This window comes from Streptomyces mashuensis (assembly GCF_014654785.1).
Lineage (GTDB): Bacteria > Actinomycetota > Actinomycetes > Streptomycetales > Streptomycetaceae > Streptomyces > Streptomyces mashuensis.
On the sequence record NZ_BNBD01000019.1, the window covers coordinates 1 to 56376 of the forward strand.

Below are 56376 nucleotides of genomic sequence, written 5' to 3' on the forward strand. Positions count from 1 at the left end.
TGCCCGCTGCCCGCTGCCCGCTGCCCGCTGCCCGCTGCCCGCTGCCCGCTGCCCGCTGCCGAATCGTTCATTCTATCCGTAAAGCCGCAAAATTCCCCGATGCTGTCCGGCACCCTGCCGATCATATGAGTGCCGAATCGGCCCCCGGAGCCGGGCCTGTCGGCGATCGTGGTCCCGTCCGGTCACGCTCGGTTACTATGCTCACTTCACGCCGGCCGGGTCCCCGGCGGGCGCCCCCTGGGAGTGGACGATGGATTGTTGCAAGGCAAGCGAGCTGCGGAGCCTCGGGTAATGCTGCCGGAGGTCACCGCCACCCGTTACGTCACGCCCCTGCGCGAGGGCGGCTCGCTGCCCGGCATCGTCGAGGCCGACGATCTCGGGACGTACGTCATGAAGTTCAGCGGCGCCGGCCAGGGCCGGAAGACGCTCGTCGCCGAGGTGGTCTGCGGGCAGCTCGGCCGGGCCCTCGGGCTGCGCGTGCCGGACCTGGCCCGGATCCAGCTCGACCCGGTCATCGGCCGGGGCGAGCCCGACCAGGAGGTGCAGGCGCTGCTCAAGGCCAGCGGCGGCCTCAATCTGGCCATGGACTACCTGCCCGGCGCCCTCGGTTTCGACCCGCTCGCCTTCGAGACCGACGCCGCCGAGGCGGGGCGCGTGGTGTGGTTCGACGCGCTGATCAACAACGTCGACCGGTCCTGGCGCAACCCCAACCTCCTGGTCTGGCACGGCGAGCTGTGGCTCATCGACCACGGCGCCACCATGATCTGGCACCACAACTGGCCCACCGCGGCCACCGCGGCGCAGCGGCCGTACGACGCCTCGGACCACGTCCTGGTCACCTTCGCCCCGGACGTCGCCGGTGCCGCCGCCGAGCTGGCGCCCCGGGTGACCGAGGAGCTGCTGACCGCCGTGGTCGCCGACGTGCCCGACGAATGGCTCGACGGCGAACCGGGCTTCGACGGCCCCGACGCCGTCCGCCGCGCCTACGTCGAGGTCCTGCTGGAGCGGGCCCGCGGCATCGGCGACAGGATCACCATCGGCGAGCGCAGCACCGCCGCACCCTCCCAGGCACCGGAGTGGGTACGGGTCCGGCTGAACGTGAAGGGAAAGGGTGCGAAGTGACGCGCCACGACGGACGAGACGTCTTCGAGTACGCGCTGCTGCGCGTGGTGCCGCGCGTGGAGCGCGGCGAGCAGATCAACGCGGGGGTCGTCGTCTACTGCCAGGCCCGCTCCTACGTGGCGGCGCGCGTCCACCTCGACGAGGCCCGGCTGCTGGCCCTCGACCCGGCGGCGGACGTGGCCGGCGTACGGGCGGCGCTGCACGCCGTCGAGGGTGTCTGCGCCGGCGGCGAGCGGGCCGGCCAGGCCGCGTGCGACGACGCCGGCCGCCGCTTCCGCTGGCTGATCGCGCCGCGCAGCACGGTCGTCCAGCCCGGCCCCGTGCACGCCGGCCTGACCGCCGACCCCGAGCGCGAGTCCGAACGCCTGCTGGACCTGCTGGTCCGGTGAGACGCCGGTGGGACGGTGGTGGGACGGCGGGGCCGCAACGGGGCGTTGACAGTCCGTCGCACGGCTTCTAGCGTCTGATCGTCCACGCTACTGAGCGGTCGCTCACCGGCGCCGGCGTGGCCCCCGAGGCCCCGACGTGAGGAGAACCCGCATGTCCACCACCGAGGCCGGCGCGGCCGGCGAGCAGCGCGTCGCGGTCGTCACGGGCGCGGCCCGGGGCATCGGCGCGGCCACCGCCGTCCGGCTGGCCGCCGAGGGCCGTGCGGTGGCCGTCCTCGACCTGGACGAGGCGGCCTGCGCCGGGACCGTGGAGACGATCACCGCCGCGGGCGGCCGGGCCCTCGCGGTCGGCTGCGACGTCACCGACGCCGGCCAGGTCGACGCCGCCGTGGCCCGCGTCGCCGGCGAGCTGGGCGCGCCCGTCGTCCTCGTCAACAACGCCGGGGTGCTCCGCGACAATCTGCTGTTCAAGATGAGCGAGAGCGACTGGGACACCGTGCTCGGCGTGCACTTGAAGGGCGCGTTCCTGATGTCGCGCGCGTGCCAGAAGCACATGGTCGACGCCGGTTTCGGCCGCGTCGTCAGCCTCTCCAGCAGCTCCGCCCTCGGCAACCGCGGCCAGGCCAACTACGCGGCGGCCAAGGCGGGCATCCAGGGCTTCACCAAGACGCTCGCCAAGGAGCTGGGCAAGTTCGGCATCACCGCCAACGCCGTGGCGCCCGGCTTCATCGCCACCGACATGACGGCCGCGACCGCCGCCCGCGTCGGCATGGGCTTCGAGGACTTCAAGGCGGCCGCCGCGACCCAGATTCCGGTGCAGCGCGTGGGCGAGCCGGAGGACGTGGCCGACGCCATCGCGTTCTTCCAGTCGGACCGGGCCGGGTTCGTCTCCGGGCAGGTCCTCTACGTCGCCGGCGGCCCGCTCGACTGACCCGGACCGGCACACCACCGGACGGCAGGCACCACCAGGAACCGCCAGGCACCCCGAGGAGAACCCGATCATGACCGTTCCGCAGCCGCCCGGGCCCACCGGGCGCGTCGCGCTCGTCACCGGGGCGAGCCGGGGCATCGGCCGCGCCGTCGCCGAGGCGCTCGTGGCGCGCGGCGACCGGGTGGTGATCACCGGCCGCAACGAGGAGGCGCTGCGGCAGGCCGTCGAGGAGCTGGGCCCCGGCCGGGCGGTCGGTGTGCCGGGCAAGGCGCACGACGAGGCCCACCAGGAGCGCGCCGTCGCCCGCGCCATGGAGGAGTTCGGGCGCGTCGACTACCTCGTCAACAACGCCGGGACGAACCCCGTCTTCGGCCCCATCGCCGAGGTCGACCTGGCCGTCGCCCGCAAGGTCTTCGAGACCAACGTCGTCTCGGCGCTGGGCTTCGCCCAGCGCACCTGGCACGCCTGGCAGAAGGAGCACGGCGGGGCGATCGTCAACATCGCCTCCATCGCCGGGCTCACCGCCTCGCCCTTCGTCGGCGCGTACGGCGTGAGCAAGGCCGCCCTGATCAACCTCACGGCGCAGCTGGCGCAGGAGTTCGCGCCGGGCGTGCGCGTCAATGCCGTCGCGCCCGCCGTGGTGAAGACGCGGTTCGCCGCCGCGCTCTACGAGGGCCGCGAGGAGGAGGCCGCCGCCTCCTACCCGCTGGGCCGGCTCGGCGCGCCCGAGGACGTCGGCGGGGCCACCGCCTTCCTGCTGTCGGACGCGGCGGGCTGGATCACCGGGCAGACCCTCGTCGTCGACGGCGGGCTCTTCCTCAACGCCGGGTTCTGAGGCCGCGCGGGCGGGACGGGCACCGGCCGGGAGGAGCGTTGTCAGTGGCCGGAGGTAAGTTCTCCGGCGAGAACGCAACGAACCTCCGGAGGTTGTCGACGTGACCGTCACCGACGTGCTGCCCGAGTCCTGGCGCGAAGTCCTCGGCGAGGAGCTGGAGAAGCCCTACTTCAAGGAGCTGACCGACTTCGTCGAGGAGGAGCGGGCCAAGGCGCCGGTGTACCCGCCGCGCGGGGAGGTCTTCGCGGCCCTGGAGGCCACCCCCTACGACCGGGTCAAGGTGCTCGTCCTCGGCCAGGACCCGTACCACGGCGCGGGCCAGGGCCACGGCCTGTGCTTCTCCGTGCGGCCCGGCGTCAAGACGCCGCCGTCCCTGCGCAACATCTACAAGGAGATGCAGGCGGAGCTCGGCTACGACGTCCCGGACAACGGCTACCTGATGCCGTGGGCCGAGCAGGGCGTCCTCCTGCTCAACGCGGTCCTCACCGTCCGCGGCGGCGAGCCCAACTCGCACAAGGGCAAGGGCTGGGAGACCTTCACCGACGCCGTCATCCGCGCCGTCGCCTCCCGCCCCGACCCGGCCGTGTTCGTGCTGTGGGGCAACTACGCGCAGAAGAAGCTGCGCCTGATCGACGAGACCCGGCACGCGGTCGTCAAGGGCGCGCACCCCTCGCCGCTCTCCGCCAAGCGCTTCTTCGGCAGCCGCCCCTTCACGCAGATCAACGAGGCGGTGGCCGCCCAGGGCCACGAGCCGATCGACTGGCGGATCCCGGACCTCGCGGTCTGACCGCCCGCTCCCGCCCGGCCCCGCCCGTCCGGCCCGGTGCCGGTCAGTCCCCGTACACCTGGCGGCAGATGCGTGAGGCGTCGCCCCCCGGCTGCCACCGGCCGTAGGTGTCGCCCATGGCGCACACCCCCGTCCCGCGGCCGCGGGCCCGTGGCGGCTGCGGTGCCGGGGCGGGCTGCTCCACGCGGGCCGGGGGCGGGGCCGCCGGGGCCTCCGGCGCGTGCCGGCGCGGGGGAGGGGGAGCCTCGGGCGGCGCCTGGCGCGAGGCCGGTCCCGGTGCGGGCGCGGGCGGGGGAACAGCGGCCCGCGGCGGGTCCGCCGCCCGCTGCTCCGGCGGCGCCTCACCGGCCTGCGGCGCCGCGGCCGTACCGGGCACGCCCGGCACCTGGGGCGGCACACCGGTGCCGGGCCCGGACCGGCCCCCGGCCAGGGGGTCCCACGGCGTCGTCCCGGCCCCGGGCGCGCCGGCGAGAGGCGCGGGTTCGCCCTGCGTGCCCGGCCGGGCCGCGCCGGACCCGGCCCCGTCGCCCGTACCGGCCAGAGACTCGCGGGCCGGTGCCGGCACGGGTTCCCGTACGGCCGTCCGGTGCTGTTGCGCGGGGCCGGAACCGTCCCCGGTGGAAGGGACGGAGACACAGCCCGCGGCGGCCGCCACAGCCACCACGACCAGTGCCGCCGTCGCGGTCATTCGATGCACCCGCCCACCCTGCTGACGGCCGGGGCGCGAGGGAACCTCCCGCACGGGTGACGCGGAATCACGGGGCTTCGCCGCACGCGCCCGCTTGCACGCCGTGCGCCCCTCAGCAGGCCCCTCCTACTCGCCCAGCATTCCGCGCAGCAGCTCCGCGAACCCCGTGCGCAGCTGCGCACGGTCCGGCACCGCGCCGTGGAACGAGCCCGCCGCGCAGGAGAACATCAGCCCCTCGCACCACGCGATCAGCGACAGCGCGTGCCGCTGCGGGTCGGTGGAGCCCGCCGCCGCCATGAGCGCCGTCACCGGCTCGCGGAAGACGCGGCCGGCGTCGTCGTAGATGGCGCGCAACTCCGGCCGCCGGGACGCCTCCAGCGCCAGTTCGTACCGTGCCACCAGCAGGTCCCGCTCCCGGCTCAGCGAGCGGTGCAGCGCGAGGGAGAGCGCCTCCACCAGGCCCTCCCGGCCGGCCGCCGGCTGCGGCAGTTCGGCGGGGGCCAGCACCTCCGCCTCGCGCACGGCGAGCCGCCGCACGGCCGCCTCCAGCAGCGCCAGGCGGGTCCGGGCGTGGTTGGACGTGGAGCCCGGGGGCAGCCCGGCGGCCTCGTCGACCGCCCGGTGCGTCAGTCCGCGCATGCCGCGCTCGGCCAGCAGGGCCAGGGCGGTGTCGGCGATGAGCAGGGGGCGGGACGTGGTGCTGTGCGGCGAGGCGTTCGGTGCGGGCATGCGCCCAACCTACCCGCACCCCTCGCCCGGACACTACAGCCGTAGTACGCTGACGGCACCGCACTACACCTGTAGTGATCCAGGGAGGGAACACCCATGCAGGACCACCGCGCCGTCGTCATAGGCGGCGGCATCGGCGGCCTCACCGCCGCCGCCGCACTGCACCACCGGAGCTGGGACGTCACCGTCCTCGAACGCGCCCCGTCGGTCGAGCCCGTCGGCGCCGGCATCGGACTCGCCGCCAACGCCCAGGCCGCCCTCGACACCTTCGGCGCCGGCGACGCCGTCCGCGCCCTGGCCGGCTGGCACGCCGGCGGCGGCCTGCGCCTGCCCGGCGGTACACGCCTGTCCTGGACCGACAACGAGGCCGCCGGCCGCCGCTACGGCAGCCCGCTCGTGGTCGCCCACCGCGCCGACCTCATCGACCTCCTCGCCGCCCGCCTCCCCGACGGCGCGCTGCGCACCGGCACCACCGCCACCCTGGCCGACCCCGGCGGCCCGGACCGGCCCGCCCGGGTCACCACCGGTGACGGCGAGCTCACCGCCGGCCTCGTCGTCGCCGCCGACGGCATCCACTCGCCCACCCGCCGCAGCCTCTTCCCCGGGCACCCGGGCCTGCGGTACTCCGGCATCACCTGCTGGCGCACCGTCGTCCCGCGGCCGGCGGCGGTCACCGACGAACAGGCGAGCGAGGCGCACGAGACCTGGGGCCGCGGCCGGCACTGGGGCACCATCCCGCTCCACGACGGCCGCCTCTACGCGTACGCCGGGGCCAAGGTGCCGGCCGGGGTCCGCGGCCGGGACGGCGAACTCGCCGCCCTGCGGCACCTCTTCGGCGACTGGCACCAGCCCGTCCCCGCGATCCTCGACGCCGCCGACCCCGCCGCCGTGCTGCGCAACGAGGTCCACACCCTGGCTGCCCCGCTCCCCGCCCACCACCGGGGCCGCACCGTGCTCGTCGGCGACGCCGCCCACCCGATGCTGCCCAACCTCGCCCAGGGCGGCTGCCAGGCGATCGAGGACGGCGCCGTCCTCGCGCTGCTGCTCGCCGACGCCGGGAACGACCCCTTCGCGGCGCTCCCCGAGTACACCCGCCGCCGGCTGCCCCGCACCACGGAGATCGTCCGCCGCTCGGCCCGGGTCGCCCGCCTCGCCACCCTCTCCTCCGCGCCGGCCCGCGCCGTGCGCGCCGGCGCCGTCGCCCTCGCCGGACGGCTCGGCCCCGCCCTCGTCCTGCGCGCCCACGACGGCATCGCCGACTGGCGCCCCTGACCGCGCCTCAGACGGGCGGCGCGTCGCGCCGGTCCCGGCGCCGCGCCCGTACCGCCTCCGCCGCACAGCACAGGGCCACGACCGCGAAGGCGCCGTACGGCACCCAGTCGCCGGCCCGGACGTACGGGCTCGTGCCGCTCGCCAGCGGTACGTCGTAGACGGCGGCCGCCGGGCCGTCGGTGCCCAGCACCGGGCCGAGGGTGCGGCCGTGCGCGTCGGCCACGGTGCTCACGCCCGTCAGCGTGGCGTGCACCACCGGCCGCCAGGTCTCGGCGGCCCGCAGCGCCGCCAGCGAGGCGTGCTGCTGCGGCGCCCAGCTGTGCTGGAAGGTCGAGGTCGACGACTGGACCACGAGCAGCTGGGCGCCGTCGCGCGCCAGCCGGCGGCTCATGTCGGGGAACGCGGACTCGAAGCACACCAGCGGGCCGGCCCGCAGACCACCGGCGGCCGGCACCCGCATCAGCACCTGCCGGTCGCCCCGCATGCGGTCCTCGCCGGCAGCCTTGCCCACCGCGGTGGCCCAGCCGAGGAGCGACCGGGCGGGGATGTACTCCCCGAAGGGCACCAGGCGCATCTTGTCGTACCGGTCGCCCGTGGGCCCGCCGGGCCCGACGAGCACCGAGCTCTTGTAGATGCCGGGCCGGTCCGAGCGCCGGGCGTCGACGTTGACCAGCAGGTCCGCGCCCACCGCACGGGACAGCGCCGTCAGCCGGTCCCGCAGCTCCGGATGGCGGCCCAGGTCCTGGCCCACACTGCTCTCGCCCCACACCACCAGGCCCGGCCGGCGCCCGGCGAGCTCCCGCGTGAGGCGCTCCTGGACCTCGAAGCGGTGCGTCACGCTGTCGGTGCCCCCGACCACCCCGGCCTGGACGACCGCCACGCGCGCCGAGCCCGCCGGCCGCGGCACCGGGGCCCACTGCCACGCCGCGCCCAGGGCGGCGGCGCTGACGGCGAGGCCCGCCGCGGCGCACAGCCGGGCGCGCGGCGCGCACACCAGCGCCGCGAGCGCCGTGTTCACCGCCACCACCACGAACCCCGCCAGCCACACGCCGCCCAGCGACGCGAGCCGCAGCGCCGGCGCGAACTGCCACTGACTGGCGCCCATCAGGCCCCACGGTCCGCCCAAGTACTGCCAGGACCGCACGAGTTCCACCAGCAGCCAGGCCGACGGGACGACCACCACGGCCGCCGCCACCCGCCCCGGGCCCGGCCGCCCGCCCAGCATCCGGTGCACCAGCAGACCCCACGGCGCCCACAGCAGCCCCAGGAGCCCGGCGAGCACCAGAATGAACACATGCAGACTCGGCAACAGCCAGTGGTGCACGGCGAGAAGAAACCCCGCACCCCCCAGCCATCCCTCGGCCACGGCCCGCCGCGCGCTGCCCGCCGAGCGCACCAGCAGCAGCCACGGCACCAGGGCGGCGTAGGCCAGCCACCACAGCCCGGGCGCGGGAAAGGCCAGGGCCGGCAGGGCCCCGGCCACGACGGCCGCCGGAGCCCGCCACGCGAGCACGGCACCGCGCCGCGGCCGGTCGCCGGGGATCGCCGTCATATGCCGCCTCCTCGCTCGCCCGGCCTCCAGTCTCGGGCACGTACCGGCGCGCGGACCGCTCATCGCGCCGGTCGGCGCGGGAGCGAGATCCGGCCAGGCCGGTCGTCGGCCCCAGAGGGAGGGATCATGGGGAAAAATGCCCGACAGCGGTCCGTGATATTCCACTGTTCCTACGCCTTTGGAAAATGCCTTTGGCTGGATCCGATCGAAAACGATCCGAAGCGATCCTTGCGCTCCGGTTCCTGCCTCCCGTGCGCCGGTCTCTGCACCGGGTTATCGGCGGCCCGGCCTGGGCAGGTACGGCACAAAGTGGACAGGATCGCTGCGAGTCGGCCTGGGGAGGCGGCGTGTCACGCGTACGAGAACGGATAGCAGTGCAGCCCCTCGAGACCATCCCCTTCTACTGCCCCATACCGCCCGCCGTGCATCCCCGGCTCAAGGAGCTGGACCACTTGTCGGTGGACTGGATGCTGCAGAAAGACCTCGACACGTCACGGCAGCAACGGAAGCGACTAGCGCAGTGCGACTTCGGCGGTCTCACCGCAAAGACGATGCCCTACGGGCAGACCGGACCGCTCGGCGTGGTGGCCAAACTGCACGCCGTGCTGTTCTCGCTGGACGACGCCCTGTGCGACGAGTCCGGGGCCACCGCCCACGGCCTCGCCCACAGCACGTCGCGGATCATGCGCGTCCTGGAAGCCCCCACCCCGCACTGGCCCGACGACACACCGCACGCGGCAGCGCTGCGGGCCGTCCGGCAGGAGCTGACCGAGCACGCCAGCCCACGCCAGCTCCGGCGCTGGACCGAGGGCATGCGCACCTACCTCTCGGGCCTGGTCTGGGAGGCGGCCTGCCGGCAGGACCCGGGACTGCCGTCGCTCAACGACTATGCGGCCATGTGGATGCGCGCCATCGGCATGGCCCCGTCCACCGCACTCATGGACATCGTGGGGGGCTACGACCTGGACGACGAGGACCTGGACCGGCCGGAGGTGAAGGCGCTCACCGAGATGACCTGGACCCTCGTGGCCTGGGACAACGACTTCTACTCGCGGAACAAGGAGATCCACCGGGCGGCGGACAACCTCAACCTGATCGACGTCCTCGCCCACGAACGGGGACTGGAGCCCGCCCGCGCACAGCAGGAGGCCATGGCGATGCGCGACCGCGTCATGACCCTCTTCCTGCGCCTGCGCGAGCACATCTGGCCGACCGTCGGGGTGGAGCTGCGCTGCTACCTGGCGGCACTCGGGCACTTCGTCCGCGGGCACCTCGACTGGGCGGAGCAGTGCGCCCGGTACGCCGACCCCTACGGGTCGCGGACGTCCCGCTGGTGGACGTCCACGCCCTCGGACGACAGCCTGGAACCACTGCCCGTGCCGTCCATCGCCTGGTGGTGGGAACAGCTCCCCCCCACTCCTCAGCGGCGCCGGAGCCGCCTGACGAGCGACCTCCACCAGGAGGAGCGCGACACCGGGGCGCTCGGCACCTGCACGGAGGGCGTGGGCGTCGGCACCGGCTGCGGCTGGGGGGCACAGGTCTGAGCGGTCTCGGCTCCGCCGGCGGTCAGCGCCGGTCGTGGTGGCTGATGTGCCGTGAACCGCACCGGCAGTGAGGTGAGGTGCCGGGACATCAGGGAGGACCGGTAGGCCAGTTCCGACTCGTCGACCCCGAGTGTGAGGTCGGGCAGTCGCAGCAGCAGGGCGTCGATGCCCGTGCCGGCGATTGCCCGGCCCACGTCCTGTCCGGGACACTCGTGGGCGCCGCCGCTGAAGGCCAGGTGGGCCCGGTTGCCGTGGATGGGCGCGTCCAGGTCCGGCCGCACCGTCGTGTCCATGTTGGCCGCCGCCAGCCCCAGCACCAGCGCGTCACCGGCCCTGATGGGCTTCCCGGCCAGCTCGGTGTCCTGTGTCGCCCAGCGGCCCAGGATGGTGATGAACGGCGGCTCGTCCCACAGCACCTGCTCGACCGCGTCGGGCAGCGTCATGTGGCCGCCCGCCAGCGAGGCCCGGAACCGCACATCGGTCAGGACCATCTTCAGCGTGTTCGCGATGAGGTTCGCCGTCGTCTCGAACGCGGCGATCAGCACCAGCCGCAGGTGCTGCTGCACCTCGTCGTCCGACAGCCCCGAGGGGTGCTCCAGCATCCACGTCGTGAAGTCCGCGCCCGGCTGGGCCCGCTTCCGCGCCACCAGCTTGCGCAGTGTCTCCTGCACGAACTCGTTGCTCGCCACCGCCGTCTCGGTGCCCTTGATCATGTCACGGGCCGCGTTGACCAGCCGTGGGCTGTACTCGTCGGGCATGCCGAGCAGCTGGGTCATCGCCATCATGGGCAGTTGCTCCGCGAACTGGTGCACCAGGTCGGCCCGGCCCGAGGCACAGAAGCGGTCCACCAGCTGGTTGGCGCAGTACGTCACATGCCGCCGGAGGCCCCGCCGGTCGAACCGGGCCATGCTGTCGTTGACCGCGCCGCGCCAGCGCTCGTGCTGCTGCCCGTCGGCGAACACGCACACCGGCTGCCAGGTGGAGATCGGCGCGAGCGGGTGGTCCGGCGTGAGCCGCCCCTCGCGCATGTCCCGCCAGTGCCGCGAGTCCCGGGAGAAGCGGGACGGGGTACGGGCCACGTCCAGGTTCTCCCGGTAGCCCAGCACCAGCCAGGCCGGCAGGTCGCCGTGCAGCAGCACCGGCGCCACCGGGCCGTGCTCGGCCCGCAGTTTCTCGTACAGGCCGTACGGGTCGGCCTCCGCGTCCGGGCCGTACAGCCGCGTCACACCCCCCGGCCCCATCGGGCAGACGCCGGGGGGGACGCCGGGGGAGTCGGTGCGGGGGTGTTCGGAGGGGTTGGTCACGGTGACTCCGGGGAGACGGTGGTGAGGGTGTACAGATAGCGCATCAGGGTCAGCAGGGTGTCACGGCACGAGGCCCGGTCGCGGGCGTCGCAGTCGACCATGGGTACCGACGGGTCCAGGTCCATCGCCGCCCGCAGCTCCGCCGTCGGGTAACGCGGCGCTCCAGGGAAGGCGTTGACACCCACGACGAACGGTACGCCGCGCTCCTCCAGGCGGCCGATGACGTCGTAACTGACCTCCATCCGGCGGGTGTCGAGCAGCACCACCGCGCCGAGGGCCCCCTCGAAGAGGCCGTTCCACAGGAACCAGAACCGCTCCTGGCCCGGCGTGCCGAACAGGTACAGCACCAGCTGCTCATTGATGCTGATCCGGCCGAAGTCCATGGCGACCGTGGTCTCGGTCTTGTGCTCGATCCCAGCCAGGTCGTCGACGCCGACGCCGGCCTGGGTCATGGTCTCCTCGGTCGTCAGCGGCCGGATCTCGCTGACCGAACCGACCAGGGTCGTCTTGCCGACCCCGAAGCCTCCGACGATCACGACCTTGACGGCCGCGGTGGCGGAGGCCGGAAGGATGTCCTCGCTGCGCGGCCCGGCGTAGCCGTCAGAGCTTTTGCAGTCCATGCATCACCGCCTCAAGAAGTTGGACGTCGGGCAGCGCGGCGGCCGGCACCGGGGGCCGGGCCTCGACCTTCCCCTCGGAGAGGAGCTCGGTCAGCAGCGGGGTGAGCGTGCTGACCGGCAGCTCCAGGTACGCGGATATCTCCGCGACGGACAGCGGGAAGTCGCAGATCCGGACCACCGCCGCCAGCTCGGGCGCGAGTCCCGTGTCGGACTCGGCGCGCGAGACGATCAGGGTGACCAGGTCGAGCTGCGGGGTGGCCGCCGGACGCTCCTGGCCACCGGTGAGGATGTACAGCCGGTCCGGGTTCCCCGGCGGCTGGGGACCGGAGGTGCGCTCGGGGCCGGGTCCGCTCATGTGACCGGTCCGCCGACCCGGGGCGGACTGGTCAGATGGGACCCGATGCGGGCCACCAGGTCCCGCATCTTCATGCCCATCAGCCCGGCGTCCACGTCGTCGTCGGCCAGCACCGCCAGGTAGGCCCCGGCCCCGGCCGCCATCAGGTAGAAGAACCCGCCGTCCACCTCGATGACGACCAGGCGCATCTGCCCGTCCCCGTGCGGGAACTCCGAGGCGATGGCCGTGGACAGGCTCTGCAGGCCGGCGCACGCGGCCGCGAGCCGGTCGGCGACCTCCGTGTCCGTGCCGTGCTGGGCCATGCGCAGGCCGTCCGAGGACAGCACGATCACGTGGCGGGTCTGCGGGACGCTGGTTGCCAGGTCCTTGAGCATCCAGTCCATGTTGAACCGCGGCTGCTGCGTCACTTGGCTACTCTTTCTTGTCTGACGAGATATCACTGATCGGCCGCCCGTCCTGTTCCGGCAGCTCGCCGTTGATGCCGCTGGTGAACGCGGACAGCCACAGGCCGGGCTGCACGGGCTGCTCCTCCTCCCGTTCCGCGGACGGGGCCGGCGGCCGCCGCTCGGCGGGCCCCCGGGCCGCCGCCCGCTGGCGCTCCGCGGCGGCGGCCCGGCCGAAGGGCATCGGGGCCGGACCGCGCCGCCGACGGCGCTGGGGCAGTCCGCTGTCGCCCAGCGGGGGCGGCACGGGGCTGTCGATGAGCGGCGAAGTGGAGGAGGGCTGGGCGGGGATGGAACCGGGCCGCCGCTTCTTCTTGGCGGGGGGAAGCTTGGGGGCGCGGGCGATGTCACCGCCGGGGAACCGGCTCGCCGTGATCAGGTCCGGCGGGATGACCAGCACGGCGCGGACGCCGCCGTACGCGGAGGGGCGCAGCGACACCAGGAAGTTGTGGGCGGCGGCGAGCCGGCTGACCACCGCGAGGCCCAGCCGCGGGGATTCGCCCAGGTCGTCCAGGTCGAGGCCGCCCTCCTTGGAGAGCACCCGGTCGGTGCGGCGGCGGGCCTCGTCGGTCAGGCCCACGCCGGCGTCCTCGATCTCGACCGCGATGCCGGACTGGATGTCGACGGCCGTCAGGTGCACCCGGGTCTGCGGCGGCGAGTAGCGGGTGGCGTTGTCGAGCAGCTCGGCCAGGGCGTGGATGACCGGCTCGACGGCCGGGCCCACGACGGCGACGTCCGCCACTGAGTGCAGGTCGACGCGGCGGTACTCCAGGATGCGGGACATCGCACCGCGCAGCACGTTGTAGAGCGGGATCTCGGTGCGCCACTGGCGGCCGGGCCGCGAGCCGCCGAGCACCGCGATGGAGTCGGCGAGGCGGCCGGTCAGGGCGTTGCCGTGGTCGAGGTGGAGCAGGTCGCCGAAGACGTCGGGGTTGTTGCCGTGCTTGTGCTCCATGTCCCGGATGTCGTACGCCTGCTGGTGCACGATGGCCTGCATGCGCCGGGCGATGTTGACGAATGCGCGGTGCGCGACGTCACGCAGCGCCTCCTCCGCCTGGATCGCCTCGATCACGCCCCGGACGACGGAGCGGTGGGCGGCGGCGAAGCCGGGCTCCAGGTCGTGCGCCGGCAGGGTGACCCGGAGCACCTGGTCGGTGGGTGCGCCGTGGCGCATCAGCTTGATCGCCTCGGGCAGCACGTCCCTGGCGAACCGCCAGGTCTCGGCGTCGTGCTGGTCGAGCCGGTACTGCAGGGCGGCCTCCCGCTCGGCGTGGCGCCGGCGCAGCGTGGCGATGGCCCGGCCGCGGCGCGCGGCCTCGGCGGCGGCCAGCGCCACCGCGACGGTGGCCGCCGCCCCGCACCACGCCACCGGGGCGCGGGCCGCCGGTGTCACGGAGAGGACCGCGGCGACCGCGCACACCCCCGTCAACAGGGGGGAGAACAGCCATATGAGAGCGGAGGCGGGCCGCCCGGGAGCCGACGAGCCAGAACCAACCATCGAGATCCTCGAAGAACGTGGGTGAACACGAAAAGGCACAGGAACAACACGGAAGAGCGCGGGGAGGCCGTGTCGGCGCGCGGCGTTCCCCGGGCTTTCCGGTGGATCTCCCCGGTACGTGTGTCGCCCGGTGGGGATCTCTCCGCGGGCCTCCCGTGAACGCGGCGTCAGCACAGCGCTCGACTGCTGCGAGCCGAAGTCAAGACGGCTCGCAGCGCGACATGGAGCGTAGCCGGTCGCCGGGTGCTCCGGCGCGAACTTGTCATATTCCCGGGATGAGCTGACGAGCGAATTCGAAAGCCCCCATAATGGCCCCACCTCGATAAGCGAATGCATTTCCGAAGGCAGCGGACGCGCGTTCGGTCCGTCGTTCGAGGGGAAGCCGGGACGTGGTCCGGGGCGCGCCGGGTCACGCTCACGAGTGGTCGTCCCGTGAACCTCGCCCGTCGCGCGGTCGACAGGGCTAGGCTCGGCCCACCACATCCTCCGGGGAGACATCGCCATGTCGGGGCAACAGTGTGAATCGAACCCTTCTGCCGCCCTGTTCGAGCGTGAGCGCGAGCTCGAAGTCGTCGAACAGGCGGTACGCGGTCTGTGCGACCGGGCCGACGGGCGGCGGGAGGTCAGGCGGGGCGGCCTGCTGCTGTTCAGCGGCGACGCCGGCCTGGGAAAGACGGCGCTGCTGCAGCAGACGCGGCGCGTCGCCGAGAGTTGTGAGGGCCGGTGCGTGGTGCTGTCCGCGCGCGGCAGCAGGTCGGCGGAGAAGGTGCCCTTCCACGTCGTACGGCAGCTGCTCCAGCCGACCCTGGCCGCCATGAGCACCGAGGAGCGGCAGGAACTGTTCGGCGGCTGGTACGAGATCGCCGGGCCCGCGCTGGGCATCGTGCCACCGCTGGGGCCGCAGGCCGATCCGCAAGGTGTGCGCGACGGCCTCGACTGGGTGATCACCCAACTCGCCCTCAAGTACAAACCCTTGATCGTCCTCATCGATGACGCCCACTGGGCGGACCAGGAGTCGCTGTCCTGGTTCACCTCCTTCGCGGTGCGGCTGACGGAGTTGCCCCTACTGGTCGTCCTCGCCTACCGCCCGCTGGAACTGCCCGACCACAGCCCGGCCTTCCGCGAGCTGGTGCAGGAAGGCGCCGCCAGCCCCACCGAGCTGCGAGCCCTGACACCGGACGCGGTGGCCGGACTGGTGCGGGACGCCCTGGGCCCCGGCGCCGACGACCCGTTCTGCCGCGAGGTGTGGGCGGTCACCGGGGGAAATCCCTACGAGACCGTCGAGCTGATAGCCAAGGCACAGGACCGCCGGATGGAGCCGGTCGAGGAATCGGCCGCCCTCCTGCGCGACCTCGGCGCCGCCGCCCGCGGCCGCGGCCTGGTGTCCCGGCTCGAGAAACTGGGCCCCTCGGTCACCCGGTTCGCCTGGGCCGCCGCCGTGCTGGGCACCGAGATCGACGCCAAACTCGCCGCCAACCTGGCGGGCATGGGCCCGTCCGAGGCGGCGGACGCCGCCGACCGGCTGCGCGAGGCCCGTATCCTCACCGGAACCACGTCCCTGGAGTTCTTCCACCCGCTGATCGCCACCTCCGTCTACAAGGGCATTCCGGCCGCGACCCGTACGGCCATGCACGGCCAGGCCGCCTGGCTCTCCGCCGACGCCGGCAAGGGTGTGGCCGTGTCCGCCCGGCACCTGCTGGAGGTCCATCCGGACAACGATCCCGACGTGGTGAACCAGTTGCGCGCGGCGGCCCGTGAGCACCTGGCCGTCGGTGCCCCGGACGCCGCCCGCAACTGCCTGGAGCGCGCCCTTCTGGAGCCACCGGCGGAGGAGGACCGGGCCACCGTGCTGTACGAGCTCGGCTGTGCGGCGCTGCTCACGTCCCCGCAGACGACCGTCAACCACCTGCGGGCGGCCCTGGACCTGCCGGACCTGAGCGACGACCTCCGGGTGGACGCCACCTACCGGCTCTCCCAGGCGTACGCACACAACAACCAGCTCAGGGAGGCCGCCGAAGTGGTGGCCGACCAGGCCCTGCGCACCCCCGCGGGCACCGGGCGGATGCGGCTCCAGGCCGCGCACTTCCTCTGGAAGGGCATCCAGGTCGAGGAGGAGGACGCCGAGGGCAGGTCACGGAGGATCGCCGAGCTGACCCGGGACCTCAAGGGCCGGGACAACTCGGAGCGGGCCCTGCTCCTGCTGCGGGCGTGGGACGGGATGATCCGCGGCGAGAACGCCCTGGAGGTCAACGAGTTCATCGACCGGGCGCTGGTCGACGGCAAGCAGGCACCCGGAATGAGCTGGACGAACCTGGAGTGGGGATTCGAGATCCCCAGCCTGGCGAGGATCGTCTACGCGTTCACGGACCGGCTCGACGAGGCCGCCGTGCTCTTCGACAAGGCGGTGCGCGAGTTCGAGGCCGCCGGCTGGAGCGGGGCGCACCTGGCGTTCGCGCACGACTTCCGCGGCCTGGTGCTGCGCCGGCGCGGCAAGCTGGCCGAAGCGGAGGAAGCGCTGCGCAGAGGACTGGCGCTGGGGCACCGTCTGGGCTCCGGGCTTCCCCTCCAGCGGAACGGCACGTGCCTGCTCATCGACACGCTGATCGCCCGCGGCAAGGTCGACGAGGCACAGAAGGTGGCGGAGGAGAACACCTTCCTGCCGCCCTACTCGCCTGCTGTCGTCCTGCCGGACGCCGCCTGCCTGGCGGGCCGGCTGTTGCTGGAGCGCGGCATGGTCAAGGAGGCGATCGCCGAGCTGGAGGCGGCGGGGCGAAGGCTGGAGGAGCGGGGCCGGAACAACGTGGTGTGGGCACCATGGGCGCTCGACCTGGCCAGGGCCGTCGCCGACGAGGAGCCCGAGCGGGCGCGGGCCCTGGCCGACCGGGCGCTGAGGCACGCCCAGATCTTCGGCACGGACACCGCCATCGGCGAGACGCTGCGCCGGTCCGCGGTGCTGGAGGGCCCCGAGGAGCGGCTCGTCACCCTGGAGCGTGCGGTGCACTTCCTCAGCACGTCGCCCTGCCGGTACGAGTACGCGGCCGCGCTGGTGGACCACGGCGCGGCGCTGCGTGCGGTGGGCCGGCGGGCCGAGGCCGTCGAGCGACTGCAGGCGGGGCTGACCCTCGCCGAGCGCTGCGGTGCCGACGGGCTGGTGACCCGGGCGCGGGCAGAGACCGAGGCGTGCGCGACGAAGGACTGAGGGTTCCCGGCAGTCGCCGGGTGTCGTGGATTCACGACGCCCGGCGGCCCGCCTTTTTCGCCGTCGTCTTCTTGGCCGTGGTGGCAGTGGTCTTCGTGCCGCTCTTTGCCGTTGCCTTGCTGCTGCCCGCCGTCTTTTTCGCACTGCTTTTCGCGGAGCTCGTGGAAGTCGTCGACTTCGTCGCCGTTTTCCGGCCACGGCCCGACGCCGTACGCGCCGCCGCTTTTCCGCCGCCTTCTTTTGCGCCTTCCTTCGTGCCTTCCTTCCGGCCCGCCGTCTCGATCGAGGCCTGGAGGGCGGCCATGAGGTCGATGACGTTCCCGGGGGCCGGGGTGACCTTCTTCTTCGGGGCGGGCCGGTGCTCCAGGTGGGCGCTGATGAGTTCGCCGAGGGCCACCTCGTACTCGTCCTCCAGGGCTTCGAGCTCGAAGTCCTCGGAGAGGGTGTCCATCAGGCTGGTGGCCATCTTGAGCTCCTGCGGGCGGACCGTGACCGACTCGGGGGGTGCCAGGCCGGCGGGTTCGCGGATCTCGTCGGGCCAGTACATGGTGTGCAGCGTCAGCAGGTCGCGGTGGACGCGCAGCAGTGCCAGCGACTCCCGGGTCCGGAGGGCGATCTTGGTGACGGCGACCCGCTCCGTCTGCCGCAGCGTCTCGCGCAGCAGCACGTACGGCTTCTCGGCGGCCGTGCTGTCGGGCGCCAGGTAGTAGGAGTTGGCCAGCTGGAGGGGGTCGATCCGGTCGGCGCCGACGAACGCGAGCACGTCGATGAGCTTCTTGCTGGGGACGGGCAGTCCGGCCAGGTCGTTCTGGGTGACGACGGCGGTGTTGCCCTCGTCGTCCTCGAAGCCCTTGGCCACGTGCTCGTAGGGGATCTCCTTGCCGCAGGCGTCGCACACGCGCTTCAGGTGGATCCGGCCGCCGTCCTGGTCGTGGACCTGGTGGAGCCTGATGCCGTGCTCCTGTGTGGCGGCGTACAGCCGTACGGGGACGGAGACCAGCCCGAACCCGATCGCGCCTTTCCACATCGTCCGCATAGTTTTATTCCTCCACGGGGAATTCCTACCTTATGCCCGCTTCTTCGGACCGGCAGGTGGTGGAGCTCGACGGCCACCGGCTGTCCCTGTCCCACCTGGACCGGGTGCTCTTCCCCGGCTCGGGCCACACCAAGGCCGAGATCCTGCGGTACTACGCGGAGATCGCCCCGGCGATGGTGCCGCACGTCGACGGGCGGGCCGCGTCCTTCGTGCGGGCGCCGGAGGGGACGGCGAGCGAGAGCTGGATCGCCAAGACCCCGCCGAACGGATCACCCGGATGGGTCCCCGTCGTCCCGGTGCCGCACCGGGAGGGCGTCACCGAGCAGATCATGATCGACTCGGCGGCGGCGCTGATCGCCATGGTCAACCTGGGGGCGTACGAGGTGCACGTGCCGCAGTGGCGGGCGGCCGCCGGGCCGGAGCGGCACGACCGCCTCGTCGTCGACCTGGACCCCGGCCCCGGCCTGGACCTCGTCGCCTGCTGCCGGGTGGCGCAGCGGCTGCGGCAGCTGCTGGCGGAGGACGGCCTCACCCCGTACCCGGTGGTCTCCGGCGCCAAGGGGCTGCACCTGTACGCGCCCGTCCACCCCGCCTCGGGCCGGGCCACCGCGGGCTACGCCAAGGCCATGGGCGCGCGGCTGCGCGACGAGCACCCGGGGCTGATCGTGGTCGCCATGGCGAAGGCCGAGCGGGCCGGGAAGGTGTTCATCGACTGGTCGCAGAACGCGAGCGCCAAGACCACCGCCGCGCCCTACACGGTGCGGCTGCTGGCCGACCGGCCGGGCGTGGCCGCGCCGGTCACCTGGGAGGAGGTCGAGGCGTGCACGGACCCCGCCGACCTCGCGTTCGGCCCGGAGGAGGTGCTGGCGCGGTTCGCCGCCGACGGCGACCTGCTGGCGGACCTCACGGGCGACGCCGTCCGGGCGGCCCTGCCGTGAGCCTCAGCCGCCCAGGTCCGTGAGGTCCGGGCGGAGCCGGTGCCAGGTGGGGTGGCGCAGCCGGCCGGAGGCCGTCCAGCCGGTGAAGGTGATCTCCGCGACGAGCCGGGGCTCGGCCCAGTGGGCGCCGGGCACGTCGACGGGGCCGGTGAACGGCGATCCGGGGCGGGCGAGCACGGCGAGGTAGCGGGCGAGGTCGGCGCGCTCCCGCTCGGACAGGCCCGAGCCGACCGAGCCCGCGTACCGCAGCCCGTCCTCCTCCCACAGGCCGACGAGCACCGCACCGGGCAGCCCGCGGAGCCGCCCCTTGCCCTCGGCCCAGCCGCCGATGACCACGTCGAGCGTGACGACGTGCTTGGTCTTGCGCCAGTGCGGCGAGCGCAGGCCGGGGGTGTACGGGGAGGTGAGCCGTTTGGCGAGGACGCCCTCGAAACCGGCGGCGAGGGTGGCCTCCCACGCCTGCCGGCCGTGGCCCTCCAGGTGTCCGGGCACGGACCAGGCGGGCCCGTCGAGGCCGAGCCCGGCGAGGGCGGCGCGGCGCTCGGTGTAGGGCAGGGCGGTCAGGAGTTCGCCGTCGAGGTACATGAGGTCGAACAGCATGAGGCGGACCGGGCAGTCGCCGGCGAGCCCGGCGGCCTTCCGGGCGTCGGTGACGCCCATGCGGCGTTGCAGCAGCCCGAAGTCGGGCCGCCCGGCCGCGTCGAGGGCGACCACCTCGCCGTCGAGGACGGCCGGCCGTCCGGCCAGCTGTTCCCCGAGGCCGGCGAGCTCGGGGTAGGTGGCGGTGGCGTCGTTGCCGGCGCGGGTGGTCAGGCGGAGGCCGCCGTCGCCGGGGGCGCCGGCCACGCACCGTACGCCGTCCCACTTGACCTCGTACGCCCAGTCGGCGTCCTCGTGCTCGCCGGGCAGGGGTGCGGGGGTGGCGAGCATGGGCCGGATGCCGGGGAGGCGGGTCACCGGGATCTCGTCCAGTCCAGCAGCCGGTCGGCGGGCCAGGTGGTGATGACGCGGTCGGCGGGGATGCCGCACTCCTCGGCGCGGGCGCAGCCGTAGACCTGCCAGTCGAGCTGGCCGGGCGCGTGGGCGTCGCTGTCGATGGCGAACAGCACGCCCGCGTCCAGGGCCTGGCGCAGCAGGCGGCGGGGCGGGTCGAGCCGTTCGGGGCGGCAGTTGATCTCCACGGCGGTGCCGTACTCGGCGCAGGCGGCGAAGACCATGGCGGCGTCGAACTGCGACTCGGGCCGTCCGCGGCCGGCGTGCAGCCGGCCGGTGCAGTGGCCCAGGACGTCCACGAGCGGGCTGGCCACGGCCGCCACCATGCGGCGCGTCATGCTCTCGCGGTCCATGCGCAGCTTGGAGTGGACGGAGGCGACCACGACGTCGAGGCGTTCCAGCAGCTCCTGCTCCTGGTCGAGCGCCCCGTCGTCGAGGATGTCGCACTCGATGCCGGTGAGCAGCCGGAAGCCGTCGCCGAGGGTGTCGCCGACCTCGGCGACCAGCTCCAGCTGCTGCCGCAGGCGGTCGGCGGACAGGCCGCGGGCGACGGTCAGCCGGGGCGAGTGGTCGGTGAGGGCCGCCCACTCGTGGCCGAGGTCGCGGGCCGTGCGGGCCATCTCCTCGACCGGGCTGCCGCCGTCGGACCAGTCGGAGTGCAGGTGGCAGTCGCCGCGCAGGGCCGCCCGCAGCTCGCCGCCGCCCTCGGTGAGCGGGCCGCCGGCCTCCTGTTCCAGGTGGCCGAGGTAGCCGGGCTCGGCGCCGCTGAGCGCTTCGGTGACCACGCCGGCGGTGGTGGGCCCGATGCCCTTGAGGTCCGTCAGTGATCCGCTGTCGGCGCGGCGCCGCAGCTCGGCCGGGGGCAGGCCGGCGACCACGGCGGCGGCCGTGCGGAACGCCTTCACCCGGTAGGTGGGCGCCTGGGAGCGCTCCAGCAGGAACGCGATGCGCTCCAGCGCGGCCACGGGCTCCATCGCACCACCACCTCCGCGCCTCCGCCGTTTCGCGCTCTTTCCACCGTCTCTCCACCGTGCGGTACGTGTCAGGAGCCCGCCAGCCGCGTCGGTGGCAGGAACTCGCCGATCAGGGTGCGGTGCCACCAGGCGCCGGTCTCGCGCAGCTCCCGCCAGGTGGTGAAGCGGTAGAGGTAGAGGCGGGCGCGGACGTGCCGGGGCGGGGTGCCGGGGAAGGGGTTGACGCGCAGCAGGCGCAGGGTGTCGCGGTCGCCGGTGAGCAGCCGCTCGACCAGCGGGCCGAACCAGTCGCGCGCGTAGCCGGGGGAGATGGCGGCGAACCACATGAGCCAGTCGAGCCGCAGGTGCCAGGGCGCGAACTGGCGGGGCAGCCGCCGTACGTCGCCGGGCTTGCCCTTGAACTCGTACTCCCGCCACGGGGTGCCGTCGGTGAGGTGCTCGGCGTCGGTGCCCTCGATGACCACCTCGTAGCGGCTGCGGTTGACGCTGCCGAAGGCGCCGTAGGTGTTGACCAGGTGGTAGGGGTTGAACGACATGTTCATGCGCTGCTGCGGGGAGATCAGGTTGAGGGCGGGCCAGTAGCTGAGGGCGACCACCAGGGCGGTGGCGGCGAGCACCAGCGCGACGAACCAGGAGGGCGGCGCGGGGGCGAGGGAGTGGGCCGGCAGGCCGAGGAGGTCCGCGAGGGCGGAGCCGTCGACGGCGGAGAAGGCGACGAGGATCGTCACCCAGTTGAGCCAGGAGAAGTTGCCGGAGGCGACGAGCCAGAGCTGGGTGCAGATGATCACGGCGGCGGCCACGCCCGCCACCGGCTGCGGGGTGAACAGGGCGAGCGGCACCACCAGCTGGGCGACGTGGTTGGCGGCCACCTCGACGCGGTGCAGGGGGCCGGGCAGGTGGTGGAAGAACCAGCTCAGCGGGCCCGGCATGGGCTGGGTCTCGTGGTGGTAGTGGAGGCAGGTCAGGTCGCGCCAGCAGGGGTCGCCGCGCAGCTTGATCAGCCCGGCGCCGAACTCGACCCGGAAGAGCAGCCAGCGCATCAGCCACAGCACGAGGACGGGCGGGTCGGTGTCCGCGTTGCCCAGGAAAATCGCGAGGAAGCCGGTCTCCAGCAGCAGGGACTCCCAGCCGAAGCCGTACCACGTCTGGCCGACGTTGACGATCGACAGGTAGAGCGCCCACAGCGCCGCCCACAGGGCCATGGCGGCCCCCAGCGGCACCGCGTCGGCGGCCCCGCCGGCCACCGCGGCCGCCAGCAGCGTCCCGCCCCAGGCCCAGGCGGCGAAGAAGCGGTCCGAGTAGTGCAGCTGGAAGACGCTGGGCGCGCGGCGCGCGGGGACGTACGCCACGTAGCGGGGCACCGGCGTCATGCCCCGCTCGCCGATGAGGGCGCGGAACTGGAGGGCCGCGGAGAGGAAGGCGACCAGGTAGAGCAGCGCCAGGCCGCGCTGGAACACCAGGCGGCTCAGCCAGTAGTCGGGGCCGGTGAACCACTCCATGGCCGTCACGGGTACCCCCTGATCGCGCTCCCGCTCGATTCGGGCGGAGAAATCGAAGAAACCGAAGAAATCGAAGAAACGGACAAAAGATGGCAGAGTGGCCCTATGGCTGATCGGGGAGCGCCGCCTGCCGCTGTCCCGCCCCCGGACGACTGGCCCGCCCGACCGGAGACGGCCCTCGCCCTCAACCGCATGGGCAGCTTCGACTGGGACCTGGAGAGCGGCCGGCTGCACCTGGACGAAACGGCCCTGGAACTCCTCCAGGTGCCGCCCGGGACGTTCCACGGCGCCCTCACCGAGCTGGGCGGCCGGGTGCCGCGCGCCGACGCCGCCCGCCTGGACGCCCTGGTCTCCCAGGCACTGAAGAACGGCAGCGAGAGCTACGGCGCCTACTACCGGGTCCGCTTCCCCGACGGGCTGCACTGGACCTACGCGCAGGGCCACATCCGCCGCGACGCCGGCGGGCGGCCGGTGCGCATCGTCGGCATCATCCGCGACGCCACCGAGGAGCTGGCCCAGTCCGCGCCGCGCGAGCAGGACGACGACCGCCGGCACCAGACGACGGTCGTCGAGACGACCACCGCCGCCCTCGCCCACGCCCGCAGCGTCCAGGACGTCATCGACTTCTTCAACGACCCCCGGGCCGTCGAATACCTCGGCTGCGACCTGCTGGTCGTGGGCCTGCTGGAGTCCGGCCGCATCCACCTGGTGGCGGAGGGCCCCTCCGAGCACTTCATCCCCGGCACCCGCTGGACCAGGGTGGACGACAACTTCCCGATGAGCGAGGTCATCCGCACCCTCACACCGCGGTTCATCGAGTCGCCGGAGGAGTTCGGCAGCTGCTACCCGTGGCTGTACGAGCGGATCAAGGACATCGGCATCGCCTCCGCCGCCTACCTGCCGCTGATCGCCCAGGGCCGGCCCATCGGCGCCATCGGCCTGCTCTACAGCGACAGCCGCGGCTTCACCCGCCACGAACGCAACCTCTTCATCGCGCTCGGCAGCGGCCTGGCCCAGAGCATCGCCCGCGCCATGCTCTTCGACCAGGAGCACGACCTCGCCGAGGGCCTCCAGCAGTCCATGCTGCCGCGCCGCATCCCCCAGGTGCCCGGCGCCCAGATCGCCGTCCGCTACCGCTCCGCCCGCATGGGCCGCGACATCGGCGGCGACTGGTACGACGCCATCCCGCTGCCCGGCGGCCGCGTCGGGGCCGTCATCGGCGACGTCCAGGGCCACGACACCCACGCCGCCGCCGTCATGGGCCAGCTCCGCATCGTCCTGCGCGCCTACGCCACCGAGGGCCACTCCCCGGCCACCGTCATGGCCCGCGCCTCCGCATTCCTCCACGAACTCGACACCGACCGCTTCGCCACCTGCACCTACGCCGAGGCCGACCTGGCCACCGGCGTCGTCCAGCTGGTCCGGGCCGGCCACATCGACCCGCTGCTGCGCCACACCGACGGCACCTGCCGCCGCCTGCCCGTCTCCGGCGGCCTGCCGCTGGGTCTGTCCGCCGAGTTCGGCCGCCCCGAGTACCCGGTGACCACCGTCGAGCTGGACCCCGGCGAGACGCTGCTGATGTTCACCGACGGCCTGATCGAACAGCCCGGCGCCGACCTCGACGAAGGCGTCCGCACCCTGGCCACGGCGGTCCGCGAGGGCCCGTACGACCTGCAGAAACTGGCCGACCGGCTGTGCGACATGGCCGGCGAGGGGCTGGGCGAGGACGACATGGCGCTGCTCCTGCTGCGCCGCCACGGCCCCGCGGTCCGCGGCGGCGGCCGCCTCCAGCAGCACATCGCCCCGGCCGACCCCGAGGCGCTCTCCGCCGCCCGGCACATGATCCGCGCGGCGGTACGGGCCTGGGGCGCCCGCGAGCGGTCCGACGAGATCGAGCTGGTGGCCGACGAACTGGTCACCAACGCCCTGCTGCACACCGACGGCCCGGCGGTGGTCACCATCCGCATGCTCACCGGCCCGCAGACCCGGGTCCGGGTGGAGGTCGAGGACCGCTCCAGCGTGCTGCCCCGGCGCCGCGAGCCGGGGGAGTCGGGGGTCTCCGGCCGCGGCCTGCTGCTCGTGGACCGGCTGGCCGACGTCTGGGGCGTGGAGCCGCGCGGCACGGGCAAGTCCGTGTGGTGCGAGTTCGCCGTCCCCGACCGGCACCGGCAGGACGCCGGGGACGGCTGACGCCGGGTCAGCCGGCGACCGGCCCTCCCCACCCTCCCAACCACCCCGCGGAGCGCGCGCGTCCGGGAAGAGGCCAAGGTCACAGCCACTGCCCCTGCTGCACGGCGGGCCCGCTCCCCTAGCCTTCCCCCATGACGGTCCTGCCCGATGACGGCTTCTCCCTGGCCGCCGACTTCCCGGACGCGACCCGCGAGCAATGGCAGCGCCTCGTCGCAGGCGTGCTGAGCAAGGCGGGCACCGCGGCCGAGGGCCCGGCGGCCGAGGAGGCCCTGGCCACCCCGCTCGAGGACGGCCTCGCCACCCGCCCGCTCTACGCCGCCGAGGACACCGAGGGCTCGGTCCCGGCACCCGGTGTGCCCGGCTTCGCGCCGTTCGTCCGCGGCGCCCGGCCCGAGGGCAACGCCGTCTCCGGCTGGGACGTACGCCAGCACCACGGCCGCCCCGACCCCCGCGCCGCCAACGAGGCCGTCCTCGCCGACCTGGAGAACGGCGTCACCTCCCTCTGGCTCACCGTCGGCCCCGCCGGCCTCCCCGTCGAGGCCCTGCCCACCGCCCTCGACGGCGTCTACCTCGACCTCGCGCCCGTCGTCCTGGACGCCGGCCCGGACTTCGAGCCCGCCGCCCGCGCCCTGCTCGAGCTCTACGAGGACCGGGACGTGCCCCCCGCCGCCGCCCGCGGCAACCTCGGCGCCGACCCCCTGGGCACCCTCGCCCGCACCGGCGGCGACACCGACCCCGCCGGCCCCCTGGCCGCCGCCGCGGCCCTCGCCGCCGAGTGCGCCGCCGGCCACCCGGGCCTGCGCGCCCTGACCGTCGACGCCCTGCCGTACCACGAGGCCGGCGGCTCGGCCGCCCAGGAGCTGGGCCTCTCCCTCGCCACCGGCGTCGCCTACCTCCGCGCCCTCACCGACGCCGGCCTCGGCCTCGAAGCGGCCTGCGCCCAGCTGGAGTTCCGCTACGCCGCCACCGCCGACCAGTTCCTCACCGTCGCCAAGCTGCGCGCCGCCCGCCGCCTGTGGTCCCGCGTCTGCGAGGCCAGTGGCGCCGGGCCCGCCGCGGGCGCCCAGCTCCAGCACGCCGTCACCTCGCCGGTCATGATGACCCGCCGCGACCCGTGGGTGAACATGCTCCGCACCACGGTCGCCACACTGGCCGCCGGCGTCGGCGGCGCCGACGCCGTCACCGTGCTGCCCTTCGACCACGCGCTCGGCCTGCCCGACGCCTTCGCCCGCCGCATCGCCCGCAACACCTCCACCATCCTCGTCGAGGAGTCCCACCTCGCCCGGGTCGTCGACCCGGCCGGCGGCTCCTGGTACGTGGAGAAGCTGACCGACGAACTCGCCCACGCCGCCTGGGAGGTCTTCCGGCGCACCGAACGCGAGGGCGGCCTCGCCGCGGCCCTCCGCTCCGGCCGGGTGGCCCGGGACCTCGCCGCCACCTGGGAGCAGCGCAAGCAGCAGCTCGCCCGGCGGCGCGAACCCGTCACCGGCGTCAGCGAGTTCCCGCACCTCGCCGAGAAGCCCGTCCAGCGCGACCCCGCCCCGCAGCCGCCGTCCGGCGGGCTGCCGCGGGTCCGCCGCGACGAGGCGTACGAGGCGCTGCGCGCCCGCTCCGACGCCCACCTCGCGGCCACCGGCGCCCGCCCCCGCGTCTTCCTCGCCACGATCGGCCCGGCCGCCGCGCACACCGCGCGCGCCGCCTTCGCCGCCAACCTCCTCCAGGCCGGCGGCATCGAGCCCGTCACCGGGGGCACCTTCGAGGAGAGCGGCGCCACCGAGGCCGTCCTGTGCTCCAGCGACGCGCTCTACGCCGAGCAGGCCGAGGAGACGGCCGCCGCCCTGCGCGCGGCGGGCGCCCGGCACGTGGTCCTCTCCGGCCGGCCCGCCGGGTACGCCGGCATCGACACGTACGTCCACGCGGGCTGCGACGCCGTCGCCGTCCTGTCCGCGACCCTCGACCGCCTGGGAGTGGCGTGATGGGCATCCCCGACTTCTCCGACATCGAGCTGGGCACCCCGCCCGCCACCCCCGCCGGCACCGGCGCCTGGCGCGCCGCCCTGGAGGAGCGCACCGGCAAGAGCACCGAGGACCTCGTCTGGGAGACCCCCGAGGGCATCGGCGTCAAGCCGCTGTACACCGAGGAGGACCTGGAGGGCCTGGACTTCCTCCGCACCTACCCCGGCATGGCGCCCTACCTGCGCGGCCCCTACCCCACGATGTACGTCAACCAGCCCTGGACGATCCGGCAGTACGCCGGCTTCTCCACGGCCGAGGAGTCCAACGCCTTCTACCGCCGCAACCTCGCGGCCGGCCAGAAGGGCCTGTCCGTCGCCTTCGACCTGCCCACCCACCGCGGCTACGACAGCGACCACCCGCGCGTCACCGGCGACGTCGGCATGGCCGGCGTGGCCATCGACTCCATCTACGACATGCGGCAGCTGTTCGACGGCATCCCGCTGGACCGCATGACCGTGTCGATGACGATGAACGGCGCCGTGCTGCCCGTCCTCGCGCTCTACATCGTCGCCGCCGAGGAACAGGGCGTACCGCCCGAGAAGCTGGCCGGGACCATCCAGAACGACATCCTCAAGGAGTTCATGGTCCGCAACACCTACATCTATCCGCCCCGGCCCTCGATGCGGATCATCTCGGACATCTTCGCGTACACCTCGCAGAAGATGCCGCGCTACAACTCCATCTCCATCTCCGGCTACCACATCCAGGAAGCCGGCGCCACGGCCGACCTCGAACTGGCCTACACCCTCGCCGACGGCGTGGAGTACCTGCGCGCCGGCATCGGCGCCGGGCTCGACGTGGACGCCTTCGCGCCCCGCCTGTCGTTCTTCTGGGCGATCGGCATGAACTTCTTCATGGAGATCGCCAAACTCCGCGCGGCCCGCCTCCTCTGGGCCCGCCTGGTGCGGCAGTTCGACCCGAAGAACCCCAAGTCGCTGTCGCTGCGCACCCACTCGCAGACCTCCGGCTGGTCGCTGACCGCCCAGGACGTCTTCAACAACGTCACCCGCACCTGCGTCGAGGCCATGGCCGCCACCCAGGGCCACACCCAGTCCCTGCACACCAACGCCCTCGACGAGGCGCTGGCCCTGCCCACCGACTTCTCCGCACGCATCGCCCGCAACACCCAGCTGCTGCTCCAGCAGGAGTCCGGCACCTGCCGCGTCATCGACCCCTGGGGCGGCAGCGCCTACGTCGAGCGGCTCACCCACGACCTCGCCCGCCGCGCCTGGCAGCACATCCAGGAGGTCGAGAAGGCCGGCGGCATGGCCCAGGCCATCGACGCCGGCATCCCCAAGCTGCGCGTCGAGGAGGCCGCCGCCCGCACCCAGGCCCGCATCGACTCCGGCCGGCAGCCCGTCATCGGCGTCAACAAGTACCGGGTCGACAGCGACGAGCAGATCGAGGTCCTCAAGGTCGACAACTCGGCCGTACGGGAACGGCAGATCGCCAAGCTGCGCCGGCTGCGCGAGGAACGCGACGAGACCGCCTGCCGCGCCGCCCTCGACGCCCTCACCCGCGCCGCCGAAGCCGGCCCGGGCCCCGGCCTGGAGGGCAACCTGCTGGCCCTGGCCGTCGACGCGGCCCGCGCCAAGGCCACCGTCGGCGAGATCTCCGACGCCCTGGAGAAGGTCTACGGACGCCACGCCGGGCAGATCCGTACCATCTCCGGTGTGTACCGCGAGGAGGCCGGGCCGTCGTCCGGAGTGGAGCGCACCCGCGCGCTGGTGGCCGAGTTCGAGCAGCAGGACGGCCGCCGGCCGCGCATCCTGGTCGCCAAGATGGGCCAGGACGGCCACGACCGGGGCCAGAAGGTCATCGCCACCGCCTTCGCCGACCTCGGCTTCGACGTCGACGTCGGCCCGCTGTTCCAGACCCCCGCCGAGGTGGCCCGGCAGGCGGTCGAGGCGGACGTGCACATCGTGGGCGTCTCCTCCCTGGCGGCCGGCCACCTCACCCTGGTCCCCGCGCTGCGCGAACAGCTCGCGGAACAGGGCCGCGACGACATCATGATCGTCGTGGGCGGGGTGATCCCCCCGCAGGACGTGCCCACCCTGCTGGAGATGGGCGCGACGGCGGTCTTCCCGCCCGGCACGGTCATCCCCGACGCCGCCCGCGACCTGCTGACCACCCTCGCCGAGGCGCTCGGCCACGACCTGGCCCCGGAGAGCCGATGACCCCTGCGCCCCGCCGCACGATCGACGTCGACGCCTACGTCAAGGGGGTGCTCGACGGCCGGCGGGCGGCGGTCGCCCGCGCCATCACCCTGGTCGAGTCCACCCGGGCCGACCACCGGGCGCTCGCCCAGAAGATGCTCACCGAGCTGCTGCCGCACGCCGGCGGCGCCCGGCGCGTCGGCATCACCGGCGTGCCGGGCGTGGGCAAGTCCACCTTCATCGACGCCCTCGGCACGCTCCTCACCGGCCTCGGCCACAAGGTCGCCGTGCTCGCCGTCGACCCGTCCTCCAGCCGCACCGGCGGCAGCATCCTGGGCGACAAGACCCGCATGGAACGGCTGGCCACCGACCCCGCCGCCTTCGTCCGGCCCTCGCCCACCGCCGGCACCCTCGGCGGCGTGGCCAGGGCCACCCGCGAGACGATCGTGGTGATGGAGGCCGCCGGCTACGACATCGTGCTCGTGGAGACCGTCGGCGTCGGCCAGTCCGAGACGGCCGTGGCGGACATGGTGGACACCTTCCTGCTGCTCACCCTCGCCCGCACCGGCGACCAGCTCCAGGGCATCAAGAAGGGCGTCCTCGAACTCGCCGACGTCATCGCCGTCAACAAGGCCGACGGCCCCCACGAACGCGACGCCCGCGCCGCCGCCCGCGAACTCTCCGGCGCCCTGCGCCTGCTCCGCGCCGAGAACGCCACCTGGCACACCCCCGTCCTGACGTGCAGCGCCCGCGAGGGCAGCGGCCTGACGGAGCTGTGGGAACGCGTCGAATCACACCGCCGCACCCTGGACGCGAGCGGCGAACTCGCCGCCCGCCGCCGCGACCAGCAGGTCGAATGGGTGTGGACCATGGTCCGCGAGCAGCTGCTGGCCGAGCTCCGCGACCACCCGGACGTCCGCCGCGCCGGCCCCGCCCTGGAGGCCCGGGTCCGGAAGGGCGCCCTGCCCGCGAGCCTCGCCGCCGAAGAACTGCTGCGCGCCTTCCGCGGCACGCCCTGACCGCCCCCGCCGCGCACGTCCCGGGCACCCCGCCGCCCTCGTGCGGGACACCACCGGTGCCATGACATCCTGAGCCGTCGTAACTTCTGCCGGACACGGATCGGCGGACGTCCGGGATTTCGAGGATGATGCAGCACATGAGACTCTGCTTCCTGGTGGAGGAGCAGTACCGTCACGACGGCATGCCCGTGGACGTGATCCGCCGGCTGACCGCCCGGGGACACCGGGTGGACGTGCTGCGGCCCGGCGGCTCCCTGATCCGGCTCACCGACACGGTGCGGGCCGGCGAGCACGACGCGTGGGTCCTCAAGACCGTCTCCGGCGGCCCGGGCCTCACCCTCCTGGAGGGCGCCGCCGCCGTCGGCCTGACCACCGTCAACGACGCCCGCCGCATCCGGGGCGTACGGGACAAAGTGCTGGCCGCCGTCCTCGCCGAGGCACACGGGCTGCCCGTCCCGCCCACGTACGCCGCCGTGCGCGCCGAGGAGTTCGCCGCCCTCCCCGACAGCGCCTTCCCGCTCGTCGTCAAGCCCGCCGACGGCAGCTCCGGCCGCGCCGTACGGCTCGTGGCCGACCGCGGACAGCTGGAGCGCCCCGGCCCCGCCGGGCCCGCCGGCTCCGGCATGCTCATCGCCCAGCCCTACATACCCAACTCCGGCGTCGACCTGAAGGTCTACTGCCTCGACGGCGAACTGCACGCCACCGAGCGCCGCAGCCCCCTGCACCCCGACCGCCCCGCCCTGGAGCGCGAGGTGCCCCTCACCCCCGAGGTCGCCGCCATCGCCGAACGCACCGGCACCGCCTACGGACTCGACCTCTACGGCGTCGACGTCGTGCTGGGCCCCGACGGCCCCGTCGTCGTCGACGTCAACGACTTCCCCAGCTTCCGCCAGGTGCCCGACGCCGCGGACCGCGTGGCCTCGGCCGTGCTGCGCCTCGCCCGCGCGGGCGGGCGGGGACCGGCAGCCGTTCCCGCGCCGCTGGCAGTGGGTGGCGCGTGAGGATCTGTCTGCTGGCCGGCGACCCCGGCCACCCGGTCCTGGCCGCCACCACGGCCCTGCTGGCCGCCGAGCACGAGGTGCAGTGGCTGGACCCCGCCGTCACCGCACCCGGCGCGGCGCTGCCGCCCGCCGACGTGTGCCTGCTCAAGAGCCACACCCCGGCCGCCTTCCGGCTCGCCCGCGCCCTGGAGGAGCGGGGTGTGCCCGTCCTCAACTCCGTGGCCGCGACCGAACGCTGCCAGGACCGTACGGTGATGGCCGAGCTCGCCCGGTCCGCCGGACTGCCCTTCGCCGCCACCCGGACCCTGCCCGCCCTGGACCAGCTCTTCTTCGACGGCGCGCCGCTGGTCGTCAAGAGCCGCCACAGCCGCCGCGGCGACCTCGTCGCGCGGGTGGACGACGCCGGGGCCCTGGCGCAGCTGCGCCGGCGGTGGGCGGACGAGCCCGTCGTCGTCCAGCACTACCAGCCCAACGACGGCTGGGACCACAAGCTGTGGGCCGTCGGCGACCAGGTGTTCGCGGCGCGCCGCCGCTCCGAGCTGGACCCCGCCGCCGGGCCCGGCAAGGACACTCGTACCGTCGCTCTCACCGACCTGCCCCCGGGCTGGCCGGAGCTGGTGCGCCGGGTCGGGGAGGTGTTCTCGCTGGACGTCTACGGCGTCGACATCCTCGACGTGGCGGGCGCCCCGGTCATGGTCGACGTCAACGCCTTCCCCGGCATCCGGGGCCAGGCCGGCGCGCCCGAGGCCCTCGCGGCCCTCGCCCTGCGCACCGCGGCGCTGGCCGCGACTTAGCACGTACGCGCACGGGGACTCCCGCCCCGGCCGTGCCGGAACGATACTGCGGACGCCCCCGTCCCCCTGGGGACGTCACCGGCGGGGTTCGTCATCGGCACGGGAGGTGACCGGCATGCTGCACGGCATCGACGTCAGCAGCTACAACAGCGCCAACTACTCCACCAGCGGACTGGACTTCGTCTTCGTGAAGGTCACGGAGGGCACGTCCTACACCAACCCCAAGTGGGTCGTGCAGCGCGACCGGGCCCGCCGCGCGGGCCTGGTCGTCGGCTACTACCACTACCTGTCGCCCGGCTCGATGCGGGCGCAGGGCGACTACTTCCTCGACAGGATCGCCTTACGCGCCGGCGACGTCCTCGCCCTCGACTGGGAGCACCCCGACGTCTGGGGCGGCGACAAGGACCGCTGGCTCGCCCACGTCAAGGCGGAGGCGCCCGGCCACCGCGTGGTCCTGTACTGCAACCGGGACTTCTGGTTCAACCGCGACACCACCGACAACTGCGGCGACGGCCTGTGGATCGCCGACCCCGACCGCCCGGCCGGGAACCCCGGCGTCCAGCACCCCTGGACGTTCCACCAGTACAGCTGGGCCGGCGGGCTCGACCGCAACGTCGCCCGCTTCGACACCAGGGCGCAGCTCCGCGCGTGGGCCGGCGCCCCGGCCACGGACGACGAGCCGGGGGACGACGACACCGGCGACGTCCCCGCCGGCGACTGCGGGGAGTGACACGGACGGGCCCCCGCCCGGCGGCTTTCGCCGCGGGCGGGGGCCCGGTGTGCGCGTTCCTGCGGGGGATCAGCCCTTGCGGGTCTTGATCTCCTCGGTCAGCTGGGGCACGACGTCGAAGAGGTCGCCCACCACGCCGTAGTCGACGAGCTCGAAGATCGGGGCCTCGGCGTCCTTGTTGATGGCCACGATGGTCTTCGAGGTCTGCATGCCGGCGCGGTGCTGGATGGCGCCGGAGATGCCCGCGGCGATGTACAGCTGCGGGGAGACCGACTTGCCGGTCTGGCCGACCTGGTGGGTGTGCGGGTACCAGCCGGCGTCGACGGCGGCGCGGGAGGCGCCGACGGCCGCGCCGAGCGAGTCGGCCAGGGCCTCGATGACCGGGAAGTTCTCGGCACCGCCGACACCGCGGCCGCCGGAGACCACGATCGCGGCCTCGGTCAGCTCCGGGCGGCCGGTCGACTCGCGCGGGGTACGGGAGACGACCTTGGTGCCCTTGGACTTCTCACCGATGGTCACGGCCAGCTGCTCGACCGTGCCCGCGGCCGGGGCGGCCTCGGGAGCGGCGGAGTTGGGCTTGACGGTGATGACCGGGGTGCCCTTGCTGACGCGGGACTTGGTGGTGAACGAGGCCGCGAAGACGGACTGCGTGGCCACCGGGCCCTCGGCGCCGGCCTCCAGGTCGACGGCGTCGGTGATGATGCCGCCACCGATGCGGATCGCGAGGCGGGCGGCGATCTCCTTGCCCTCGGCGGAGGAGGGCACCAGCACGGCGGCGGGCGAGACGGCCTCGTAGGCGGCCTGCAGCGCGTCGACCTTGGGGGCGACGAGGTACTCGGCGAACTCGGGCGCGTCGGCGGTGAGCACCTTCACGGCACCGTGCTCACCGAGCACCGCGGCGGCCTGCTCGGCGCCCGGGCCGAGGTGCACGGCGACGGGCTCGCCGATGCGGCGGGCCAGGGTCAGCAGTTCGAGGGTGGGCTTGCGGACGGCGCCGTCCACGTGGTCGACGTAGACGAGGACTTCGGCCATGGATCTGCTCTCCTGCGGGAAGTGCGAGGGCGGTCGGTGATGCGTGCGGGCGGGATCAGATGAACTTCTGGCCCGCGAGGAACTCGGCGAGCTGCTTGGCGCCCTCGCCCTCGTCCGTGACGACGGTGCCGGCCGTGCGGGCCGGGCGCTCGGTGGCCTCGTCCACCGCGGTCCAGGCGCCCTCGAGACCGACCTCGTCCGCCTCGATGCCCAGGTCGGACAGGTCGAGGGACTCCACCGGCTTCTTCTTGGCGGCCATGATGCCCTTGAAGGAGGGGTAACGCGCCTCGCCCGACTGGTCGGTGACGGAGACGACGGCCGGCAGCGCGGCCTCCAGCTGCTCGCTGGCGGCGTCGCCGTCGCGGCGGCCGGTGACCTTCCCGTCCTCGACGGAGACCTCGGAGAGCAGCGTGACCTGCGGCAGGCCCAGGCGCTCGGCGAGCATCGCCGGCAGCACACCCATGCCGCCGTCGGTGGAGGCCATGCCGCAGACGATCAGGTCGTAGCCGATGTGCTCGACGGCCTTGGCCAGCACCAGGGAGGTGCCGACGGCGTCGGTGCCGTGCAGGTCGTCGTCCTCGACGTGCACGGCCTTGTCGGCGCCCATGGAGAGGGCCTTGCGGAGCGCGTCCTTGGCGTCCTCGGGGCCGATGGTCAGGACGGTGATCTCCGCCTCGTCGGCCTCGTCGGCGATCTGCAGCGCCTGCTCGACCGCGTACTCGTCGAGCTCGGAGAGCAGGCCGTCCACGTCGTCGCGGTCGACGGTCAGGTCTTCGGCGAAGTGCCGGTCGCCGGTGGCGTCGGGCACGTACTTCACACAGACAACGATCCTCAAGCTCACGCCGGCTCTCCTACTGCATCGTCTCGTACACAGCTGCCTTGGCAGGCAGCATAGGCGCCCCGGGGGCGGATTCCGCCCGGTACGGGCTGGGGCCCCGACCAGAATGTTACTGGCCAGTACATCGGGGGTGGACACCGAAAGCAAGGCCGGCCGACTGTGATCTGCCCAACGCGCCCCGGCCCTGCGCGCGACCGGTCAGACGGCCCGCCCCAGCGCCGCGATCACATCGGCCCGGCGCGGCTGTCCGGCGGCCCGCCGCACGATCCTGCCCTCCGCGTCGAGGACCAGCGTGGTGGGCGTCGCCGTGATGTCCAGCGCCCGGACGAGATCCAGCCGCGCCTCCGCGTCGATCTCCACGTGGGAGACACCCTCCACCATCGCGGCCACCTCCGCCAGTACCCGCCGGGTCGCCCGGCACGGCTGGCAGAAGGCGGTGGAGAAGTACACCAGCGTGGCGCGCCGGCCGAGGGCGCCGCCGAGCTGTTCCCCGGTCAGGCGCACGGCCTTCTCCCGCGGCTCGTCCGTCACGTTGCTGCACTCCACTCTCTGCCGTCCCTGACGTACCTGTCGTATCTGTCCTGATCCTGCATCGGCAGCGCCGTCGCCGGCCGGGAAACTTCCCGACGTGATGAGGATCTCGCACCGCCACCCCCGTCCCGGCTGGCCCGTGGGCCGGGCATTCGGGCACGATCTGGCGGAAGCGGGCATCCTACGGCCGCGTAACTTCGCACCGTGACCCCCACGGTCACCACACCCCCGGCCCCGGAAGGACCTTCCCTACATGGCAGAGCTCGTCTACCCGCCGGTGATCGGAGTGGCCCGCGGCATGTTCCGCGCGCTTGACCTGCGCTTCGACATCAAGGGCACCGAGCACCTCCCGCAGCGCGGCGGTGCGGTCCTGGTGAGCAACCACATCGGCTACCTGGACTTCGTCTTCTGCGGGCTGGCCGCCCGGCCCGCCAAGCGGCTGGTGCGGTTCATGGCCAAGGAGTCCGTCTTCCGCCACAAGGTCTCCGGCCCGCTGATGCGCGCCATGAAGCACATCCCCGTCGACCGGGCCGCCGGCATGGAGGCGTACCGGCACGCGCTGGCCGCCCTCCGCTCGGGCGAGGTCGTCGGCGTCTTCCCCGAGGCCACCATCTCCACCTCCTTCACGCTGAAGGAGTTCAAGTCGGGCGCGGCCCGGCTCGCGCAGGAGGCCGGGGTGCCGATCGTGCCCATGGCGCTGTGGGGCACCCAGCGGCTGTGGACCAAGGGCCGCAAGCGCGACCTGGGCCGCAAGCACATACCCGTGACGATACGGGTCGGCGAGCCGCTGACCCCGGAGCCCGCCGAGACCGCCGACAGCCTCACCCGGCGCGCCCGCACCCGCGTCCAGGAGCTGCTGGAGGCCGCCCAGCGCGCCTACCCCGTACGGGAGCGGGGCGCGGCCGACTCCTGGTGGGTCCCCGCGCACCTGGGCGGCACCGCCCCCACCCCGGCGCAGGCCCTGGCGGCCGAGGGCCGCTGAACCCACAGTGGAACGGCCCGGTCCCGGCCACCGCGTACGGTGGCCGGGACCGGGCCTTCTCTGTGTGCAGCGGGGTGCCGAGGGCCCGTCAGCCTCGCGCCATCTCCTCGGCGAGCGCCGCGCTGAACGCGTCGACGTCCTCCTCGGTGGTGTCGAAGGAGCACACCCAGCGCACCACGCCCTCCGCCTCGTCCCAGTGGTAGAAGCGGTAGCGCTTGCGCAGCCGCTCGGCCACCTCGTGCGGCAGCCGGGCGAACACGGCGTTGGCCTGCACCGGGTACAACACCTCCACGCCCGGCACCGTCCGCACCGCGCCGGCCAGCCGGCCGGCCATGGCGTTGGCGTGCCGCGCGCTGCGCAGCCACAGGTCGCCGGCGAGCAGCGCCTCGAACTGCACGGAGACGAACCGCATCTTCGAGGCCAGCTGCATCGACAGCTTGCGCAGGTGCTTCATGGCGCGGACGGCGTCCGGGTTCAGCACCACGACGCACTCGCCGAACAGCATGCCGTTCTTGGTGCCGCCGAAGGACAGCAGGTCCACCCCGGCGTCGGTGGTGAACTCCCGCACCGGCACGCCGAGCGTGGCCGCCGCGTTGGCGATGCGCGAGCCGTCCATGTGGACCTTCATGCCGCGCTCGTGGGCGTGGTCGCAGATCTCCCGGATCTCCTCCGGCGTGTAGCACGTGCCCAGCTCGGTGGTCTGGGCCAGCGACACGATCTGCGGCTGCGCGCGGTGCTCGTCGTCCCAGCCGAACGCCTCGCGGTCGATCAGCTCCGGCGTGAGCTTGCCGTCCGGCGTCGGCACCGTGAGCAGCTTCAGCCCGGCGACACGCTCGGGCGCACCGCACTCGTCGATGTTGATGTGCGCGGAATAGGCGCAGATGACGGCGCCCCACCGCTCGCTGGCCGCCTGGAGCGCCACGACGTTGGCGCCGGTGCCGTTGAAGACGGGGTACGTCTGCGCGGCCGGGCCGAACAGACCGCGCATCAGCTCCTCGAGGTGGGCGGTGTAGTCGTCCTCCCCGTACGCCACCTGGTGACCGTCGTTGGCCAGCGCGAGCGCGGCCAGGACCTCCGGGTGGGCGCCCGCGTAGTTGTCGCTGGCGAAGCCGCGCAGGGTGGGGTCGTGGCGGCGGCGCGCGTCGGTCGCGGGCGCGGCGGGGGAGGGGCTGATCACGGCTGGGGGGTGAGCCACTGACGGGTTCCGTTCACTTCCTGGGCCGGCTTCTTCCAGACGCCGGCCACGGCCTCGGCCAGGTCCTTGACGTCGGTGAATCCGGCGAACTTCGCTTGCGGGCGCTCGGCGCGCATGGCGTCGTGCACCAGCGCCTTGACGATCAGGATCGTGGCCGCCGCGGGCGGGGCTCCCTCGCCGCCGGTCTTGCGGAACGAGTCCGCGAGCGCCAGGGTCCAGGCCTCGGCGGCGGCCTTGGCGGCCGAGTAGGCGGCGTTGCCCGCGGTGGGCTTGCTCGCCCCGGCGGCGCTGACCAGCACGTAGCGGCCGTTGCCGCTGCGGGCCAGCGGGCCCTCGAAGGCCAGCGAGGTGTGCTGGACGGTGCGGATCAGCAGCTTCTCCAGCAGGTCCCAGTCGGCCAGGTCGGTCTCGGCGAAGGTCGCCGAGCCGCGCCAGCCGCCCACCAGGTGGACCAGGCCGTCGACCCGGCCGAACTCCTTCTCGGTGCGGTCGGCCCAGGCCCGGGCGGCGTCCAGGTCGAGCAGGTCGACCGTGTCGCCGGTGACCGTGGCCCCGCCGTGCGCGTACCGGGCGGCGTCCACCGCCTCCGCGAGCCGTGCCGCGTCCGCGTCGGCGGCGACCACGGTCGCCCCCGCCTCGGCCAGCCGCAGCAGGGTGGCGCGGCCCGCCGGGCCCGCCGCTCCCGCCACCGCCACGACGGCACCCTCCAGCAGGCCGTTGCCGTTGGTCCCAGTGGTCATCGCCGTCGCCTTCCTCTCTCGCTCGCTCACGCGGCCACCTGCTCGACCGCGCCCGCCGTGATCCCCTTGGTGGAGGCGATCACGCCGCGCAGCTTCTTGGCAAGGGCCTCGTAGAACATGCTGAGCGGGAACTCGTCCGGAAGCACGTCGTCGACGAGCTTGCGCGGCGGCAGCGACAGGTCGAGGGCCTCGGGGCCCTTGGCCCACTTCGAGCCCGGGTGCGGGGCGAGGTAGGTGGAGACGAGGTCGTAGGCGGCGAGCCAGTGCACGAGCTTGGGGCGGTCGATGCCGTCCCGGTAGAGCTTCTCGATCTCGCCGCACAGCTGGTTCGTGACCTTCGGGGCCCGCTCCCAGTCGATGTGCAGGGTGTTGTCCGTCCAGCGTACGACGTCGTGCCGGTGCAGGTAGGCGAAGAGCAGCTGGCCGCCCAGGCCGTCGTAGTTGCGCACGCGGTCGCCGGTGACCGGGAAGCGGAACATCCGGTCGAAGAGCACGGCGTACTGCACGTCGCGGCCCTGCGCGTAGCCGTCGGCCTCCAGGGCGACCGCCTCCTTGAAGGCGGTCAGGTCGCAGCGCAGCTCCTCCAGGCCGTACATCCAGAACGGCTGCCGCTGCTTGATCATGAACGGGTCGAACGGCAGGTCGCCGTGGCTGTGGGTGCGGTCGTGGACCATGTCCCACAGGACGAACGCCTGCTGGCAGCGGTTCTGGTCGTCCAGCATGGCGGCGATGTCGGCCGGCAGCTCCAGGCCCAGCGTGTCGACGGCGGCGCGGGTCACGCGGCGGAACCGGGCGGCCTCGCGGTCGCAGAAGATGCCGCCCCAGGTGAAGCGCTCGGGCGCCTGGCGGACGGCGATGGTCTCCGGGAAGAGCACCGCGGAGTTGGTGTCGTAGCCGGCCGTGAAGTCCTCGAAGGTGATGCCGAGGAACAGCGGATTGTCGTAGCGGGTGCGCTCCAGCTCGGCGAGCCACTCGGGCCACACCACGCGCAGGACGACGGCCTCCAGGTTGCGGTCCGGGTTGCCGTTCTGCGTGTACATGGGGAAGACCACCAGGTGCTGGAGGCCGTCCGTGCGCTGCTCGGCCGGCCGGAAGGCCAGCAGGGAGTCCAGGAAGTCCGGCACGCCGAAGCCGCCGTCCGCCCAGCGGCGCAGGTCGGCGACGAGCGCGGCGTGGTACTCGGCGTCGTGCGGCAGGAGCGGCGACAGCTGCTCCACGGCCGCGACGACCACGTCGACCTCCGCCCGCACCCGGTCGCCCGGTGGTGCGCCCTCGGCGGCCAGATCAATGGACCCGTCCGCCGACTGCCACGGCCGGATCGTCTCGACCGCGCCCTTGAGAGCGGCCCACGCCGGGTGCTCCACGACACGATCAACAGACAATATGTCGGTTTTGAACGCGGCCGACGCAAGAATTTCCGTCACGACTGCCCCTCCTCGGGAGAACCTGGCGTTAAGACACCGTATCCATGCGAGGTTCTTCTGCTCAAGGGCTGTGGCGGGAAATTATCCTGCGACGCCCCCGGGCGGACCGCTGTTTTTTCGGTACGCCTCCGCCGTTCGGGGGAACTCGGGTGGCAATCCGCCACTTCCGCCGCTGCTGTCCCTCTCGCCGTCCCAGTCGGAAACCAGCCAGTCGGCGGTGGCCTGAACCTTACGGGTACCCCACCGCCGGGCGCGCATGAGCTCAGACCTGGCCGGCGGTCCCCAGGTCCTTCACCAGCAGCTCGAACTCCAGGTCGGCCCGGAGCGGCACGCCGAAGCGCTCGTCGCCGTACGGGAAGGGGCTCGTCCGGCCGGTGCGGCGGTAGCCGCGCCGCTCGTACCAGGCGATCAGCTCCTCGCGCTGCCGGATGACCGTCATGTGCATCTCGGGGGCGCCCCACTCGCTCCGCGCCAGCCGCTCGGCCTGGGCCATGACGACCTTGCCCAGACCACCGCCCTGCGCGGCGGGGCGCACCGCGAACATGCCGAAGTAGGCGTGGTCGCCGCGGTGCTCCACATGGCAGCACGCGACCGGCTCGCCGTCCTGCTCGACCACCAGGACGCGGCTGCCGGGGCGCTGCACGACCTCCAGGACCCCCTCGGCGTCGGTGCGCTGCCCGTCCAGCAGGTCCGCCTCCGTCGTCCACCCGGCGCGGCTGGCGTCCCCGCGATAGGCCGACTCCACCAGCGAGACCAGGGCCGGCACGTCGGCGGGGGTGGCGGTCCGGAAGACGGGCGCGGTGGCGAGGCTGCCGGTGGTGCTCATGCGATGCGGGATCCTCTCGTGATCTCTCGTGCTGGCGCGTGATGTCTCGTGACGCGGTGACTCGCGTGGTACGTACAAGCGCTCTTCGACCCTACTGGAGCAGCGGTTGCGTACAGTCGCGGCATGCATGTACTGAGCAGCCGATTCTTACTCCGGCCGACCGACCCCGAGCGGTCGCGCACCTTCTACGGCGAGACCCTCGGCCTCGCCGTCTACCGCGAGTTCGGCACCGGGCCCGACCGCGGTGTCGTCTACTTCCTCGGCGGCGGCTTCCTGGAGGTCTCCGGCCGTTCCGAGACCCCGCCCGCACCCGGCCTCCAGCTGTGGCTGCAGGTCGCGGACGCCGCGGCGGCGCACGAGGAGCTCGTGGCCCGCGGCGCCGAGGTGCTCTCGCCCCCCGAGCGCATGCCGTGGGGCCTGATCGAGATGTGGATCGCCGACCCCGACGGCGTACGGATCGCCGTGGTCGAGGTGCCCGAGGACCACCCGATGCGGTACCGGCCCGGCATCTGACCCCCGCTTCCCCGCCTCCACCCGAACGAGTGACCCCTGGGTCGTGCGTCCGTGCTCCGGCGCAGCACCGGCGCACGGCCCGGGGACGGAATGCTCCCGCTGTGCGCCTGTGCGCTCCCGTGTGCGCGGGACCCGGTGGGCATGTACCGGTGGTGGGCGAGCGTCGGGGAGGTGTGCCGTGCACGGTCCGCCGCTGGTGGGTTGGCTGCTGGTCGTGCTCGGTGCCGCCACCGCGGCGTACTGCCTGGGCCGGGCGCGGGCCGGCGCGGCGGGGGAGCGCCGGGCCGCGCGCGGCGACGCGCTGATGGGCCTCGGCATGGCCGCGATGGCCGTGCCCGTCACCGTCCTCGACCTGCGCCCCTGGGGCCTGGCGGCCCTCGCCGCCCTGTTCGGCGCGGCCGGGGTCCGTGCCCTGCTCCCGGACCGGGCCCGCACCGGCCGCCCCGAGGCCCACCACGTGCACCACGCCGTGGGCGCCTTCGCGATGGTCTACATGTCCCTCGCCATGGCCGCGCCGCCCGGCGACGGCCCGGCCCACGCCCACACCGGGCACGAACCCGCCGGCACGCCCCTCCTCACCGGGCTGCTGCTGGTCTACTTCGCGGCCTACGTGGTGCGCACCGCCGCCGGCCTGGTGCCGGTGCCCGCCGGTGTGGTCGTCCCGGGTGACGCCCGGCCGGTCCTCGGCGGCGACGAACCCCTCGCCCTGCCGTCCGCGCTCACGAGCGCCTGCCGGCTGTCGATGGGCATCGGCATGCTGGCCATGCTGCTGACCATGTGAGGACCGCACGGTGCGAGCAGCGCGCCGACTGCCGTGTCGTGTCGGTCACTTCGCGCGTGCGGCCGCTGGTCGCCCGTACCGCTGCGCTCATAGGCTGACCGCCATGATGGTGTCGCTCGCCCTGCTGGTCCTCGGCGGACTGGTCGCGGCCATGGCGCCGCGCGTGCTGGCCCGTGCCCACTGGCCGGACCGCGAGCCCGTGCTGGCCCTGTGGGTGTGGCAGTGCGTCGTGGCGGGCGTGCTGCTGTGCTGCGCGCTGGCGATGGCGCTGAGCGCCGCCGCGGCCTGGCAGGCCGTGCGCGGCCACGTCTTCGCACCCGCCCCGCACGGCGTCGTCGAGGCGTACGCCCTGTCCGGCCACGCGTCGTGGGCCGCGCCCCTGGCCGTGACGCTGGGCGCGGGCGCCGTGTGGACCGCGGCGATGCTCACCGGCGAGATCCGCGAGGCCCGCGCCCGGCGCCGGCGGCGCCGCGCGGAGCTGCTCGCGCGGGCCCCGCTGCTGCCGGGCGAGGAGCGCCACGGCGAACGGCTGGTCGTGCTGGAGGGCGACCGTCCCGAGGCGTGGCTGCTGCGCGCCGGGTCCGCGCCCCAGCTGGTCATCACCACGGCGGCGCTGCGCCGGCTGAAGGGCCCGCAGTTCGACGCCGTGCTGGCGCACGAGCAGGGCCACGCCCGCGCCCGCCACCACTGGCTGCTGCACTGCTCCTCGGCGCTGGCCCGGGGCTTCCCGCAGGTGCCGGTCTTCGCCGCCTTCCACGACGAGGTGCACCGCCTGGTCGAGCTGGCCGCCGACGACTCGGCCTCGCGCCGCTCCGGCCGGCTGGCGACGGCCCTGGCACTGGTGGAACTCAACGAGGACCGCGGCGTGTTCGGCCCCTGCCCGGCCCAGCTGTCGCAGGTGGCCGACCGGGTGCACCGCCTGCTGGCGCCCGCGCCCCGGCTGACGGCCGCCCGCCGGCTGCGCCTGACGGCCGTCGCCGCGCTGGTGCCGGTGGTGCCCCTCCTCGTCACGTTCGTGCCGGGCCTGAGCGCGCTCGGCGGCTAGCCGGCGGGGCAGCCGGCCCGTGCCGTACGGCCGTTCGCCCGTACGGGTGAGGCGCGGTGGTGGTGGGGGCGCCTGCTGGAAGGGATAGCGGGAGACGACGAGAGGACGCCCATGCAGACCGACCCCGTGACACGCTTCCTCCACGCCCTGCCCCCGGAGAGCCGGCACGACGTCGAACAGCTGCCGCGCGATCAGCAGGAGCGCCTGGCCGACGCGTGGGAGGAGTACCTGCGCAACGACACCGACCTGATGTCGCTGAGCGAGCTGGACCCGGCGAAGGCGGAGCACGAGGCGGCCGAACACGTGGTGAAGAACTACTTCTGAACCGCAGCCGGGCGGCCGCCGCCCGTACGAGTGCGACCCGGCGGGGTGTTGACCCCCTTGTCCGCCACTGGCTAACTTCGCCGCACGGAAGGCCGCTTCACGAAGGGCCGCTTCCGTGCAGCGGAAGAGCCGCGAGGGCAAGGGGGCGCGATGGCGGGACGGCGGACGGTTTCCACGACCTTCACCCCGGCGGTGCACCGCCGCGTCGGCACGCTGCTGGCCGGCGTCGACGCCGAACTGGCCCGCCGCTACCCCGGCGACCCGGGCACCCGGCAGCCGGTGCACACCGTCTACGTGCCCGCCGACGCCTTCGGCGCGGGCACGGTACGGGCCTGGGGCGAGGAGGCGCTCGCCGCCCTCGACGAGCACGCCCCCACGGCCGCCGCCTTCGCCGCCGTCCTCGGCCTGCCGGACGCCCTGGCCGGCCCCGTGTACGAACGGGTGCGGGCCAAGCTGGAGCGGGAGCCCGTGGAGGACCTGCGGGTCGACTTCGAGGACGGCTACGGCGTGCGGCCCGACGCCGAGGAGGACGCCGACGCGGCCCGCGTGGCCGCGCTGCTGGCCGCGCCGGGGGAGGAGAAGCAGGCCCCGGCCGGCGTGGGCGTCCGCGTCAAATGCCTGGAGGCCGCCGTCCGGGACCGCGGCATCCGCACCCTGGACATCGTTCTCACCGGCCTGCTGGCGGCGGGCGGCCTGCCGCCCGGCTTCGTGCTCACCCTGCCGAAGGTGACGTACCGGCAGCAGGTCACGGCCCTCGTGCGGCTGCTGGAGGAGTTCGAGCGGGCGCACGGGGCCGCCGCGGGCCGCATCGGCTTCGAGATACAGATCGAGACGACCCAGGCCATCCTGGGCGCGGACGGCCGCGCCACCGTCGCCCGGCTCGTGGAGGCGGGCGAGGGGCGCGTGACCGGGCTGCACTACGGCACGTTCGACTACAGCGCCGCGTGCGGCATCGACGCCGCCCACCAGGCGCCGGACCACCCGGTGGCCGACCACGCCAAGGCCGTCATGCAGGTCGCGGCGGCGGGCACGGGCGTCCGGCTGTCGGACGGCTCGACCAACGTGCTGCCCGTGGGCGGCACCGAGCAGGTGCACGACGCGTGGCGCCTGCACCACCGCCTCGTCCGCCGCTCCCTGGCCCGCGGCTACCACCAGGGCTGGGACATGCACCCGGCGCACCTCCCGACCCGGTACGCGGCCGTGTACGCCTTCCACCGCGAGGGCCTGGAGCGCGCCGCGGCCCGCCTGCGCGCGTACGTGGCCCGCTCGGCAGCGGGCAACGTCATGGACGAGCCCGCGACGGCCCGCGCCCTCGCCACGCACCTGCTGCGCGGCCTGGACTGCGGCGCCACGGACCCCGGCGAGGTCACCGCCCTGACGGGCCTGGGCCGCGACGACCTGTCCCGCCTCGCAGGACGCGGCTGACGGCCCGCGCCCCGCCTGCGGCCACGGCGCTCAGCCCCGGTCCAGCGCCCCCAGCGCACGCCGCGCCACGGGGTGCGTCCGCACGATCTCCGCCAGCGTCGTCGAACCGCGGGTGATGCGGGCGAACGCCCGCCACGCCGGGCCGAAGCCCGTCACGGCGGCGTGCACGAGACCGGGCCGGCGCTCGAACACCGTCAGCATCCGGCGGCCCACGCCCATCTCCATGCCCAGCCCCGCCTTGATGGCGAAGGTGTAGTTGAGGGCCTGCCGGCGCGCGTCCACCGCGTCCGCCGCCTCGGCGATGCGCACCGCCCACTCGCCCGCCAGACGGCCCGAGCGCAGCGCGAAGGAGATGCCCTCGCGCGTCCACGGCTCCAGCAGACCGGCCGCGTCGCCGCAGACCAGGACGCGGCCGCGGGAGAGCGGCGAGTCGTCCGAGCGGCAGCGCGTCAGATGGCCCGAGGAGATGCTCGGCTCGAAACCCGCCAGCCCCAGCCGGGCGATGAAGTCGTCCAGGTAGCGCTTGGTGGCCGCACCCTCGCCCCGCGCCGAGATCACGCCGACGGTGAGGGTGTCGCCCTTGGGGAAGACCCAGCCGTAGCTGCCCGGCAGCGGCCCCCAGTCGATCTGCACCCGGCCCGCCCAGTCCTCGGCGACCGACGGCGGCACCGGGATCTCGGCCTCCAGGCCCAGGTCGACCTGCTCCAGCTGCACGCCCACGTGCGCGCCGATGCGCCCCGCGCTGCCGTCCGCGCCCACCACCGCGCGGGCCAGCACCGTGCTGCCGTCGCCCAGCACGAGCGCCACCGTGCGCCGGTCGGGCACGGCCGGGCCGTGCTGCTCGACGCGCGAGACGGTGACGCCGGTGCGCAGCTCGGCCCCGGCCTCCTGCGCCGCGCGCACCAGGGCCTCGTCGAACTCCGGCCGGTTCACCAGGCCGAACAGCATCTTCTTCGAGCGCCGGGTCCGGGTCAGACGGCCGTCGAGGGAGAAGGTGACGGCATGCACCCGGTCGCGCAGCGGCAGCCGGAACCCCGGCGGCAGGGCGTCGCGGGACGGGCCGATGATGCCCCCGCCGCAGGTCTTGTAGCGCGGCAGCTCCGCCTTCTCCAGCAGCAGCACCCGGCGGCCCGTGGCGGCCGCGGCACGTGCCGCCGACGCTCCGGCGGGCCCGGCGCCCACCACCACGACGTCCCACACCGGCTCGCCCTCGAAGGATGCGTCCCCGCCCGTCGCCCGCGCTGCGTTGTCGCTGCTCACCTGTGCTTCTACTCCCCATCGGCCACCGGCTGCGTACGCAGCGCATCCTAGGCCGTGCCCTCCGCCCCCCCGCCCGCGGGCCCGGCCGCCGGAGGCCCTGATACGGGGCATGGGAGGATCGGATCCGATATCGCCCGTACGTGCGGATGCGCTCCGGCCCCGCCCGCGTACGCGCACCCGACCGACGCCGCGCCTCCGAGGAGCCGTTCCATGGACACGTCCCCGACCCCCCTGCCCGACCCGGCCGAGCTCGCGACCACCGTCGCCGCGCTCCAGGGCCGCGCCCGGACCGAGCTGGCCGAGCTCGTCGCGTTCGAGTCGGTCGCGCTCGCGGACGAGGAGCGGTTCCCGCGCAGCGAGTGCGAGGGCGCCGCCCGCTGGGTCGCCGACGCGCTGCGCGCCGAGGGCTTCCAGGACGTGGCCCTGCTCGACACCCCCGACGGCACCCAGTCGGTGTACGGCTACCTGCCCGGCCCCGAGGGCGCCCCCACCGTGCTGCTGTACGCGCACTACGACGTGCAGCCGCCGCTCGACGAGGACGCCTGGGTCTCCCCGCCGTTCGAGCTGACCGAGCGCGACGGCCGCTGGTACGGGCGCGGCGCCGCCGACTGCAAGGGCGGCGTGATCATGCACCTGACGGCGCTGCGCGCGCTGAAGCAGCACGGCGGCGTGCCCGTCAACGTCAAGGTGATCGTCGAGGGCTCGGAGGAGCAGGGCACCGGCGGCCTCCAGCGGTACGCCGAGGCGCACCCCGAGCTGCTGACCGCCGACGCCATCGTCATCGGCGACGCGGGCAACTTCCGGCTCGGCCTGCCGACCGTCACCGCGACGCTGCGCGGCATGTCGCTGTTGCGGGTCGAGGTCGAGACGCTGGGCGGCAACCTCCACTCCGGCATGTTCGGCGGCGCGGCCCCCGACGCGCTGGCGGCGCTCATCCGCATGCTGGACTCGCTGCGCGCCGAGGACGGCTCGACCACGATCGAGGGCCTGGACGCGGACGGCGTCTGGGAGGGCCTCCAGTACCCCGAGGAGGACTTCCGCGAGGACGCCAAGGTCCTCGACGGCGTGTCCCTGACCGGCTCGGGCACGGTCGCCGACCGGCTGTGGGCGCGCCCCTCGGTGTCCGTCATCGGCATCGACTGCCCGTCGGTGGCCGCCGCCACCCCGTCGGTGCAGGCGCGCGCGGGCGCGCTGATCAGCCTCCGCGTGCCGCCGGGCATGGACGCCGTGAAGGCCAACGAGCTGCTGACCGCGCACCTGGAGAAGGCCGCCCCCTGGGGCGCCCGGGTCGTGACGCGGCAGGTCGGCATGGGCCAGCCCTTCCAGGCCGACACCGCGAGCCCCGCGTACGCCTCCATGGCCGAGGCCATGGCCGTGGCCTACCCCGGCCAGGAGATGCAGACCGCGGGCATGGGCGGCTCGATCCCGCTGTGCAACGCCCTCACCTCGCTCTACCCGGAGGCCGAGATCCTGCTCATCGGCCTGAGCGAGCCGGAGGCGCAGATCCACGCGGTCAACGAGAGCGTCTCGCCCGAGGAGCTGGAGCGCCTGTCGCTGGCCGAGGCGCTGTTCCTCGTCAACTACGCGCGCAGCAAGCACTGACGCGTCCGGTGGCCGCCGCCGGGGGCACCCCCGGCGGCGGCCACCGTCAGGGCGTCCCGGTCAGCCGACCGGGACACCGGCCTCCAGGTTGAGGGGGCGGCCGCGTTCGCGGGCGCGCAGCGCCCAGCGGAGCCGGCTCAGGCGGACCGGCGGCAGCATCGTGCCGGCCTCCTCCTCGGTGACGAAGCGCCAGCCGCGCAGCTCGGAGCCGGGCAGCAGCAGCTTCCGGGCGTCGGCGCCGGGCAGCACCCCGCCGTCGAAGAGGAACCGCAGGCCGCCGAAGCCGGGGGGCCGGGGCGGCTCCCAGTCGACGACCAGCAGCCGGGGCACGTCGGCCAGTTCGATGCCGATCTCCTCGGCGACCTCGCGCATGCCGGCCCGCGCCGGGGGCTCGCCCGGCTCGACCACGCCGCCGGGGAACTCCCAGCCCGGCTTGTACGTGGGGTCGACCAGCAGGACGCGGTCGTGCTCGTCGAAGAGCAGCACGCCCGCGGCGAGGGTCTCGGCCCGGGGCTCGGGGGTCTGCACGATCGGGCAGAACCCGGCCGTGCCGTCCCGTACCGCCGCGGCGACCCGCTCGGCCACCTGGCGGGGCGTCAGCCCGCCGGTGTCCAGGGCCAGCGCGTCCTCGCGCAGCCAGCCCCCCAGGGCCTCCCGGTACGCGTCGAGGTGCTCGCGCGACCACTGCCGCACCCGTTCGCTGCCCACGGGGTCGTCCGGGAACTCCACCCGCTGTTCGATCCGTTCCCGCAGGATCGTTTCGTCCGCGGTGAGCACCACGTGCCGCACCGGTATCCGGCGCGAGGCGAGCGCCCCGAAGATCTCGTCCCGGTACTCCTGCCGCAGCAGGGTCATCGGGACGATCAGCACCCCGCCCAGCTCCGCCAGGAGCGCGGCCGCCGTATCGGCCACCATCCGCCGCCAGACGGGCAGGTCCTGGTAGTCGCCGACGCCGGCGAATCTCTCCGGCGGCAGCAGGTGCCGCAACGCCGCTCCGGTCACCTCGGGGTCGTAGAGGGTGCTGCCCGGGACGAGCCGGGTGAGCTCCCTCGCCGTGCTGGTCTTTCCCCCACTGAACGCGCCGTTCAGCCAGACGATCACCGTTCCCCCTCACTCCGTAGCCCGCTGTGACGTGCCCGGAACACAGTGCCCGCAACACCCTGCCACGGAAACGTGTACGAGCGGCACGGTGCGGGCGGCAGCGGTGCGGACGGGGCGGCGGCGGTGGTGGTGACGGGGGGCGCCGGCCCGTGCCGCGGCGGCCGGGCGGTCAGCGGTCCGGCGCCCACTCCCACAGGCCCAGCCGCTGGGCCGCGGCCGCCGCGGCCCCCACGAGACCGGCGTCGGGGCCCAGGCGGGCGGGGACGACCTCGACGCCCGCGGCGAAGGAGAGCGCCGCGTAGTCGCGCAGGCGCTCGCGCAGAGGGCCGAGGAGCACCTCGCCGGCGCCCGCGACCCCGCCGCCTATCACGGCCACCTCGATCTCCACGAGCGTCGCCGTCGCGGCGATGCCCGCCGCCAGGGCCTGCCCGGCGCGGGCGAAGGCGGCCAGGGCCGCGCGGTCGCCGGCGCGGGCCGCGGCCGCCACGGCGGCGGCACCCGTGTCGCCGTCCGGCCCGGGCCGCCACCCGCCCTCCAGGGCACGGCGGCTGATGTGGGGTCCGCTGGCGATGCGCTCGACGCAGCCGCGCCCGCCGCACGCGCACGGCTCGCCGTCGAGGTCCACGCTGATGTGCCCGATGTGACCGGCGTTGCCCGTGGGGCCCGTATGGAGGCGGCCGCCGAGCACCAGCCCGCCGCCCACGCCCGTGGACACCACCATGCACAGCGCGTCGGCCCGGCCGCGGGCCGCGCCCCGCCAGTGCTCGGCGGCCGCCATCGCCACGCCGTCCCCGACCAGGACGACGGGCAGGCCACCGGTGAGCCGGCCGGCCTCGGCGACCAGCGGGAACTCCCGCCACCCGGGCACGTTCACCGGGCTCACCGTGCCGGCCGCGGCGTCCACCGGCCCCGCGCTGCCGATGCCCACGGCCCGGACCCGCGCCCACTCCGCGGCCGCGGTCAGCTCGCCGACGACCCCGGCGACCGCGTCCAGCACCGTCGCGGCGTCCTCCCGCGCCGGGGTGGCGCGGCGGGCCCGGACGAGCAGCCGGCCCGAGCCGTCCACCAGCGCACCGGCGATCTTCGTCCCGCCGATGTCGAGAGCGGCGACGAGGCCGCCGGAGGGGTTCTGCACGGTGGGGTTCTCTCCTGGTCCGGCGTGGTGCGTGGGGCTTCCCGGGCCAGTCTCCCCGGGCTTGACAACGTTGTCCAGGCTCTATGCTCGTGCCCGTGACCGACATCGCCCGCCCCCGCCGCAGCGCCCGGCCCACCATGAAGGACGTGGCCGCCCGCGCCGGGGTGGGCCTGAAGACCGTCTCCCGCGTCGTCAACGGAGAGCCGGGCGTCACCGCCGACACCGAGCGCCGCGTGCGGGACGCCATCACCGCGCTCGGCTTCCGCCGCAACGACAGCGCGCGCGTCCTGCGCAAGGGCACCACCGCCTCGGTGGGCCTGGTCCTCGAAGACCTCGCCGACCCCTTCTACGCGCCGCTGAACCGCGCCGTGGAGGAGGTCGCCCGCGCCCACGGCGCCCTCCTCGTCAACGGCTCCAGCGCGGAGGACCCCGACCGCGAGCGGGAACTGGCCCTGGCCCTCTGCGCGCGCCGCGTCGACGGCCTGATCGTCGTCCCCACGGGCGACGACCACCGCTACCTCGCGCCCGAGATGGCCGCCGGCATCGCCACCGTCTTCGTCGACCGCCCCGCCGGGCGCCTGGACGCCGACGCCGTCCTCTCCGACAGCTTCGGCGGCGCCCGCGACGGCGTGGCGCACCTCGTGGCCCACGGGCACCGCCGGATCGGGTACATAGGCGACCGGCCGCACATCCACACCGCGGCCGAGCGCGAGCGCGGCTACCGCGCGGCCATGGCCGCGGCGGGCCTGCCCGTCCCCGCGGCGTGGGTCTCGGCCGGCCCCACGGACCCGGACCGGGTCCGGGCGGAGACGGAACGCCTGCTGGCCGGCCCCGAGCCGGTGACCGCCCTGTTCACGGGGAACAACCGGGTGACGGTCACGGTGCTGCGGCTCCTGGCCGCGCGGCCCCGCCCGGTGGCGCTGGTGGGCTTCGACGACCTGGAACTGGCGGACCTGCTGTCCCCGGGGGTCACCGTCGTCGCCCAGGACGCGGCCCGCCTGGGCCGCACGGCGGCCGAGCTCCTGTTCGGCCGCCTGGCAGGCGCCGACGGCCCGGCCCGGCGCGTGGAACTGCCGACACGCCTGATCGTCCGCGGCTCGGGGGAACGGCCGCCGGCGGACTGAGGGGGCGGGGCCGGCCCTGCGCCGGCTCGTGGTGCGCCGGGGATACTGCCGTGCCGGCAGAACCGCCCTGCCGGGCGTGCCTCGGTGCGTCGCCGGCGCCCGGTGCCCGGCGCCTGCCGGCCGCAGGCGGGGAAGGGGCGAGGGCGTGGGGCGCGGCCGGCGGGCGCCCCTCAGAACAGCGCCTCCGGCGCCGCCGCTGCCCGCACCGGTCTCCGTACCTGCATCGTCGTCTCCGCGTCCGGTGCCGCCGCCGTCAGGGCCCAGCCCGCCAGTTGCCGTGCGTCCAGCAGCACCTGGCGCCCGTCCGGCAGCGACACGTACACGTCCGGACCGGCGACCGCGGCCACCTGCCCCGCCACCGTACGGCCGGGCCCCGGTTCGGCCACGCCGCAGTCGGTCCGTATCGCTTCGAGGCGGAACGCCTCGTCGTGGTGCACGACCTCGCACCGCTCCCCGGCCTCCGGCACCAGGCTCCTCGCCCGGGCGAACAGCTCGTGCAGCTCGGCTGCCCGCTGCTCCGGCGGCACCACCGGGGCGCGGGCCGCGCGTTTCGCCGCGTACGGCACCCGGTCCGGCACGCCCAGGGCCGCGGCCAGGACGGCCTCCGCGCGGCGTGCGGCCATCAACGGGCCGTGCGCCAGCCGGGCGTACGAGAGGGCGCCCTGTTCCAGCAGCCGTACGCCCTGCCGTTCGGCCGCCGTGATGCCCGCCTTCAGCAGGCACGGCGCGAACCACGCGAGGTAGACGTCGTACGGGCGCGGGTCGTCGGCCATCGTGTCGGCCGCCACCGAGTGCGCCCGGTCGAGGCGCGCGCACTCCGCGCACTGGGCCGAGACGGCGCCCTCGGCGACCTCCGCGCCCACCGCGCACGGCGTGAGCCGGCCGCCGCGGCGTACGCCCACGCACTGCCGCCGGCCCGTGGCCGTGAAGGCCAGGGCGCGGCCCGCCGTGAGCGGCGACAGCCGTTCGCCGCGGCCGGGGTGCCGCCAGACGAGGGACGGCCCGGAGACCGACCACCGCAGACCCGCGCACCGCCATTCACCGCTCACGGGACCAGTCTCCACCACCCACGTGCCACCCCCTTCGTTCAGCTCGCGTTCATCCCTATTTTGTTCAGCCGCGGCACAAAGTGAGAATGGGGGCGTGACCCAGACTCGGACGACACGTTTGGAACGGGGCAGAGCCGCCCTCGGGCCTGCCCTCGAGCTCGTGCACACCGGGCGTGCCCCCACGCGGGCCGTGCTCACCGCCGAACTGGGGGTGACCCGGGCGACCGCCGGCGCCGTGGCCGCCGAGCTGGAGGCGCTCGGCCTCATCCAGGTCGACGCCCGGCCCACCGCCGCGGCCGGTTCCCAGGGCCGGCCCTCGCACCGGCTGTCCGTCGCCCCGGACGGGCCGGTCGTCCTCGCCGCGCAGATCCACGCCGACGGCTACCGCGCCGCCCTCGTCGGCCTGGGCGGGCGCATGGTGGCCACCGCGCCCGGCTGCATGACCGTACCCGCCGACCCCTCGCACATCATCGACGCCGTCGTCGAGGCCGGCGCCGCCCTGCTGGCGGACAGCGGCCGGCCGTGCCTGGGCGCCGGCCTGGCCGTGCCCTCCGCCGTCGCCGAGCCCGACGGCACCGCCCTCAACCCGCTCCACCTGTCCTGGCCCGCCGGCGCCCCGGTGCGCGACCTGTTCACCCGCGCCCTGGAGAAGGCAGGGCTCCGCGGTCCGGGCGGCACCCCCCTCACCGGCGTGGCCGGCAACGACGTCAACCTGGCCGCCCTCGCCGAGCACCGGCACGGCGCCGGCCGGGGCGCCCGCCACCTGCTGTGCGTGGCCACCGGCCACCGCGGCGTCGGCGGCGCGCTCGTCCTCGACGGCCGGCTGCACACCGGCAGCGCCGGCCTCGCCCTGGAGGTCGGCCACCTCACCGTCAACCCCGCCGGCCTGCCCTGCCACTGCGGCAGCCGCGGCTGCCTCGACGTCGAGGCCGACCCGCTGGCCTTCCTCACCGCGGCCGGCCGCGAACCCGGCCCCTCCGGCTCCCTGCTCCAGCAGTCCCGCGAGCTGCTGCGCACCGAGTACGCCGACCCCACTGTGCGCGCCGCCGCCGAACGCGTCGTCGACCGGCTCGGCCTGGGCCTCGCCGGGCTCGTCAACATCCTCAACCCCGACCGCGTCGTCCTCGGCGGCCTCCACCGCGAGCTGCTGGAGGCCGACCCCGAACGGCTGCGCGCGGTCGTGGCCGACCGCAGCCTGTGGGGCCGCAGCGGCAGCGTGCCGATCCTGCCGTCCACGCTCGACCACAACAGCCTGGTGGGCGCCGCGGAGGCGGCCTGGCAGCCCGTCCTGGACGACCCGCTGGCCGCCCTCGGCTGACGCCCCGCCATGTCCCGGAGCGGCCCGGGCCCTTCAGCCGGGCACCGCCGACCGGGTGCGCACCGGTTCCCGCACCGGTTCCCGCACCGCCCGCGCGGGGGAGCCCGCCAGCGCGGGTTCCTCCGCCAGGGCCGGCCGGACCGGCGCCGGCCGGCCGAACGCCACCACCGGCTCGGCGCGCCGTACCGGCCGCCGGGCAGAGGCCGGTGCCGTCGCCGGCACCGTGAGGGTGAACCACACGACCTTCCCGCCGTCGTGGCTCTCCCGCACGCCCCAGCTGGAGCTGACCGCGGCCACCAGCGCCAGACCCCGCCCGTGCGTGCTCTCCGCGCTGTCCGGGCCCGCCTCCGGGACCCGGGGCGGCCGTGGGTCGTGGTCCCGCACCGAGACCGTCAGCCGGGCCGGCACGGCGTCGAGTTCCACGTCCATCTCGACGGTGCAGCGCTTGTCCGGCTGCGCGTGCTGGTGCACGTTGGTCAGCAGTTCGGTGACGCCGAGCGCCGCCGGTTCGATGAGCGGATCGAGGTGCCAGTAGCGCAGTTGGGCAGAGACGATTCTGCGCACCTGTCCGATCCGGGGCGGGAGGGCCTGGAGTTCAACGGCGCAGTGCTTGTTCCCTCGGCTGATCACGGCTGCGACTCCCTGCAGAAGGTGAGCTGGCCTGATGCAGATACGACTGCGTACGCGCCTGTGCCGGTCCGCGGCGGAGCCCTGCGGACCGCACGGCGGCGACCGGACCGGAGCGTGACCGCCGGCGACCCTCGGTGATGCCGGTACGAGTCAAGCGTCGGCCCTCGCCCCGCGCTCCGCAACTCCGGCACCCCGTCAGCCCTTCCCCCCCGACCGGTGCGCCGAACGCACCGCCTCCAGGAAGCGGCTCACCGCCGACCCGCCGTCCCCGTCGTCCCCCCTCACCTCCGTCCGGGCGTCCCGGTCCTCCAGGGTGAGCACGTACCGCGTACCGTTGACGCGCGCCCGCGCCCGGTCCCGCGCCGCGAACCACGCCTTGCCGGCCTGCACCGACTCCACCGGCGCGCTGTCGATCTCCCGGCCGTAACTGGTCAGCAGCTCCAGCCGGCCGTCACGGATCTTCACCTGTCCGGCCCGGGTCAGGGAGCGGTGCGAGCGCTCGATCCGCACCCCGGTCGCGCTGAATTCCGGTTCCGCCACGGCGTACCGCCTCTTCTCTCCTCGTCGCTCTCCGGACGTTTCCCCGTCTCGTGCGCAGTCTGCCCGCGAGGAGGCCCGCACACCAGTGCACCCTTATGATCGGAGCACCCGGAACGACCCCCGGCCGACGCCGCGCCCGTACCGCCCCCCACCCCCGAGGAGCGCAGGTGAACGGCACCCCCCAGCCGGCGGACGGTCCCGCCCGGCCCCCGGCGCGCACCGAGGACACCGACCGCAGCGACCCCGGCTACCGCGCCTGGCTCAAGGAAGCGGTCCGCAAGGTCCAGGCCGACGCCAACCGTTCGGCCGACACGCACCTGCTGCGCTTCCCGCTGCCCGAGCACTGGGGCGTGGACCTGTACCTGAAAGACGAATCCACCCACCCCACCGGTAGTCTCAAGCACCGGCTGGCACGCTCCCTGTTCCTGTACGGCCTGTGCAACGGCTGGATCCGCCCCGGGCGGCCCGTCGTCGAGGCGTCGAGCGGCTCCACCGCCGTCTCCGAGGCGTACTTCGCCCAGCTGATCGGCGTGCCCTTCATCGCCGTCATGCCGCGTACGACGAGCCCCGAGAAGTGCCGCCTGATCGAGTTCCACGGCGGCCGGTGCCACTTCGTGGACGACCCGCGCACGATGTACGACGCGGCCGCCGCCCTCGCCGAGCGGACCGGGGGCCATTACGTCGACCAGTTCACCTACGCGGAGCGCGCCACCGACTGGCGGGGGAACAACAACATCGCCGAGTCGGTCTTCCAGCAGTTGCGCCGCGAACGCCACCCCGTACCCGCCTGGATCGTGGCCACCGCCGGCACCGGCGGCACGTCCGCCACCATCGGCCGCTACGCCCGCTACCTGCAGTACGACACCCGGCTGTGCGTCGCCGACCCCGAGAACTCCTGCTTCTTCGCCGGCTGGCGCGACCACGACCCCACGGCCACCAGCGACCGCCCCTCCCGCATCGAGGGCATCGGCCGGCCCCGCATGGAACCCAGCTTCCTGCCCGGTGTCGTCGACCGCATGATGAAGGTGCCCGACGCGGCGACCGTCGCTGCCGTCCGCATCCTGGAACGCGCCATCGGCCGCAAGGCCGGCGGCTCCACCGGCACCGGCCTGTGGAGCGCCCTGCGCATCGTCGGCGAGATGCTCGCCGCCGGCACGCCCGGCAGCGTCGTCACCCTGATCTGCGACGGCGGCGACCGCTACCTGGACCGCTACTACTCCGACGCCTGGCTCGCCCGCGAGGGCCTCGACATCCAGCCGCACACCCTGGCCCTGGACACGTTCCTGGCCACGGGACGGTGGCCGTGGTGACGGCCGGCCCCGGGGCCCGCCCCGGCCGGGCTCACACCGCCGCCAGCCGCCGGTCCAGCGCCCGTACCGCGTCGTGGAAGGCGTGCCGCAGGCCCGGCCGGGCCAGGCGGAGGGCCAGGCGGACCGGTGGCGGGCCGTCGGCCGCCACGCACCACTGGAGGACCGTGCCGCCCCCGGCGCGGCGCAGGCACCAGTCCTCCAGCAGGGCGCGGACGCCCGGCGCGTTGGTGAGGTCCACGCGGTACGCGTAGCGCCGGTCCGGCTCCGTCACGAGCACCGTCTCCACGAAGTGCAGCACGCCCAGCACCCGTATCTCCCGGCCCCGCCGCCGGTCGTGCTCCACCTGCCGGGCCAGGGTCACCGCGGGGAACCAGCGCGGCCACGCCTCGACCTCGTCGACCAGGGCGCGGTAGACCTCCGCGGGCGCCGCGGCCAGCCGCGCGGTGAACGTCAGGCGCACCGGGGCGGTGCCGGCGAAGCGCAGCCCCACCGGGTGCAGGGCGCGGGCCGGGCGGGGTCGGGCCGTGCGTACGCGTGCCATGAGCACCCCCAGGGTGGGCGTCGACCGGGCGCCGACCACGGTATCCCGACGGGACGTCAGGTGTCTGTGCCACGCGTCAGCGCGGAGCCGCCGCCCGCCACCACCAGCTCCGGAAGCCGCTCGGCCAGCTCCGCGCGGGCCTCCCGAGGCAGCCCCGCGTCCGTCACCAGCACGTGCACGTCGTCCAGCGAGGCGAACGAACTGAGGCCCACCGTGCCCCACTTGGTGTGGTCGGCCAGGACCACCACCCGGCGTGCGGCCCGGACGAAGTGACGATTCGTCTCCGCCTCCGCCAGGTTCGGCGTCGACAGCCCGGCCGCCGCCGAGACACCGTGCACCCCGAGGAACAGCACGTCGAAGTGGAGCGAGCGGATCGCCGCGTCCGCCACCGGACCGACCAGCGTGTCCGAGGGGGTGCGCACCCCGCCCGTCAGGACGACCGTGGCCTCGTCCCCCGCCGCGTGGAACACGTCGGCCACGCGCACCGAATTCGTCAC

52 protein-coding genes and 1 pseudogene (1 of these 53 only partly in view) are annotated in these 56376 nt (G+C 74.4%); 26 read left to right on the plus strand and 27 right to left on the minus strand.

Annotation, left to right across the window (positions count from 1 at the left end; all coding sequences use genetic code 11):
• The first annotated feature begins 291 nt into the window (after nucleotides 1-291).
• The 5 genes from IE305_RS29115 to IE305_RS29135 all read left to right on the plus strand — a co-directional run bounded on the left by IE305_RS29115 (nucleotide 292) and on the right by IE305_RS29135 (nucleotide 4064).
• A complete protein-coding gene (locus IE305_RS29115) occupies nucleotides 292-1122 on the plus strand; it encodes a HipA family kinase (RefSeq protein WP_190132805.1) in 831 nt (276 codons plus the stop codon).
• On the plus strand, nucleotides 1119-1511 hold the full coding sequence (locus IE305_RS29120; protein WP_190132806.1) for a DUF3037 domain-containing protein: 393 nt from the start codon (nucleotides 1119-1121) through the stop codon (nucleotides 1509-1511). The genes IE305_RS29115 and IE305_RS29120 overlap by 4 nt, the downstream gene beginning before the upstream one ends.
• A gap of 151 nt (nucleotides 1512-1662) precedes the next feature.
• Nucleotides 1663-2442, plus strand: coding sequence for a 3-oxoacyl-ACP reductase FabG (gene fabG, locus IE305_RS29125; RefSeq protein ID WP_190132807.1), 780 nt, complete (start codon nucleotides 1663-1665; stop codon nucleotides 2440-2442).
• Nucleotides 2443-2512: 70 nt separating this feature from the next.
• Complete coding sequence (locus IE305_RS29130; RefSeq protein WP_190132808.1) at nucleotides 2513-3277, plus strand: SDR family oxidoreductase; 765 nt, start codon at nucleotides 2513-2515, stop codon at nucleotides 3275-3277.
• Nucleotides 3278-3377: 100 nt separating this feature from the next.
• A complete protein-coding gene (locus IE305_RS29135) occupies nucleotides 3378-4064 on the plus strand; it encodes a uracil-DNA glycosylase (protein ID WP_190132809.1) in 687 nt (228 codons plus the stop codon).
• 43 nt (nucleotides 4065-4107) lie between these two features.
• On the opposite strand, the gene IE305_RS29140 is transcribed toward IE305_RS29135, so the two are convergent.
• On the minus strand, nucleotides 4108-4752 hold the full coding sequence (locus tag IE305_RS29140; RefSeq protein WP_190132810.1) for a hypothetical protein: 645 nt from the start codon (nucleotides 4750-4752) through the stop codon (nucleotides 4108-4110).
• 126 nt (nucleotides 4753-4878) lie between these two features.
• The gene (locus IE305_RS29145) at nucleotides 4879-5481 is read right to left on the minus strand and encodes a TetR/AcrR family transcriptional regulator (RefSeq protein WP_190132811.1); all 603 of its coding nucleotides are present in this window, start codon (nucleotides 5479-5481) and stop codon (nucleotides 4879-4881) included.
• 96 nt (nucleotides 5482-5577) lie between these two features.
• Between IE305_RS29145 and IE305_RS29150 the strand changes: the two genes are divergently transcribed.
• Nucleotides 5578-6753: an FAD-dependent monooxygenase gene (locus IE305_RS29150; protein WP_190132812.1), complete on the plus strand. Its 1176-nt coding sequence runs from the start codon at nucleotides 5578-5580 to the stop codon at nucleotides 6751-6753.
• Between the two features lie 7 nt (nucleotides 6754-6760).
• Here the strand turns inward: IE305_RS29150 and lnt are convergent, their stop codons facing one another.
• Nucleotides 6761-8305: an apolipoprotein N-acyltransferase gene (gene lnt, locus IE305_RS29155; protein ID WP_190132813.1), complete on the minus strand. Its 1545-nt coding sequence runs from the start codon at nucleotides 8303-8305 to the stop codon at nucleotides 6761-6763.
• A gap of 551 nt (nucleotides 8306-8856) precedes the next feature.
• Here lnt and IE305_RS33265 point away from each other — a divergent pair.
• Nucleotides 8857-9465, plus strand: a pseudogene (locus IE305_RS33265) (terpene synthase family protein); the annotation flags it as partial.
• A gap of 260 nt (nucleotides 9466-9725) precedes the next feature.
• On the opposite strand, the gene IE305_RS29165 reads toward IE305_RS33265, so the two are convergent.
• Genes IE305_RS29165 through IE305_RS29185 form a run of 5 tightly spaced genes read right to left on the minus strand, consistent with a single transcriptional unit; the run spans nucleotide 9726 to nucleotide 14069 of the window.
• The gene (locus tag IE305_RS29165; RefSeq protein WP_373311777.1) at nucleotides 9726-11153 is read right to left on the minus strand and encodes a cytochrome P450; all 1428 of its coding nucleotides are present in this window, start codon (nucleotides 11151-11153) and stop codon (nucleotides 9726-9728) included.
• Entirely contained in the window at nucleotides 11150-11773 is a 624-nt protein-coding gene (locus tag IE305_RS29170) for a GTP-binding protein (protein WP_190132815.1), read from the minus strand. The genes IE305_RS29165 and IE305_RS29170 overlap by 4 nt, the downstream gene beginning before the upstream one ends.
• Complete coding sequence (locus IE305_RS29175; RefSeq protein WP_190132816.1) at nucleotides 11754-12128, minus strand: DUF742 domain-containing protein; 375 nt, start codon at nucleotides 12126-12128, stop codon at nucleotides 11754-11756. Before IE305_RS29175 ends, IE305_RS29170 begins: the two co-directional genes overlap by 20 nt.
• Nucleotides 12125-12511 (minus strand): roadblock/LC7 domain-containing protein, encoded by a 387-nt coding sequence (locus tag IE305_RS29180; protein ID WP_190132885.1) that lies wholly within the window; start codon nucleotides 12509-12511, stop codon nucleotides 12125-12127. Before IE305_RS29180 ends, IE305_RS29175 begins: the two co-directional genes overlap by 4 nt.
• Before the next feature lie 28 nt (nucleotides 12512-12539).
• Nucleotides 12540-14069, minus strand: coding sequence for an ATP-binding protein (locus tag IE305_RS29185; protein WP_229891669.1), 1530 nt, complete (start codon nucleotides 14067-14069; stop codon nucleotides 12540-12542).
• 502 nt (nucleotides 14070-14571) lie between these two features.
• Here IE305_RS29185 and IE305_RS29190 point away from each other — a divergent pair.
• Nucleotides 14572-17268, plus strand: coding sequence for an ATP-binding protein (locus tag IE305_RS29190; RefSeq protein ID WP_190132817.1), 2697 nt, complete (start codon nucleotides 14572-14574; stop codon nucleotides 17266-17268).
• 31 nt (nucleotides 17269-17299) lie between these two features.
• On the opposite strand, the gene ku is transcribed toward IE305_RS29190, so the two are convergent.
• Complete coding sequence (gene ku, locus IE305_RS29195; RefSeq protein ID WP_190132818.1) at nucleotides 17300-18304, minus strand: non-homologous end joining protein Ku; 1005 nt, start codon at nucleotides 18302-18304, stop codon at nucleotides 17300-17302.
• A gap of 32 nt (nucleotides 18305-18336) precedes the next feature.
• Here ku and ligD (IE305_RS29200) point away from each other — a divergent pair, with 32 nt between their 5' ends.
• Entirely contained in the window at nucleotides 18337-19242 is a 906-nt protein-coding gene (gene ligD / locus IE305_RS29200; RefSeq protein ID WP_190132819.1) for a non-homologous end-joining DNA ligase, read from the plus strand.
• Nucleotides 19243-19245: 3 nt separating this feature from the next.
• Here the strand turns inward: ligD (IE305_RS29200) and ligD (IE305_RS29205) are convergent, their stop codons facing one another.
• The 3 genes from ligD (IE305_RS29205) to IE305_RS29215 form a co-directional block, all read right to left on the minus strand.
• Entirely contained in the window at nucleotides 19246-20172 is a 927-nt protein-coding gene (gene ligD, locus IE305_RS29205) for a non-homologous end-joining DNA ligase (RefSeq protein WP_190132887.1), read from the minus strand.
• Nucleotides 20173-20195: 23 nt separating this feature from the next.
• Nucleotides 20196-21209, minus strand: a complete 1014-nt coding sequence (locus IE305_RS29210; protein WP_190132820.1) for a PHP domain-containing protein — start codon at nucleotides 21207-21209, stop codon at nucleotides 20196-20198.
• A gap of 68 nt (nucleotides 21210-21277) precedes the next feature.
• Nucleotides 21278-22708 (minus strand): lipase maturation factor family protein, encoded by a 1431-nt coding sequence (locus tag IE305_RS29215; protein ID WP_190132888.1) that lies wholly within the window; start codon nucleotides 22706-22708, stop codon nucleotides 21278-21280.
• A 105-nt stretch (nucleotides 22709-22813) separates the two neighbouring features.
• Between IE305_RS29215 and IE305_RS29220 the strand changes: the two genes are divergently transcribed.
• From IE305_RS29220 to IE305_RS29250, 7 genes are all read left to right on the plus strand, one after another.
• On the plus strand, nucleotides 22814-24898 hold the full coding sequence (locus tag IE305_RS29220; protein WP_190132821.1) for a SpoIIE family protein phosphatase: 2085 nt from the start codon (nucleotides 22814-22816) through the stop codon (nucleotides 24896-24898).
• A gap of 131 nt (nucleotides 24899-25029) precedes the next feature.
• Complete coding sequence (locus IE305_RS29225) at nucleotides 25030-26874, plus strand: methylmalonyl-CoA mutase subunit beta (RefSeq protein WP_190132822.1); 1845 nt, start codon at nucleotides 25030-25032, stop codon at nucleotides 26872-26874.
• Nucleotides 26874-29090 carry a methylmalonyl-CoA mutase gene (gene scpA / locus IE305_RS29230; RefSeq protein ID WP_190132823.1) on the plus strand — a complete coding sequence of 739 codons (2217 nt, stop codon included), beginning with the start codon at nucleotides 26874-26876 and terminating at the stop codon, nucleotides 29088-29090. Before IE305_RS29225 ends, scpA begins: the two co-directional genes overlap by 1 nt.
• On the plus strand, nucleotides 29087-30088 hold the full coding sequence (meaB, locus tag IE305_RS29235) for a methylmalonyl Co-A mutase-associated GTPase MeaB (protein WP_190132824.1): 1002 nt from the start codon (nucleotides 29087-29089) through the stop codon (nucleotides 30086-30088). Before scpA ends, meaB begins: the two co-directional genes overlap by 4 nt.
• A 137-nt stretch (nucleotides 30089-30225) precedes the next feature.
• Nucleotides 30226-31089 (plus strand): ATP-grasp domain-containing protein, encoded by an 864-nt coding sequence (locus IE305_RS29240; protein WP_190132825.1) that lies wholly within the window; start codon nucleotides 30226-30228, stop codon nucleotides 31087-31089.
• Nucleotides 31086-31883, plus strand: coding sequence for an ATP-grasp domain-containing protein (locus IE305_RS29245; protein ID WP_190132826.1), 798 nt, complete (start codon nucleotides 31086-31088; stop codon nucleotides 31881-31883). The genes IE305_RS29240 and IE305_RS29245 overlap by 4 nt, the downstream gene beginning before the upstream one ends.
• Before the next feature lie 115 nt (nucleotides 31884-31998).
• Nucleotides 31999-32613: a glycoside hydrolase family 25 protein gene (locus IE305_RS29250; RefSeq protein WP_190132827.1), complete on the plus strand. Its 615-nt coding sequence runs from the start codon at nucleotides 31999-32001 to the stop codon at nucleotides 32611-32613.
• A gap of 69 nt (nucleotides 32614-32682) precedes the next feature.
• Here IE305_RS29250 and IE305_RS29255 read toward each other — a convergent pair whose 3' ends face one another.
• From IE305_RS29255 to IE305_RS29265, 3 genes are all read right to left on the minus strand, one after another.
• Nucleotides 32683-33645, minus strand: coding sequence for an electron transfer flavoprotein subunit alpha/FixB family protein (locus IE305_RS29255; protein ID WP_190132828.1), 963 nt, complete (start codon nucleotides 33643-33645; stop codon nucleotides 32683-32685).
• Between the two features lie 55 nt (nucleotides 33646-33700).
• A complete protein-coding gene (locus IE305_RS29260) occupies nucleotides 33701-34486 on the minus strand; it encodes an electron transfer flavoprotein subunit beta/FixA family protein (RefSeq protein ID WP_190132829.1) in 786 nt (261 codons plus the stop codon).
• A 195-nt stretch (nucleotides 34487-34681) separates the two neighbouring features.
• Complete coding sequence (locus IE305_RS29265) at nucleotides 34682-35059, minus strand: TlpA family protein disulfide reductase (protein ID WP_373311780.1); 378 nt, start codon at nucleotides 35057-35059, stop codon at nucleotides 34682-34684.
• A 208-nt stretch (nucleotides 35060-35267) separates the two neighbouring features.
• Between IE305_RS29265 and IE305_RS29270 the strand changes: the two genes are divergently transcribed.
• Nucleotides 35268-35996, plus strand: coding sequence for a lysophospholipid acyltransferase family protein (locus tag IE305_RS29270; RefSeq protein WP_190132831.1), 729 nt, complete (start codon nucleotides 35268-35270; stop codon nucleotides 35994-35996).
• Between the two features lie 88 nt (nucleotides 35997-36084).
• Here the strand turns inward: IE305_RS29270 and IE305_RS29275 are convergent, their stop codons facing one another.
• The 4 genes from IE305_RS29275 to IE305_RS29290 form a co-directional block, all read right to left on the minus strand.
• The gene (locus tag IE305_RS29275) at nucleotides 36085-37170 is read right to left on the minus strand and encodes a threonine aldolase family protein (RefSeq protein ID WP_190132889.1); all 1086 of its coding nucleotides are present in this window, start codon (nucleotides 37168-37170) and stop codon (nucleotides 36085-36087) included.
• Nucleotides 37170-37931 (minus strand): SDR family NAD(P)-dependent oxidoreductase, encoded by a 762-nt coding sequence (locus IE305_RS29280; protein WP_190132832.1) that lies wholly within the window; start codon nucleotides 37929-37931, stop codon nucleotides 37170-37172. Before IE305_RS29280 ends, IE305_RS29275 begins: the two co-directional genes overlap by 1 nt.
• A gap of 26 nt (nucleotides 37932-37957) precedes the next feature.
• Nucleotides 37958-39355 (minus strand): DUF6421 family protein, encoded by a 1398-nt coding sequence (locus IE305_RS29285; RefSeq protein WP_190132833.1) that lies wholly within the window; start codon nucleotides 39353-39355, stop codon nucleotides 37958-37960.
• Nucleotides 39356-39617: 262 nt separating this feature from the next.
• The gene (locus IE305_RS29290; RefSeq protein WP_190132834.1) at nucleotides 39618-40181 is read right to left on the minus strand and encodes a GNAT family N-acetyltransferase; all 564 of its coding nucleotides are present in this window, start codon (nucleotides 40179-40181) and stop codon (nucleotides 39618-39620) included.
• A 123-nt stretch (nucleotides 40182-40304) separates the two neighbouring features.
• Between IE305_RS29290 and IE305_RS29295 the strand changes: the two genes are divergently transcribed.
• From IE305_RS29295 to IE305_RS29315, 5 genes are all read left to right on the plus strand, one after another.
• Complete coding sequence (locus tag IE305_RS29295; RefSeq protein ID WP_190132835.1) at nucleotides 40305-40694, plus strand: VOC family protein; 390 nt, start codon at nucleotides 40305-40307, stop codon at nucleotides 40692-40694.
• Between the two features lie 178 nt (nucleotides 40695-40872).
• Nucleotides 40873-41475, plus strand: a complete 603-nt coding sequence (locus IE305_RS29300; protein WP_190132836.1) for a DUF5134 domain-containing protein — start codon at nucleotides 40873-40875, stop codon at nucleotides 41473-41475.
• 103 nt (nucleotides 41476-41578) lie between these two features.
• Nucleotides 41579-42520 (plus strand): M56 family metallopeptidase, encoded by a 942-nt coding sequence (locus IE305_RS29305; protein WP_190132837.1) that lies wholly within the window; start codon nucleotides 41579-41581, stop codon nucleotides 42518-42520.
• Between the two features lie 111 nt (nucleotides 42521-42631).
• Nucleotides 42632-42844 carry a hypothetical protein gene (locus tag IE305_RS29310; RefSeq protein WP_190132838.1) on the plus strand — a complete coding sequence of 71 codons (213 nt, stop codon included), beginning with the start codon at nucleotides 42632-42634 and terminating at the stop codon, nucleotides 42842-42844.
• A 150-nt stretch (nucleotides 42845-42994) separates the two neighbouring features.
• Nucleotides 42995-44269, plus strand: coding sequence for a DUF6986 family protein (locus IE305_RS29315; RefSeq protein ID WP_190132839.1), 1275 nt, complete (start codon nucleotides 42995-42997; stop codon nucleotides 44267-44269).
• Between the two features lie 30 nt (nucleotides 44270-44299).
• On the opposite strand, the gene IE305_RS29320 is transcribed toward IE305_RS29315, so the two are convergent.
• The gene (locus tag IE305_RS29320; RefSeq protein ID WP_229891673.1) at nucleotides 44300-45529 is read right to left on the minus strand and encodes a geranylgeranyl reductase family protein; all 1230 of its coding nucleotides are present in this window, start codon (nucleotides 45527-45529) and stop codon (nucleotides 44300-44302) included.
• A gap of 210 nt (nucleotides 45530-45739) precedes the next feature.
• Here IE305_RS29320 and IE305_RS29325 point away from each other — a divergent pair, with 210 nt between their 5' ends.
• Entirely contained in the window at nucleotides 45740-47131 is a 1392-nt protein-coding gene (locus tag IE305_RS29325; protein WP_190132841.1) for a dipeptidase, read from the plus strand.
• A 60-nt stretch (nucleotides 47132-47191) separates the two neighbouring features.
• Here IE305_RS29325 and IE305_RS29330 read toward each other — a convergent pair whose 3' ends face one another.
• Entirely contained in the window at nucleotides 47192-48232 is a 1041-nt protein-coding gene (locus tag IE305_RS29330) for an NUDIX hydrolase (protein WP_190132842.1), read from the minus strand.
• Between the two features lie 169 nt (nucleotides 48233-48401).
• Complete coding sequence (locus tag IE305_RS29335; protein WP_190132843.1) at nucleotides 48402-49367, minus strand: ROK family protein; 966 nt, start codon at nucleotides 49365-49367, stop codon at nucleotides 48402-48404.
• A gap of 137 nt (nucleotides 49368-49504) precedes the next feature.
• Between IE305_RS29335 and IE305_RS29340 the strand changes: the two genes are divergently transcribed.
• Nucleotides 49505-50491 carry a LacI family DNA-binding transcriptional regulator gene (locus IE305_RS29340; protein ID WP_229891681.1) on the plus strand — a complete coding sequence of 329 codons (987 nt, stop codon included), beginning with the start codon at nucleotides 49505-49507 and terminating at the stop codon, nucleotides 50489-50491.
• Between the two features lie 170 nt (nucleotides 50492-50661).
• Here IE305_RS29340 and IE305_RS29345 read toward each other — a convergent pair whose 3' ends face one another.
• The gene (locus IE305_RS29345) at nucleotides 50662-51540 is read right to left on the minus strand and encodes a DUF2797 domain-containing protein (protein ID WP_190132845.1); all 879 of its coding nucleotides are present in this window, start codon (nucleotides 51538-51540) and stop codon (nucleotides 50662-50664) included.
• Nucleotides 51541-51634: 94 nt separating this feature from the next.
• On the opposite strand from IE305_RS29345, the gene IE305_RS29350 reads away from it, so the two are divergent.
• Nucleotides 51635-52858 (plus strand): ROK family protein, encoded by a 1224-nt coding sequence (locus IE305_RS29350; RefSeq protein ID WP_190132846.1) that lies wholly within the window; start codon nucleotides 51635-51637, stop codon nucleotides 52856-52858.
• Between the two features lie 33 nt (nucleotides 52859-52891).
• Here IE305_RS29350 and IE305_RS29355 read toward each other — a convergent pair whose 3' ends face one another.
• A complete protein-coding gene (locus IE305_RS29355; protein ID WP_190132847.1) occupies nucleotides 52892-53488 on the minus strand; it encodes an ATP-binding protein in 597 nt (198 codons plus the stop codon).
• A gap of 195 nt (nucleotides 53489-53683) precedes the next feature.
• A complete protein-coding gene (locus IE305_RS29360; RefSeq protein ID WP_190132848.1) occupies nucleotides 53684-54028 on the minus strand; it encodes a hypothetical protein in 345 nt (114 codons plus the stop codon).
• A 167-nt stretch (nucleotides 54029-54195) separates the two neighbouring features.
• On the opposite strand from IE305_RS29360, the gene cds1 reads away from it, so the two are divergent.
• Nucleotides 54196-55338 (plus strand): L-cysteine desulfhydrase Cds1, encoded by a 1143-nt coding sequence (gene cds1, locus IE305_RS29365; protein WP_229891675.1) that lies wholly within the window; start codon nucleotides 54196-54198, stop codon nucleotides 55336-55338.
• 31 nt (nucleotides 55339-55369) lie between these two features.
• Here the strand turns inward: cds1 and IE305_RS29370 are convergent, their stop codons facing one another.
• Nucleotides 55370-55879: an SRPBCC family protein gene (locus tag IE305_RS29370; protein ID WP_190132850.1), complete on the minus strand. Its 510-nt coding sequence runs from the start codon at nucleotides 55877-55879 to the stop codon at nucleotides 55370-55372.
• Between the two features lie 56 nt (nucleotides 55880-55935).
• Nucleotides 55936-56376, minus strand: partial view of a DeoR/GlpR family DNA-binding transcription regulator gene (locus tag IE305_RS29375; protein WP_190132851.1) — the 3' portion only. 378 nt of this gene lie beyond the right edge of the window; the window shows 441 of its 819 coding nt (coding positions 379-819); the start codon falls outside the window, past its right edge; the stop codon is at nucleotides 55936-55938.

What these genes read in the sequence shown, in the direction of transcription:
- scpA (WP_190132823.1), top strand. Translation starts at nt 26,874, where the DNA reads ATGGGCATCCCCGACTTCTCCGACATCGAGCTGGGCACCCCGCCCGCC.
- IE305_RS29185 (WP_229891669.1), bottom strand. Translation starts at nt 14,069, where the DNA reads ATGGTTGGTTCTGGCTCGTCGGCTCCCGGGCGGCCCGCCTCCGCTCTC.
- meaB (WP_190132824.1), top strand. Translation starts at nt 29,087, where the DNA reads ATGACCCCTGCGCCCCGCCGCACGATCGACGTCGACGCCTACGTCAAG.
- IE305_RS29340 (WP_229891681.1), top strand. Translation starts at nt 49,505, where the DNA reads ATGAAGGACGTGGCCGCCCGCGCCGGGGTGGGCCTGAAGACCGTCTCC.
- IE305_RS29370 (WP_190132850.1), bottom strand. Translation starts at nt 55,879, where the DNA reads ATGGCACGCGTACGCACGGCCCGACCCCGCCCGGCCCGCGCCCTGCAC.
- fabG (WP_190132807.1), top strand. Translation starts at nt 1,663, where the DNA reads ATGTCCACCACCGAGGCCGGCGCGGCCGGCGAGCAGCGCGTCGCGGTC.
- lnt (WP_190132813.1), bottom strand. Translation starts at nt 8,305, where the DNA reads ATGACGGCGATCCCCGGCGACCGGCCGCGGCGCGGTGCCGTGCTCGCG.
- IE305_RS29180 (WP_190132885.1), bottom strand. Translation starts at nt 12,511, where the DNA reads ATGGACTGGATGCTCAAGGACCTGGCAACCAGCGTCCCGCAGACCCGC.
- IE305_RS29290 (WP_190132834.1), bottom strand. Translation starts at nt 40,181, where the DNA reads ATGAGCACCACCGGCAGCCTCGCCACCGCGCCCGTCTTCCGGACCGCC.
- IE305_RS29295 (WP_190132835.1), top strand. Translation starts at nt 40,305, where the DNA reads ATGCATGTACTGAGCAGCCGATTCTTACTCCGGCCGACCGACCCCGAG.
- IE305_RS29315 (WP_190132839.1), top strand. Translation starts at nt 42,995, where the DNA reads ATGGCGGGACGGCGGACGGTTTCCACGACCTTCACCCCGGCGGTGCAC.
- IE305_RS29325 (WP_190132841.1), top strand. Translation starts at nt 45,740, where the DNA reads ATGGACACGTCCCCGACCCCCCTGCCCGACCCGGCCGAGCTCGCGACC.
- IE305_RS29170 (WP_190132815.1), bottom strand. Translation starts at nt 11,773, where the DNA reads ATGGACTGCAAAAGCTCTGACGGCTACGCCGGGCCGCGCAGCGAGGAC.
- IE305_RS29175 (WP_190132816.1), bottom strand. Translation starts at nt 12,128, where the DNA reads ATGAGCGGACCCGGCCCCGAGCGCACCTCCGGTCCCCAGCCGCCGGGG.
- IE305_RS29305 (WP_190132837.1), top strand. Translation starts at nt 41,579, where the DNA reads ATGATGGTGTCGCTCGCCCTGCTGGTCCTCGGCGGACTGGTCGCGGCC.
- IE305_RS29140 (WP_190132810.1), bottom strand. Translation starts at nt 4,752, where the DNA reads ATGACCGCGACGGCGGCACTGGTCGTGGTGGCTGTGGCGGCCGCCGCG.
- IE305_RS29250 (WP_190132827.1), top strand. Translation starts at nt 31,999, where the DNA reads ATGCTGCACGGCATCGACGTCAGCAGCTACAACAGCGCCAACTACTCC.
- IE305_RS29210 (WP_190132820.1), bottom strand. Translation starts at nt 21,209, where the DNA reads ATGGAGCCCGTGGCCGCGCTGGAGCGCATCGCGTTCCTGCTGGAGCGC.
- IE305_RS29150 (WP_190132812.1), top strand. Translation starts at nt 5,578, where the DNA reads ATGCAGGACCACCGCGCCGTCGTCATAGGCGGCGGCATCGGCGGCCTC.
- ku (WP_190132818.1), bottom strand. Translation starts at nt 18,304, where the DNA reads ATGCGGACGATGTGGAAAGGCGCGATCGGGTTCGGGCTGGTCTCCGTC.
- IE305_RS29190 (WP_190132817.1), top strand. Translation starts at nt 14,572, where the DNA reads ATGTCGGGGCAACAGTGTGAATCGAACCCTTCTGCCGCCCTGTTCGAG.
- IE305_RS29270 (WP_190132831.1), top strand. Translation starts at nt 35,268, where the DNA reads ATGGCAGAGCTCGTCTACCCGCCGGTGATCGGAGTGGCCCGCGGCATG.
- IE305_RS29310 (WP_190132838.1), top strand. Translation starts at nt 42,632, where the DNA reads ATGCAGACCGACCCCGTGACACGCTTCCTCCACGCCCTGCCCCCGGAG.
- IE305_RS29220 (WP_190132821.1), top strand. Translation starts at nt 22,814, where the DNA reads ATGGCTGATCGGGGAGCGCCGCCTGCCGCTGTCCCGCCCCCGGACGAC.
- IE305_RS29240 (WP_190132825.1), top strand. Translation starts at nt 30,226, where the DNA reads ATGAGACTCTGCTTCCTGGTGGAGGAGCAGTACCGTCACGACGGCATG.
- IE305_RS29280 (WP_190132832.1), bottom strand. Translation starts at nt 37,931, where the DNA reads ATGACCACTGGGACCAACGGCAACGGCCTGCTGGAGGGTGCCGTCGTG.
- IE305_RS29145 (WP_190132811.1), bottom strand. Translation starts at nt 5,481, where the DNA reads ATGCCCGCACCGAACGCCTCGCCGCACAGCACCACGTCCCGCCCCCTG.
- IE305_RS29225 (WP_190132822.1), top strand. Translation starts at nt 25,030, where the DNA reads ATGACGGTCCTGCCCGATGACGGCTTCTCCCTGGCCGCCGACTTCCCG.
- ligD (WP_190132819.1), top strand. Translation starts at nt 18,337, where the DNA reads ATGCCCGCTTCTTCGGACCGGCAGGTGGTGGAGCTCGACGGCCACCGG.
- IE305_RS29255 (WP_190132828.1), bottom strand. Translation starts at nt 33,645, where the DNA reads ATGGCCGAAGTCCTCGTCTACGTCGACCACGTGGACGGCGCCGTCCGC.
- IE305_RS29130 (WP_190132808.1), top strand. Translation starts at nt 2,513, where the DNA reads ATGACCGTTCCGCAGCCGCCCGGGCCCACCGGGCGCGTCGCGCTCGTC.
- IE305_RS29115 (WP_190132805.1), top strand. Translation starts at nt 292, where the DNA reads ATGCTGCCGGAGGTCACCGCCACCCGTTACGTCACGCCCCTGCGCGAG.
- IE305_RS29215 (WP_190132888.1), bottom strand. Translation starts at nt 22,708, where the DNA reads ATGGAGTGGTTCACCGGCCCCGACTACTGGCTGAGCCGCCTGGTGTTC.
- ligD (WP_190132887.1), bottom strand. Translation starts at nt 20,172, where the DNA reads ATGCTCGCCACCCCCGCACCCCTGCCCGGCGAGCACGAGGACGCCGAC.